The organism is Paenibacillus taihuensis (assembly GCF_003386535.1).
GTDB classification, from domain to species: domain Bacteria; phylum Bacillota; class Bacilli; order Paenibacillales; family Paenibacillaceae; genus Paenibacillus_Z; species Paenibacillus_Z taihuensis.
In genome coordinates, this window is sequence record NZ_QTTN01000049.1 from 1 (window position 1) to 43,538 (window position 43,538).

At 52.4% G+C, this 43,538-nt stretch carries 34 protein-coding genes and 2 pseudogenes; 6 read left to right on the forward strand and 30 right to left on the reverse strand.

What is annotated here, in order from left to right; genetic code table 11:
* Nucleotides 1-508 precede the first annotated feature (508 nt).
* From A8990_RS27235 to A8990_RS27250, 4 genes are read right to left on the reverse strand one after another with little or no spacing between them, the layout of a single operon-like run.
* A complete protein-coding gene (locus A8990_RS27235; protein WP_116192184.1) occupies nucleotides 509-964 on the reverse strand; it encodes a RidA family protein in 456 nt (151 codons plus the stop codon).
* Nucleotides 965-993: 29 nt separating this feature from the next.
* A complete protein-coding gene (locus A8990_RS27240; RefSeq protein ID WP_116192185.1) occupies nucleotides 994-1,743 on the reverse strand; it encodes a class I SAM-dependent methyltransferase in 750 nt (249 codons plus the stop codon).
* Nucleotides 1,697-2,623 carry a phytanoyl-CoA dioxygenase family protein gene (locus A8990_RS27245; protein WP_181909804.1) on the reverse strand — a complete coding sequence of 309 codons (927 nt, stop codon included), beginning with the start codon at nucleotides 2,621-2,623 and terminating at the stop codon, nucleotides 1,697-1,699. The genes A8990_RS27240 and A8990_RS27245 overlap by 47 nt, the downstream gene beginning before the upstream one ends.
* A 17-nt stretch (nucleotides 2,624-2,640) precedes the next feature.
* A complete protein-coding gene (locus A8990_RS27250; protein WP_181909805.1) occupies nucleotides 2,641-3,477 on the reverse strand; it encodes a helix-turn-helix transcriptional regulator in 837 nt (278 codons plus the stop codon).
* Nucleotides 3,478-3,658: 181 nt separating this feature from the next.
* On the opposite strand from A8990_RS27250, the gene A8990_RS27255 reads away from it, so the two are divergent.
* The 4 genes from A8990_RS27255 (at nucleotide 3,659) to A8990_RS27270 (ending at nucleotide 7,619) form a co-directional block, all read left to right on the forward strand.
* Nucleotides 3,659-4,753 carry an FG-GAP repeat domain-containing protein gene (locus A8990_RS27255; protein WP_116192188.1) on the forward strand — a complete coding sequence of 365 codons (1,095 nt, stop codon included), beginning with the start codon at nucleotides 3,659-3,661 and terminating at the stop codon, nucleotides 4,751-4,753.
* Nucleotides 4,754-4,755: 2 nt separating this feature from the next.
* Nucleotides 4,756-5,835 (forward strand): Gfo/Idh/MocA family protein, encoded by a 1,080-nt coding sequence (locus tag A8990_RS27260; RefSeq protein WP_116192189.1) that lies wholly within the window; start codon nucleotides 4,756-4,758, stop codon nucleotides 5,833-5,835.
* Between the two features lie 54 nt (nucleotides 5,836-5,889).
* The gene (gene melA / locus A8990_RS27265; protein ID WP_116192190.1) at nucleotides 5,890-7,302 is read left to right on the forward strand and encodes an alpha-galactosidase; all 1,413 of its coding nucleotides are present in this window, start codon (nucleotides 5,890-5,892) and stop codon (nucleotides 7,300-7,302) included.
* Nucleotides 7,303-7,442: 140 nt separating this feature from the next.
* Complete coding sequence (locus tag A8990_RS27270) at nucleotides 7,443-7,619, forward strand: YjfB family protein (protein WP_116192191.1); 177 nt, start codon at nucleotides 7,443-7,445, stop codon at nucleotides 7,617-7,619.
* Nucleotides 7,620-7,727: 108 nt separating this feature from the next.
* Here the strand turns inward: A8990_RS27270 and A8990_RS27275 are convergent, their stop codons facing one another.
* The 12 genes and pseudogenes from A8990_RS27275 to A8990_RS27325 form a co-directional block, all read right to left on the reverse strand.
* The gene (locus A8990_RS27275; protein WP_245996252.1) at nucleotides 7,728-9,203 is read right to left on the reverse strand and encodes an aminoacyl-histidine dipeptidase; all 1,476 of its coding nucleotides are present in this window, start codon (nucleotides 9,201-9,203) and stop codon (nucleotides 7,728-7,730) included.
* A gap of 106 nt (nucleotides 9,204-9,309) precedes the next feature.
* Nucleotides 9,310-10,056, reverse strand: a complete 747-nt coding sequence (locus A8990_RS27280) for a ThuA domain-containing protein (RefSeq protein WP_116192192.1) — start codon at nucleotides 10,054-10,056, stop codon at nucleotides 9,310-9,312.
* A 3-nt stretch (nucleotides 10,057-10,059) separates the two neighbouring features.
* A complete protein-coding gene (locus tag A8990_RS27285) occupies nucleotides 10,060-11,145 on the reverse strand; it encodes a Gfo/Idh/MocA family protein (protein ID WP_116192193.1) in 1,086 nt (361 codons plus the stop codon).
* A 37-nt stretch (nucleotides 11,146-11,182) separates the two neighbouring features.
* Nucleotides 11,183-12,013 carry a carbohydrate ABC transporter permease gene (locus A8990_RS27290; RefSeq protein WP_245996254.1) on the reverse strand — a complete coding sequence of 277 codons (831 nt, stop codon included), beginning with the start codon at nucleotides 12,011-12,013 and terminating at the stop codon, nucleotides 11,183-11,185.
* Complete coding sequence (locus A8990_RS27295) at nucleotides 12,003-12,896, reverse strand: carbohydrate ABC transporter permease (protein WP_116192194.1); 894 nt, start codon at nucleotides 12,894-12,896, stop codon at nucleotides 12,003-12,005. The genes A8990_RS27290 and A8990_RS27295 overlap by 11 nt, the downstream gene beginning before the upstream one ends.
* 213 nt (nucleotides 12,897-13,109) lie before the next feature.
* Nucleotides 13,110-14,462 (reverse strand): ABC transporter substrate-binding protein, encoded by a 1,353-nt coding sequence (locus tag A8990_RS27300; protein ID WP_181909806.1) that lies wholly within the window; start codon nucleotides 14,460-14,462, stop codon nucleotides 13,110-13,112.
* A 117-nt stretch (nucleotides 14,463-14,579) separates the two neighbouring features.
* Nucleotides 14,580-15,608 carry a LacI family DNA-binding transcriptional regulator gene (locus A8990_RS27305; RefSeq protein WP_116192196.1) on the reverse strand — a complete coding sequence of 343 codons (1,029 nt, stop codon included), beginning with the start codon at nucleotides 15,606-15,608 and terminating at the stop codon, nucleotides 14,580-14,582.
* A 403-nt stretch (nucleotides 15,609-16,011) separates the two neighbouring features.
* Entirely contained in the window at nucleotides 16,012-18,885 is a 2,874-nt protein-coding gene (locus A8990_RS27310) for an S-layer homology domain-containing protein (protein ID WP_116192197.1), read from the reverse strand.
* A gap of 7 nt (nucleotides 18,886-18,892) precedes the next feature.
* Nucleotides 18,893-23,266, reverse strand: a complete 4,374-nt coding sequence (locus A8990_RS27315) for a carbohydrate-binding protein (protein ID WP_147306884.1) — start codon at nucleotides 23,264-23,266, stop codon at nucleotides 18,893-18,895.
* Between the two features lie 365 nt (nucleotides 23,267-23,631).
* Nucleotides 23,632-23,967, reverse strand: a complete 336-nt coding sequence (locus tag A8990_RS32370; RefSeq protein WP_245996256.1) for an MFS transporter — start codon at nucleotides 23,965-23,967, stop codon at nucleotides 23,632-23,634.
* Nucleotides 23,968-23,992: 25 nt separating this feature from the next.
* On the reverse strand, nucleotides 23,993-24,535 hold the full coding sequence (locus A8990_RS32375; protein ID WP_245996258.1) for an MFS transporter: 543 nt from the start codon (nucleotides 24,533-24,535) through the stop codon (nucleotides 23,993-23,995).
* Between the two features lie 77 nt (nucleotides 24,536-24,612).
* A pseudogene (locus tag A8990_RS27325) lies at nucleotides 24,613-25,367 on the reverse strand (glycoside hydrolase family 3 C-terminal domain-containing protein); the annotation flags it as partial.
* A gap of 74 nt (nucleotides 25,368-25,441) precedes the next feature.
* Between A8990_RS27325 and A8990_RS27330 the strand changes: the two are divergent.
* Complete coding sequence (locus tag A8990_RS27330; RefSeq protein WP_181909807.1) at nucleotides 25,442-25,756, forward strand: helix-turn-helix domain-containing protein; 315 nt, start codon at nucleotides 25,442-25,444, stop codon at nucleotides 25,754-25,756.
* Nucleotides 25,757-25,851: 95 nt separating this feature from the next.
* Here the strand turns inward: A8990_RS27330 and A8990_RS27335 are convergent, their stop codons facing one another.
* From A8990_RS27335 to A8990_RS27370, 9 genes and pseudogenes are all read right to left on the reverse strand, one after another.
* Complete coding sequence (locus tag A8990_RS27335; RefSeq protein ID WP_116192200.1) at nucleotides 25,852-26,727, reverse strand: carbohydrate ABC transporter permease; 876 nt, start codon at nucleotides 26,725-26,727, stop codon at nucleotides 25,852-25,854.
* 17 nt (nucleotides 26,728-26,744) lie between these two features.
* Entirely contained in the window at nucleotides 26,745-27,653 is a 909-nt protein-coding gene (locus tag A8990_RS27340) for an ABC transporter permease (RefSeq protein ID WP_116192201.1), read from the reverse strand.
* Between the two features lie 79 nt (nucleotides 27,654-27,732).
* Nucleotides 27,733-29,433, reverse strand: a complete 1,701-nt coding sequence (locus A8990_RS27345; RefSeq protein ID WP_116192202.1) for a type 2 periplasmic-binding domain-containing protein — start codon at nucleotides 29,431-29,433, stop codon at nucleotides 27,733-27,735.
* A gap of 155 nt (nucleotides 29,434-29,588) precedes the next feature.
* The gene (locus A8990_RS27350; protein ID WP_116192203.1) at nucleotides 29,589-31,193 is read right to left on the reverse strand and encodes a response regulator; all 1,605 of its coding nucleotides are present in this window, start codon (nucleotides 31,191-31,193) and stop codon (nucleotides 29,589-29,591) included.
* A gap of 11 nt (nucleotides 31,194-31,204) precedes the next feature.
* Nucleotides 31,205-32,890 carry a sensor histidine kinase gene (locus tag A8990_RS27355; RefSeq protein WP_116192204.1) on the reverse strand — a complete coding sequence of 562 codons (1,686 nt, stop codon included), beginning with the start codon at nucleotides 32,888-32,890 and terminating at the stop codon, nucleotides 31,205-31,207.
* A 220-nt stretch (nucleotides 32,891-33,110) separates the two neighbouring features.
* Nucleotides 33,111-34,697: a glycosyl hydrolase family 18 protein gene (locus tag A8990_RS27360; protein ID WP_116192205.1), complete on the reverse strand. Its 1,587-nt coding sequence runs from the start codon at nucleotides 34,695-34,697 to the stop codon at nucleotides 33,111-33,113.
* Nucleotides 34,698-34,905: 208 nt separating this feature from the next.
* Nucleotides 34,906-35,157: a YiaA/YiaB family inner membrane protein gene (locus A8990_RS32380; RefSeq protein ID WP_245996259.1), complete on the reverse strand. Its 252-nt coding sequence runs from the start codon at nucleotides 35,155-35,157 to the stop codon at nucleotides 34,906-34,908.
* 30 nt (nucleotides 35,158-35,187) lie between these two features.
* Nucleotides 35,188-35,472 (reverse strand): annotated as a pseudogene (locus A8990_RS32855) (YiaA/YiaB family inner membrane protein); the annotation flags it as partial.
* 55 nt (nucleotides 35,473-35,527) lie between these two features.
* Nucleotides 35,528-36,856: a glycosyl hydrolase family 28 protein gene (locus A8990_RS27370; protein ID WP_116192206.1), complete on the reverse strand. Its 1,329-nt coding sequence runs from the start codon at nucleotides 36,854-36,856 to the stop codon at nucleotides 35,528-35,530.
* Nucleotides 36,857-37,026: 170 nt separating this feature from the next.
* Between A8990_RS27370 and A8990_RS27375 the strand changes: the two genes are divergently transcribed.
* Nucleotides 37,027-37,488: a hypothetical protein gene (locus A8990_RS27375; protein WP_116192207.1), complete on the forward strand. Its 462-nt coding sequence runs from the start codon at nucleotides 37,027-37,029 to the stop codon at nucleotides 37,486-37,488.
* On the opposite strand, the gene A8990_RS27380 is transcribed toward A8990_RS27375, so the two are convergent.
* The 5 genes from A8990_RS27380 to A8990_RS27400 all read right to left on the reverse strand — a co-directional run.
* Complete coding sequence (locus A8990_RS27380) at nucleotides 37,472-38,269, reverse strand: P-loop NTPase family protein (protein WP_116192208.1); 798 nt, start codon at nucleotides 38,267-38,269, stop codon at nucleotides 37,472-37,474. The genes A8990_RS27375 and A8990_RS27380 overlap by 17 nt on opposite strands.
* Nucleotides 38,270-38,440: 171 nt before the next feature.
* Nucleotides 38,441-40,177 (reverse strand): type 2 periplasmic-binding domain-containing protein, encoded by a 1,737-nt coding sequence (locus A8990_RS27385; protein WP_116192209.1) that lies wholly within the window; start codon nucleotides 40,175-40,177, stop codon nucleotides 38,441-38,443.
* A 60-nt stretch (nucleotides 40,178-40,237) separates the two neighbouring features.
* A complete protein-coding gene (locus tag A8990_RS27390; protein WP_116192210.1) occupies nucleotides 40,238-41,152 on the reverse strand; it encodes a carbohydrate ABC transporter permease in 915 nt (304 codons plus the stop codon).
* 40 nt (nucleotides 41,153-41,192) lie between these two features.
* On the reverse strand, nucleotides 41,193-42,152 hold the full coding sequence (locus tag A8990_RS27395) for an ABC transporter permease (RefSeq protein ID WP_116192211.1): 960 nt from the start codon (nucleotides 42,150-42,152) through the stop codon (nucleotides 41,193-41,195).
* Between the two features lie 1,106 nt (nucleotides 42,153-43,258).
* Nucleotides 43,259-43,538 (reverse strand): group II intron maturase-specific domain-containing protein (locus A8990_RS27400; RefSeq protein WP_281272532.1); only part of this gene is annotated, 280 nt, incomplete at its 5' end.

Sequence of the window (43,538 nt, forward strand, 5' to 3'; positions counted from 1 at the left end):
GAGTAGATCATGGCCCGCGTATTGATCGATTCCGGACGCCCTCGCTGAGGAGAACCACTGATCGCGTGTAGGATGGTCCCAATCGGCAAATGGGATAAAATAGCTGTATATTTTGCTTCTGCCTCAAATTCCATTAAATCCTCGAAGGAAAACAGCTCTTCTTGTTGAATAGAGTACATAGGAGTGCTCCTTTCTTTTCTCAGTTATTTGGTGTGGTAACCATAACTTCGAGAAATTGGGGAGGCACTCCTTTTTTGCATGCTAAAAAGCCTTTAATTCCAAGGGGTTATTCATTATGAAATTGACTCTAAATCCACTATAAAACGGTTCAAATGAGGAAAGACGCGACCTATGTTGGAAAAATCCACGATAGCTCTTCAATATCACGATTTTCGCTTAAAATCAATGGATTTTTCCACTATAGCACATCAACATAGCAGCAATGCACAATGCAAAAAACCGGCGATTCTGAGAACCGCCGGTTTTTGCTGTGTTCAGAAGAGCCAAGTTACTCCTCCACCTCGAATATCGAATCTACAATAATCGGCAGATTATCCCGCACCGACACCGCACCAAGGACCGACCTCGCGTGGGCGCCCCTCTCGCCAAACACGCCCAGCAGCAGATCGGAATAACCGTTCAATACTTTGTGGTGCTCCTTAAACTCAGGGCTCGCATTGACGAAGCCTTGTATTTTCACCGCACGTTTCACTTTATCCAGCGAGCCGAGAGCGGACTGTAGCACAGCCAACACTTCGATTCCGGCCGACCGTGCGAATTGATAGCCTTCTTCCGTCGTATATTCAGCGCCTAGCTTGCCTCGCGGACTGCCCGACGGACCTTTGCCAGACACGAACATCAGGCCGTTCACGATGACGAAATTCGCGTATTTGGCCGCAGGATCGCTGGCGCTTGGTAAAATAATGTTCAGTTCTTGCAGTCGTTGTTCGATGGATGTAGACATGGATGCAGCCCCCTAGAATGATTTTATCTTCAGGAATGTCTGATTGACCGATTGACCGATTGCTTGGCTTCCTGCCTCTTCCGCGCGGCAAACGTCAACCAATTGCTCTTAAACTCAATTTTTCTGCCGTTCTTTAATTCACCTACAGACTGAGGAACATGCCTCGTTATGAGAACATCCCATTCCTGATAGAGCTCGCTTAATAGCTGAATCGCTTCCTCCGTCGCCAGGTTCAGCTCTATTCGTCCAGGCCATGTCTCTCCTGTCAGATGGTCTTGTTCCGATACTTCCGTGCTCAGCAGCAGGCAATGAATCCCGTTTTCTTTCGTCCCTGCAATCATTCTTTTCACAACAGTCTCGAAAGCTGCGCGACTCGGCAGATGCTCCAAACAGGAACAGGCGATGACATAGTCATAGGCATTCGGCTCGATCTCGTAAAACTCCACGTCAGAGACTTCAGCGTGTATGGCGACTTGCACGTTATACCGGGCAGCATTTTGCAGCATTTTCTGGGTAGCAATCGGGAGCAAATCGACACCTACTACCGAGCCCCCGTCTGCCTGTATGCGCTGTGCGACAGGAATGCTATTCCTTCCAATGCCGCAGCCAAGATCAAGCACTCTCACTCCGTCCATAATAGTCGGCAGTTCCTCGAGCAATTCCAGCACAACCGCCACCGGCTTCGCTAACCACGTTCCCGGCTCGAACAGTGCTGTCGTTTTGTAGAGCTGCTCATGATAGGCTACCTCTTGCATCCTTGCTTCGCTGAAGCTGCTCATGCTCGCTCCCGCCTCCTTCATGCTCCGGCCGCTCGGCCAGCCAATCCGCAAGCGTCGCGACGCGGTCCGGGAACTTCGCGCTCCTCGCCAGAAACCCGATCCCATGCTGCGGCATCGGATCCTGCTCGGTCGACTGGTAGCGGAGGTCGACGCTCCAGCGGACATGGTCCGAGTTATTCGGCGTCGACATGTGGAGCAATCGGTCGTTGAACAGAATGGCCGTTCCGGCCTTCACCGGCAGCGCAACCGTCTTGCGCGAGCCAAGCTGGTGCTCATGCAGCGCCGTATAACTGGTTCCGGTTAACTTCTCCGCATGCCATTCCAGCAGCTTCGTGTTCTGCGTGCGCGGCTTGATGTGCAAGCAGCCGTTCTCGAACGTCGCATCGACAAAAGAAATCCACACCGTGACCACCGGATTGGCATTCGAATCCGGCCAATACGATTTATCTTGATGCCACGGCACAGCTCCGGCTGCAACGCGCGGCACCTTCGGGCGCGTGTTGTACACGGGGTTAGCGAAGATTTCCTCGCCGACCAGAGACTCCACGGCATCGAGGATTTTCGGATTGCGCAGGAGATGGAAGTAGCCCTCGAGCCGATCACGCCAGCTGCGTCCGAACTGCAAGAAATGCTGATCCGTCAGCCCGTCGAACAGCTTGGCAAGCCGATAGTGGAACGGTTCGTTCGTAAGCTTGTCGGTAATGAGCCCATGCTCGAACAGCTCATCGGCAATCATAGATACTTTCTCCATCATCGCCTGCCGGGGCGGCTCCATATCCGCATCATCGAGCAAATCTTCCAGAACCAAATAGCCGTCACGATTGTATTGCATCAGCTGCTCATCCGATAAACTGCCGCGTGTTGTACGGTGAAACGCCATAAACAATCCCCCCATAGCTAATAATCCTTTTCTCTATACTTCTTCGGCGTCATGCCGCTTACCTTCATGAACACGTTATAAAACGACGGCTCGCTCTGATAGCCCACGATCTCCGCAATCTCCTTCACCTGAAGTCCCGTCGTGCGCAAATATCGCTTCGCCGCCTCGATGCGGCAATAGATGAGGAACTGGATCGGACTTACGCCGACCATCTCCTTGAACAGATGCGCGAGATGGTACTTGTTCAAGTACGTCTCCTCAGCAAGCGTATCCAGCGTCAGCGGAGCGCTATAGTTCTCCTCAATAATCCGCTTCGCCTTCCACACCGCCTCCCTCGCCGGCAGCCGCGACTGCCGCGCCTCATCGTCATAATGCGCAAGCCGGGCCAGCTTGGCAAAAATAATACCGAGATAGTGGCTCGCGATCATTTGCGCTTCCGGCTCGAGCTTGCGCGATTCCGCGATCGCGTCGCGCATCAGCTTGCGGATGACCGGCAGCTGATCATGGAGCTGGATAATGGGCAGCCGCTCCCGGCTGAGGAAGAAATCCCGCTCCAGCTCTCCAACCTGCAGCCCCGTGAACGCAATATAGGTGCAGCGAAAAGGATGCTTCGTCGACAGCTCCTTATGCCATATGCCGCGGTGATAGAAGAGCATCGAGCCCGCCCCGGCTGTATAGCTCCGCCCGTCAATCTCGAACTCCCCTTCGCCTTCCTCGATCAGCAGCATCTCGCTGTTCGCGTCATGCTTATGCAGCTCCAGCACAAACCGGCTGTCGCCCCCTGGCATATCGAACGAGCTGCCCCCCATAAATGTGGGCTGCCCTCGGAATATGGTCGAACTCGAACCCGCCATAAATGTCCTCCTCCCATCACCGCAAGAATGGATAGCTTTTCGCCCAAGTTCACTTATTGTCTCTTGACCCTGCATAACATACTCTTGAATAAGAGAGCGCTTGCATATGGTTATGCTCAGCATAATCCAGCAAGGCTGCCAAATACAACATTAAATAGTTTCGGATCGGAGCGTGTATCCAGTGCTGCAATTCAAGAAGAGACAGCTGTCCGAGGACAAGTACGAAGCCTGCGCAGTATTCGACGTCAACGGTGACGGCATTCCGGATATTGTGAGCGGTGCTTACTGGTATGAGGGACCGGATTATGTGAAGAAACATTTTATAAGCGATGTCATGGAAATTTCGGAGTATCACGACGACTTCTCGGACTACCCGATGGATGTCAACGGCGACGGACGGCTCGATATGATTACAGGCGCATGGTGGGGAGAGACGCTTCGCTGGCGGCGCAACCCGGGCGATACGACGACCGCTTGGGAGACGTTCGATATCGACAAGTGCGGCAGCATTGAGACGATTCGGTATTACGATATCGATGGCTGCGGCGTACCTGAGATTTTCCCGAATACGCCGGGCATGCCGCAGGCGTTCTATAAGCTTGTCCGGGATGCGGACGGCAAAGGCACGGGCGAGTTCAAGAAGTACGTCGTAAGCGAAGGCCCTAGCGGACATGGCATGGGCCTCGTCGATGTGACCGGCAATGGCCGGCTGGACATTATTCTGAGCCATGGATGGCTGGAGCAGCCTGAAGATCCGTTCAGCGGCGAGCTGTGGACGTTCCACCCCGAGTTCTCGCTCGGCAGCGCAAGCGTGCCGGTTCTCGGCCATGACGTGAACGGCGACGGACTGATCGATCTCATCGTCGGGCAAGCGCATGATTACGGGCTGCACTGGTACGAGCAAGGCCGAGCGGCAGACGGCTCGCGGACGTGGACGAAGCATGAAATCGATATGAGCGGCTCGCAGTTCCATGACCTCTGGCTCGTGGACCTCGATCAAGACGGTGAGCTCGAGCTCATTACGGGCAAGCGGTACCGCGCTCACAACGATGGCGACCCGGGGGCACATGACCCGATTGGCATCTACTACTACAAGATAAATGGCGGCCAGTTCAAGAAGCATGTCATCGACTATGGTCCAGCAGGCGAAGCTTCCGGCGCAGGCATCTACTTCTGGGTGCAGGATCTAACAGGCAACGGCTATCCGGACATTATCGCACCAGGCAAAGACGGACTTTTTCTGTTCGAGAATATGGGCAAAAGAGAGGGCGAGTGAGTATGAGCAAGGTACGAATTGGTTTTGTCGGCGGCGGCGGCATGGGGCAGATGGCTCATCTGAGCAACTATGCGGTGCTCACGGATCTATGCGAAGTCGTTGCACTAGCTGAAGTGCGGCCGGAATCCGCGAAGCTAGTGGCATCGCGCTATGGCATTCCTGAAGTTTATAGCTCGCACCATGAGCTGCTGGCAAATGCGAACGTCGATGCCATTGTGGCACCGCAGCAATACCGCCACCACCCTGCTCTCATCCCGGATATTCTGCGTGCAGGCATTCCGGTCTTCACGGAGAAGCCGCTCTGCTTGACGGTTGAAGCTGGACGCGAGCTCGTTCGCATCGGCGAGGAGACAGGTACGCTGCACATGGTCGGCTACCATAAACGCTCCGACCCAGCGATGGAACGCGCCAAGAAAGAGGTCGACGCTTGGCGGGCCAGCGGCAACTATGGCAAGCTGCGCAGCATTCGCGTCACGATGCCTCCGGGCGACTGGGTTGCGGGTGCGGATAAGCCGCTCAGCGCGAATGAACCGTACCCGACTCTGACGCTGGAGAGCGGACCGTCCGACTACACGGAGCATCAGACGCGTGAGCTGGATATCTTCGTGAACTATTACATCCACCAAGTGAACGCGATTCGCTACTTCCTGGGCGGCGAGAATTATAAGCTGACCTTCGCTGACCGCGAAGGCGTGCTGCTTGTCGGCGAAAGCGACAGCGGCGTGACCGTTACACTGGAGATGGCGCCATATAGCACCTCGATTGAATGGCATGAGCAAGTGCTCGTCTCGTTCGAGAAGGGCTTCGTCCGCGTCGACCTCCCTGCCCCGCTCGTTCGTCAGCAAGCAGGCAAAGTATCGATCTATAGAGACAATGCCGCTATCGGAGAACCGGAGCTCGTGCAGCCGATCATGCCGAACGTATCGGCTATGCGCAATCAGGCGATCAACTTCATCGCGGCTGTTCGTGGCGAACGCCCTGCACCGTGCGCAGCTAAGGAAGCGCTGGAGGATTTGATTCTCGCCCGCTCGTACATTGACTTCATGTCACGAACATATTGGCAGCAGCCGGCGAAGGCTTAACGGAAAGTCTGGCGAATTAATAAGAGAGATATTACGCCCAAAGGAGCTGAAACGATGAGAAAAATCGCGATTATCGGAGCAGGCAGCATCGTATTTTGCAAAACGCTCATTCTCGATATTATGGCGACGAAGGACCTCGAGGACACGGAGTTTGTGCTGATGGCGCCGTCGACGTCGAAGACGACGCAGGTGAAAGCTTTTGCCGATAAAGTCATTGCCCATAACGGGCTGAAGTCGAAGGTGTCGATTACGACGGACCGGCGCGAAGCGCTGCGCGACGCCAACTATGTCATCACCTCGTTCCAGATCGGCGGCGTTGACTTGTTCGAGAAGGATTACAAAATCCCGCTCTCCTACGGCGTCGACCAATGCATCGGCGATACGCTCGGACCAGGCGGCGTGTTCCGCGCGCTGCGCAGCATTCCGGTTATTCTCGATGTAGCCCGCGACATGGAAGAGCTGTGCCCTGACGCAACGCTGCTTAACTACGTTAATCCAATGGCGATGGTTTGCTGGGCGCTCGGCGAGACGAAGATCAAGTATGTCGGGCTGTGCCACGGCGTGCAGACGACGCTCGACCTTATCTCCGGCTATGTTGGCGTGCCGAAGCATGAGATCGATTACGTCTCGGCAGGCATCAACCATATGGGCTGGTTTACGAAGCTGACGCATAAGGGTCAGGATCTGTACCCGATCCTGCGCGAGAAGTTCGAGGAGCCGGAGTTCTACGTGAACGAGAAGGTTCGCGGTGAGGTATTCCGTCACTTCGGTTATTTCATGACCGAGTCGACCGGACATCTATCCGAATATGTGCCGTGGTTCCGCAGCAGCCAAGAGGCGCTTGACCTCTACTGCGACGAGCCGTCCTTCGGCGGCGAAAGCGGCGCGTACTACAAGTGGTGCATGCACGTCGCCGATAAGTACAAAGAGCGCGATGTCCTCTCGGATGAAACCGCTGAGCTGCCGCCGCGCAGCGTCGAGTACTGCGCCTACATCATCGAAGCGCTGGAGACCGGCCGCACGTTCAAGTTCAGCGGCAATCTGCGCAACAACGGCATGATCTCCAATCTGCCGGAGGATTGCTGCGCGGAAGGACTCGTATTCGCAGATCGCAATGGCCTGCACCGCACTGTTAATGGTGAGCTGCCTCCGCAATGCGCGGCGCTTAATATGACGAACATCAACGTGCAGCGCCTTACGGTGCTGGCGGCGAAGACGGGCGATCCGGAGACGGTCGTGCAAGCGATCGCGCTCGATCCGCTAACTTCGTGCGTGCTGACGCTGAAGCAAATCCGCGACATGGTCACGGAGATGCTGATCGCCCAGAAGGAATACCTGCCGCAATTCGAAGGCAGACTGCCGCGCCCGACGCCAACGATCCACATCCCGGCGAACGTGCAGCGCGCCGATGTGCCGATCGACCCGGCGCTCGCCGTGTATTCACGATTCGGCGAGCTCGCGAAGTAATCGTTCTGGCCCCGCCGCCCTCTCGCTAGCTTCATGCGGAGGTGCGGCGGGGCTTTTTCTCATACCGTTAACGATGGTAACCATTAATTCCGATAACTGTAGTGGAAGAACATGTCATAGCCATAGAAGGAGGACCGTTCGTGGATATTGCAGCACTATCGATGTCAATGAGCCAAAGTAATCTGATGCAAGACGTGAGCATTGGCGTTCTTAAAATGGCCAAAGATTCGGCTCAGCAGCAAGGCCAAATGCTGACGCAAATGATCGAACGCAGCGTAACGCCGAACTTAGGCGGCAATTTGGACATTCGCGTGTAGAGATGTGGAGAGCTTCATCTCTCAACCCTCACCAGTCCTCCGCCGTGCCACCAACTAACCAACAGAGAAAAGCGCGGGGACCCCAAGGCCCCCGCGCTTTCCAACCATCTATTTCAGCTCGCGCATAACGTCCTGCAGAAACTCCCATGTCCGCTCCACCGACGAGATCGACACATGCTCCTCCGGCGTGTGGAAATTGTACATGTTCGGGCCGTAGGAGACGGCGTCGAGATGCGGCATTTTCTCGATGAGAATGCCGCATTCGAGTCCCGCGTGGATCGCTTTGACCTGCAGCGGTTCTCCGTACTTGCGCGCGTACACCGCTTCGAATACCTCGCGAATCTTCGAGTCCGAACGATACGGCCAGCCCGCAAAATAGTGATCGTTCCTGTACGTGACGCCGACCGTTTCCGCCAACGTTTCCATCACTTGCAGCACCGCATCCAGTTGAGATTTGTGCGAGCTCCGCACAAGGCTCTCGAACACAATCTCGTTCTCTTTCATCGTAATGACGCCAATATTCGTCGATGTCCGCACGAGATTCTCAATCGCCTTTTCCATGCTAAGCACGCCATTCGGCATAAGCGCGAGCAGCCTGATAACAAGCAGCTTCGTCTCCTCCGACAGCCAGCGCGAAGGAGCCTCGTTCACCGAAGTTATCGTCACATTCACGCCTTTGTCTGCGAACTCAAACTCATCCTTATAGATTCGGTTCCACTCCGCAACACGCGCCTCAGCGACTGCCAGTTCCTCCGCTGTGAGACGCACAACCGCCTCCGACTCGCGAGGAATTGCGTTCACCTTCATGCCGCCGGCCACGCTCACCAGATCAAAAGCAGCATGCCGCCGCAGATCATCCAGCACACGACCGACCAGCTTATTCGCATTGCCGCGCTCGCGGATAATATCGTCGCCGGAGTGCCCGCCCGTCAAGCCTTGAACTGCAATGGCATACGCCGATTTGCCTGCCGCAGCAGCCTCGCCATCCGCCCATGCGATCGGCACCGCGTGGAACACCGACGCCCCGCCGGCACTGCTGACGAACACGACGCCTTCGCGGTCGGAGTCGAAGTTGATCATCATCTTCCCGCTCAGCTTGGAAGCATCGAGATTCTCCGCTCCCCCCATGTTCGTCTCTTCTTCCGTCGTAAGCAAAATCTCAAGCGGCGGATGCGCCATCTCCGCCGAATCCATGAGCGCCATCGCGAATGCCACGCCGATGCCATTATCGGCGCCAAGTGTCGTGCCCTGCGCATAGATCATATCTCCGTCAAGCTTGAAGCGGATCGGATCTTTGGTGAAGTCATGCTGCGTCGCTTTATTTTTCTCACAAACCATGTCCAGATGACCTTGAAAAATAACGGTCGTCGCCTCTTCATACCCTTTCGAAGCCGGCTTCTTAATAATTAAGGTATAGCGCTCGTCCTGTATCGCCGTGCAGCCGCGCTCCTGCGCAAACCGAGCTACGTAATCGCTGATCGCTTTCTCGTTGCCCGATCCCCGCGGAATCTTCGACAGCTCCTCGAAGAATTGCAGCACCTTGCAATCGCCCGTGTACACTTTACCTGCTTGTTCCTTGCTCACACTTGTATCCTCCTAAAAGCCGAAGCTTCTCGTTCGATTAACTATACGCAAGTAGTGTACATCATGCGAGCGGCGAAAATCCAGCTAAGATCTTCCAAAGGCAGCGTTATTCGCGCCCTCGAATCCGCTCCAGCGGCACTGGCACATGACCATAAGCCGGAGTCGCGCCGCCTGTTGCGGCCGCCCAGTTCACCGCATTCGCGATGACGCGAAGAACGTCCTTGTTATAGTATGTCGGATAGCTCTCGTGCCCGGGACGGAAATAGAACACTTTGCCCTGACCGCGGTAATACGCGCAGCCGCTTCGGAACACTTCGCCGCCCTCGAACCAGCTGACGAATACAAGCTCGTCTGGAGCCGGGATATCGAAATGCTCGCCATACATCTCTTCCTGCGGCAGCTCGATATATTCGCCGATTCCAGCTGCAATCGGGTGGCTCGGGTTGACGACCCATAGCCGCTCCTTCTCATCCGCTTCACGCCATTTAAGCGCGCAGCTTGTCCCCATGAGCTTCTTGAATATTTTCGCATAATGACCGGAATGAAGAACGATTAGCCCCATCCCTTGCAGCACGCGGTTATGAACCTTCTCTACGATGGTATCGTCCACGTCATCATGGGCCATATGCCCCCACCATACAAGAACGTCGGTGCTCTCCAGCACCTCATCGGTCAAGCCATGCTGCGGCTCGTCGAGCGTCGCGGTCCCGATCTCAAAACCGTACGATGCCAAGCCTTCCTTAAGCGCATTATGAATCCCCTCCGGGTACACCTTCGTTACAATCGGATTGTTCCGCTCGTGCCGGTATTCGTTCCATATCGTTACTCTTGCCCCGCTTGTCGATTCCGTCATGATCTACACCGCGCGCGACTTGTCTTCTGCTTCCATATCCGCAACGACAACCGCTTTCCTCTCTTCATAGGATTGTACAACCGCTTCAAGCGCCCGTTGATTCAAGTAGCCGTCCAGCAGCGTCGCCGTCTCTTCGCGCACCGTTCCGCGAACCAGGTCGACAAAGTCCTGCATCTGCAACAAACGGAATGACTCCGGCACTTCAAGCTCTTCTCTTACTTCCGCGCCTGTTTCATCCGGATGCACCCAGATCAGCTTCGAGCCAAACTCCCAGCCCATATGCAGCGTGCCGTTGTCGCCGAACACCGTAATTTCGAATTGATTCTGGCTGCCGTATGCATTGCGCGACGTTTGAAACACGGCCGGAACCCCCGGCTCGAGCACCGCGACGAATGCAGCAAAATCATCAATATCGACGGGTACCATGCCGCCAGTTGCCGGGTCGGTCCGTTCCTTAATGAGCGAGCTCATGAGCGAGGAAACCTCTACTGGCTCCCCAATGAGAAAACGTGCGGCATCGAGCATATGCGAGCCCAGATCGCCAAGCGTTCCGGTACCCGTCACGTTCTTGTCCATCCGCCAATTCATCGGGGTCTTGAATACGGGGCCGCCCCATTGCTGCATGTACTGCACGAACAGATGACGCACAGTGCCAAGCTCGCCGCGCTTGATCATGTCCCGCGCCATGCGGAACGACGGCGTGTAGCGATAAGAGAAACCGACCATGCACGTCGAAGGATGTTGCTTGGAAAGCTCCAGCAGCGCTTTCGCCTCTTCATAGGTGCGAGTGAACGGCTTCTCGGTCATGATCGGCTTGCCATGAATCATGCATAGCCGAATGATCTCGTAATGGGCATCGTTCGGCGTGATGGACATGACGGCATCCACGTTCGGATCTGCGATCAGAGCTTCGGGCTCCGCGTAACGCGAGCCTTCGCCTATCGCAAGTTTGTCTCCCCATTCCGCAACGCGCGCCTGGTCTCGATCGCACACGGCGGTTATTCCCGCTCCGAGTACCTGTTCAAGCTGTGCCGCGTGCACGTTGGCCATGCCGCCAAGGCCGATTAGCCCGATTCGTACTTCCTTCATCGAAAGTTCCTCCTGTTGCTTAAGCCCTGCGGGCGAATTATTTGATCCCTGTCATCGTCATGCCTTTAATGAAATATCGCTGCGCAAACAGATATACGGTGAAGATCGGCACGAAGCTGATCACATTCCCCGCCATGAGCAAATTCCAATCCGTCGACCACTTGCCCTGAAGCATGCTAAGTCCAAGCGGCAATGTCATCAATTCCTTGCTGTTCGTCGAAATAAGCGGCCATAGAAAGCTATTCCATGAAGACATGAACGCGAAGATCGACAACGCCGCAAGCACCGGCTTGACCAGCGGCAGCATCACGCTCCAGAACACCCGATAATACGTCGCTCCGTCCATGAACGCAGCTTCCAGCAGCTCGTTCGGAATGGTCATCATGTTCTGACGCAGCAAGAACGTACCGTAAGCGCTGAATATACCTGGCAGAATAAGTCCGGCATACGTATTGAGCAGATGCATATGCGAAAACAAAATAAAGAGCGGCACAAGCGTCACCTGCGCCGGAATCATCATCGTCGCAAGGAATAACATGAAGACGCCTTGCCGCCCCCGAAAGGCGATCTTGGCAAACACATAAGCTGCCATCGCACAGACGATCAGCTGAAGTGCAGTCGTCACAACCGCGATTCCTACGCTGTTAAGAAGAAATCGGTACAGCGGGAAGAACTCCCCGATTTGGACGAAGTTCTCGAAGCGGAAGTGCGACGGAAGCAGCTGCGGCGGCATCTTCACGACTTCCAAACTGTCCTTGAATGCCCCCGACACCATCCATACGAATGGGAAGACGAGCATGACGGATACCGCTAGCAGGATGAGATGTGTCAAACCCTTGCGGATTGCAGCCATCGTTCTACCTTTCATAGACGACCCACCTCCGTTGCAGCCGCTGCATGCCAATCGTCACCAGGAAGATGATGCCGAACAGCACCCACGATTGCGCTGCGGCAAAACCCATTTTGTTATATTGAAACGCATTCCTGTACACTTGCTCGACGATTGTGCTCGTCGATCCTGCCGGACCGCCGTTCGTCATGATCAGCACCTGGTCGAATACTTGGAACGAGTTAATGAGCGATATCGTCACAATAAAGAACAGCGTGGGCGACAGCAGCGGAACGGTAATCCGCCACAGCTGACTCCAGGCAGATGCGCCATCGAGGTTAGCCGCCTCGTAGTAATCGTCGGAAATATCCTGAAGCCCTGCCAGCAATATAATCGAGACAAAACCGATGTCCTTCCAGATCGACACGAATATGATTGCAACCATCGCCCAATGCTCGCTTTGCAGCCAGATCGGGCCTTGGATGCCCGCGAGCGACAGCAAGTAATTGACGACCCCGCTCTGTCCGTTCAGCAGCCACCGCCATATGATCGATACCGCGACCCATGACGTTATAACGGGAATGAACACGGCCGCGCGGTACAGCTTCATCCCGCGGATGTTGCGGTTTAACAGAACGGCTAGAAAGATGCCGAGTACGGTAATGACAGGCATGTATCCGATAAGAAAAATAAAAACGTTCTTAATAGACATATAGGATTTCTCGTTGGTGAACACTTCGGCATAGTTGCTCCAGCCGATAAAATGAATATCCGTCCATTTGCTAAGCAGATCCCAGTCCGAGAAGCTTACAACGACGGATGACGCCATCGGCAACAGCTGAAACGCGATTAAACCGAGCACAGCGGGAAGTAAAAAGACAAAGGCAGCCATTCTGCGGTTCCAGTTGCGTTGTCCTACCATTTGCACGTTCCTTTCTCACAAGAGCAATGCTCAAAAAAAGATTCACAATGCCGCGATCGAAGCGATACAATATGGAGGATGAGATCTTGTACGCCAATACAAGACCCCATCTTCCTTGCGCCGCATATGCCTGTAACCGGTTAGACCCTAGGAAAGTTGCCCGGTTAAGGCGGCAGTATGATCAAGCAGCTGGATATTGGGATAACGGTATGATTACTTGCTCAGCAAGTCGGCAACGCTCTTCTGCGCGTTATCGAGCGCTTCTTTGACGCTAATTTTTCCGAACTTCGCTTTATCCAGCTGTTCGGTTACGGCCGCTTGAAGCTCTCCCCACTTCTCCGGTTTCGGACCTACAGGCGGCAGCACAAGCGAATCAAGCGCGTCGATGACAACTTTCTTCGATTCCGGCGGCGCTTGCTTGTAATACGCATCAAGCACGGCATCGTCCGCTACTGCCGGCACGCTCCAGCCTGCCGCAATCCGCTTGTTCACCGAATCCGCGTCGCTAGTGAAATACTTCATGAATTTCCATACAGCTTCAGCCTGCTTCGTATCCTTGGAAGCCACGATTCCATCGGCGAAGAAGTGATGTGCCTTCTGCGTATTGCCAGGCTCAAGCGCGATATCCCATTTGAACTTCGCATCCTTGAAGCGGCTGAAATTCCAGATACCGAAACGAGCCATTGCGATTTTGCCGGACATGAACGCATTCAGATCGGCATCGGGCTGGCTGAACGTATCGTCGTTCATCGCCGGAGAAACCTTGTACTTCTCCGCTTTGTCGATCATCCACTGCACGGCATCGATATTGGCCTGGCTGTTGATTGTCGGGTTGCCGCTCGCATCGAAGACGCCCCCGCCGTTCTGCGCAATGGTTTTGTAGAACTCGTAGAATTGGAACGGCGAGTAAGTTCCCCATACGCCGTTCGCCGGATCGGCCAGCTTCTGAGCTGCATCGAGCTCTTCCTTCCATGTCCAGGAAGCATCCGGATATTTTACGCCTTTGGCATCGAACAGGTCCTTGTTGTAGAACAGCACGACATCGGAGAAGCTTTCCGTCACGCCCATCTGTTTGCCGTTATAATTGAATGCATCATACGCCAGCTTCTTGTAAGTGCTTGGGTCAAACGATGAATCAGCCGAGATGATCGGCGTCAAGTCGAGCAGCAGATCTTTGCCCGCATACTTGCGGAAGTTCTCGTAACCAAGCTCATACACATCGGGAGCTTGCCCGCCGGAGATGAGCGTCGTCAGCTTCGTATCATAGTCCGCGTACGGCACAACCTCATAATCGACTTTTACATCCGGATTCTTCGCTTCGAACGCTTCGACCATCGACTTCAGCGTATTCTCTTGTCCGCCGTTAGCCGTATAGGTCAAATATTTGATCGTTACCGGATCTTTCGCCGGTTCCTGAGACTCGTTCGCGCTCGCATCCGAGCTTCCATTCGTGCTTGCATTCGTGCTGCTGGAGTTTCCGTTTGAGTCGTTCCCGTTATTTGAGCCGCATGCGCTTATAACCGCCATTGCAGCAATCAACAACAGGATCCCGCTTTGTTTAACCATGTCTAACCCCTCTCCCCAAGTAAAATAAGCTTCTGGCATTTCAATCCCGCTTGCTGCGTGACGCCTTCGCAGTCATTCCCGACAGGCCCTCGGTCACCTCCCTCGCAAAATGTACCTTCACTGCAGTTTGCGGACTGTATCGCGAGCGACGAGCGCAAGCGGCATGATAGTCGGCTCTGAAGGAAGCTCCTTGCCTTTATTCTGAATGGCCGACAAGAGGCAATCGGCCGCCTTCATTCCCCGCGATATAATATCCTGGTCAACTGTCGTCAGCGGAGGCGTGCTCATCCGGGCAAACGATATATCATCGAACCCGATGACCGAAATATGCTCCGGCACATCCTTGCCTTCTTCTCGAACGCCTCGCATGACGCCCATCGCCATCTGATCGCTCGTTGCGAAGACCGCCGTGATCTCCGGATGCTCGGCCGCGATGAGCTTGCCGGCTTCATAACCGTATTCGTAAGTGACGGAATGCTCGAAGACATGGTCCGGATTGTAGAACAGCCCCGCTTCCTTCAGCGCTCGCTTATAACCGAGAAATCGTTTCTCCACGACGCCGTCCTTACGGATCGTTCCGGTAACCAGCGCGATATTCGTATGGCCGTTCTCGATTAGATGATTGACTGCCATATATCCGCCCAGCTCGTCGTCGATGCCGACGACATGGAAATGCCTGTCGTAGATGTAGCTGTCGATGAGAACGATCGGCATGTTCACCTTCTTCAAATCGTCGTAGAAGCTCTCCTGATAGACCCCCATAATGATGGCTCCATCAAGGTTGCGCTGCATCGTCGTATCGAGGTAGCCCTCTCCCTTCTCGACCCCGGACAAGATCATATGATAACCGGATTGTCTGAGCTGCGATTCGATGCCGCATATAAGCTCGGAGTAGAACGGATTTTGCAGCAGCAGCTGTTTCCGGTCCTCTGTCTGAGGAATGACGACACCGATCAGTTTAGAGCTGTTATTCGCCAAACTTCTGGCAGAGAAATCAGGGATATAGTTCAGTTCCTGGGCTGCGCGCTGCACTTTCTCGATTGTATCGGCCGAAACTTTGCTATGGCGGCCGTTCAGAACGTAAGATACTGCAGCAGTCGACACGCCTGCCTTCTCTGAAACTTCCCGAATCGTAATGCGCTTCATAATGGATCTTCACCTGCTTAAACGTAATATCGAAATGAGTCGAATCGCTGTCATAGTTACGGTTTACTTAAACGCTTAACCTTATGACGTGATTATATGACGAAAATAAAGCGATTTCAAGAGGTTTTTTTAGGTTAACAAGGTTAAATATGATTAACCGATTAACCTTCGTGAAATGAAAAACGCCTCCCTTCTTACAAACAGAAAAGGGAAGCATCTATATCTTGCCTATAGTTCTCCGTCCCACTCGATTTCATGAGACAAATTTTCAATATCGAGATTTTCTATACCACGAAATCGACGAAGGCTTGCTCGTGTTGCCAATGCAAAACACCTCCAAGTTGTCTTCCATGTCTACCGACATGGTCGCCTATACTTGAAGGTGCTTCAATTGTCTCACGTATTAGTTTGTTTGCTCTTCTTGCGCCAGTGCCAGCATGTTCAACAGCACGGTCACAGCCTCCGCTCTTGTCGCATGATCTCCCGGAGCGAAACGGTTATCGCCTTTACCTTTCACAATGCCTGCATGCTCCACAAATGCCACGCTGGATTTCGCCCATGCCGGAATGTCCTTCTCGTCCGCAAAATCGGCTGCAGCTCCCGCTTGACCGAACTGACCTAGAGCAGCTGCAGTCATCACTGCCATCTCTGCGCGGGTAATGACGGCATTCGGACGGAAGCTGCCGTCCTCGTAGCCATGAATGATTCCCGCTTGCACCGCTTTCTCGACGTCTTCCTGAGCCCAGGCACCGATCGTGCCGGCATCGGCAAAGCTCAAAGCAGCTCCTTTAATTTGAAGCTTCAACGCGTTCATCAACATGACAGCGAATTCTGCGCGCGTTACGGTTTGGTTAGGTTTGAATGTAGCGTTTGGATAACCGGTAACGATACCTTTACTAACCGCTAGTTTGATATTCGCCTCAGCCCAGTGTCCTGCTGTATCGCTAAAGCTGGCCGTCGGCACCTCCCCTCCTGAGCTCGAGCTCGAATCCGAGCCCGAGCTTTCACCGCCGCCTGTGACTGGTGTAGAAGGATTGGTCTGCGGCGGGTCTGTTGGAGGATTCGTCTGCGGCGGATCAGAGACAGGCTTCGCGGTCTTTACCGTTAATATCGGGCTTGGAACGGATGCATTGCCTGCCGCATCCTTGGCGACTACCGTAAAGTCGTACGAAGTATTTGCTTGCAACTGTGTAATCGTATATTGCGTATCTGCCGTGGAGCCTACCTTCACGTTTCCTTGATAGACTTCGTATTCCGTGACGGCCACGTTGTCCGTCGAAGCCGTCCAGGACAGCATGACGGTCGTCGTTGTTTTATGCATGAGGCTAATGACCGGCGCGGTCGGCTTTTCCGTATCCGCAGTGCCGCCGCCTTCGCTGGTTACTTTGATATAGTCGATGATGACGTCCGAATCGCCCGGATCCCTTTGAATTTTGACCGTAGTTCCGGCCGGAATGTCCACGGGAACCGCGACCTCTTGATATTGCCCCGTCCAACCGCCCGTGTTGACGAACGGAATATCCGCAGCCTTCGTGCCGTTGACGTAGAAGCTCAAGCGGCGTCCGTCCTCGCCGCTAGAATAGCCGACGATCAGCCGATTGCCCGCGATGACGCCAGGGAACTCCAAATAACTGCCGTCTCCCCAGATGAAATGTACCGCTTCGCCGTTCGAAGCCGCGGGACTGTCATTGAACGCGGACGTCTGATGCCCATCCGCATCCTGTCCGAATAGACTCGCGTATTCGGCTTCGTACTTGTCGGAGACGGTCATGTCGATGAGATTGACCGCGACATCCGGTGCCCCGTCATCTTGAAGCTTCACTTCCGCACCGGCCGGAATTTGAATTTTGATTTCAATCGCACCGTCTTGATTATTCGTATTAGGGAAAATGACTTTTTGGCTGAAATTGCCGTTTACGTATAAGCTCATTTGCCCATCGACGCCGCTTTCGTATTTAGCCAGCAAGGAAATGCCAGCGGAGGCGCTTGTTACACTCATGCCGTTAGTCGGCGCTTGATCGCCGTTCGTTTCTATCGAGATTCGGTCCAGGCTTACCGGACTTTCCCCGGGGTTCTGTTCGAACGCGAACTTAACGGAATCGCCGGCATGAACGTCCGCCGGAACGGATATCTCGTTATAGGCGCCTGTATAGCTCCCCGTGCTCGGGAAAACGACCTTCTTCTTGGAGCCGCCGTTCACATACATGTAGAGCGTGCCGGTATCTTGGCTTGCGTAGCGAATGCGCACGGTATTGCCTGCAATGACATTGGCGATTTCAATGCCGGAGCCCGCCGTATTGATCCCACCGACCGTAAGCCCTCTCGAGGCGTTCTCGGTATTTCCGCTCACATCCGCCGATACATAAGCGCTGCCGAACAACGCTGCGTCTTCCGCCTCGTAATCGCCGTCCACCTGAATATAGTCGAGGTTGACTTCACTGTCGCCGGCATCCTTCTGAAGCTTGACGGTATCTCCCTCGTGGATGCGAACCGGTACGGAAATGACGTTGTATTTTCCATCCCAACCGCCGCCTTCATAAGCCGGGAATTCGACGTCCTGCACTTTAATATCGTTCACGTACAGCGTCAGTTTCCGCGCGATCGTATCGCCGTTCGCATAAGCGATTGTCAACTGCGAACCTTCTTTGACCGCTGGGAACTCGAAAGATCCCGTTCCGTTTGGCGGAGCCCATAATCTGGCAGCCGCTTTGCCGTTCGAAGCCGAAGGGTCATCAACGGCAATTGGCGAGTATCCGTCATCTGACTGGCCGTTCATCTTCGCATACTCCGCTTCGTAACGGTCGGAAATTTGAATGGCGTCCAATTCGATCGCTCCGCCGCCTCCCGCTTTCGACAGCCTCAAGCTTGCGCCCTTCGGCACATGCAATTTCACCTCTTGGACGGCAAACGTTCCCGATTCCGTTGCTGCGAGCGGAATGGATTTCAGAAGCAGGCCGTTCACCTCAAGATTAAGCGTGCCGTCGCTCACTGCGGCATACCGAAGCAGGGTGGCGTTGCCGCCCGAAACTTCCGGAAGCTGCACGGCGTCGCCGTCGTCCGCCAAACGGACTTTCCATCCGTTCGAAAGCCCTTCACCGGAAACAACTTCCGCATTTCCGGTCAACGCACCGTTCTCCGCCTCGTAATGCCGGTTGACCGCATACGCGCCTTCAGCTTCGATTGAATCGATTGCCGACGAATCAACGAACGTATCGTCGCTGTCGCGCTGAAGCTTCACGGCAGCACCTTGCGGGATTTCCGCGTCGATCGTCACCATTCCGTAGTCACTGCCCGACGTTTCCGGGAAGGCGATCGTCTTTTATCCTCCTGTTATTGACGTACAAGCTCAACGTGCCTTCCATCGCGCTTGCATAACGAATCGCAAGCCGGCTTCCAGCGTTCATGCCGGGGAATTCGACGGAGGCTCCCGCCGTACCCAGCGCGTTCACCGAATAACCGTAAACAGCTTGCGCATCCGCAGTTAGTTGCGCTGCGCCATACCGGTTGGCGTTCTCCGCTTCGCGCTCCTTGTCCCGTACTTCGATCTCGTCAATTGGTGCCGTATGGTCCGCTTGCTTCGTGTTTTGCAGCTTTAAGACGGACCCATCCATTACAGAAACATCTGCTTGCGCGATCCGGTAATTGCCCCATGATCCGGTATAGGGCATCACGACATCTTGAATGAGATTGCCGTTCAGGAATAATCCGAGCTGGCCGTTCGTCCCAGGGTTTTCGCCCTCGGAGTAACGAACCTTCACCACGTTTCCGCCGCGGACTTGAGGGATCTCCACGCCATCCCCGATATCTGCGAACGCCCATGCCCAATAGTTGCCGGAAGGACCGTTCGGGTCCGTCACCGCACTATACCAGGTCCTTGCGTTTCCGTAGAAGTTCCCATTCTCCGCTTCATAGACGCCGGTCAGCTTGATGTAATCGAAGTGAACGGGCGTATCTCCGTTTCCGTCGTTCTGAAGCTTTATGCTCGCCCCGTAAGGAATGTCGACGTCAAGAGCACGCTCGGCGAAAGGCCCGCTCCAGCTCCCCGTCGGATCGAACATTATTTTCTGCGAGAAAACAAAATCTTCGCCGGGTTTCGCCATATATAAGCTGAATTGGCTTGTCGTGCCGGTATTCTCACCGGTGTAACCGATAATCAGCCGGTTGGCGGCTTTAACGTGCTCGAAAGTGACGGATGCACCTTGTGATCCGGTCCCGATGACCTGCATCTGATTGGAGGCGGACGATCCAGGCCCTTCATCGTTCGCTGTTGCTCCTCCGCTCAAAATCGCGGATTCCGCCTCCAGCTTATCGTTAAATCCGATGTCATCCACGATGAGCGAAGCATCGGCCGAATTCTGAGACTCTTTCTTCAAAATGATCTGCATGCCATCCCGAATATACGCGTTCAGAACAGCCGTACGAAAAACATGGCCTGTCGCAGGCAGCTTCAGCACGCCCAGCAAGTCGGTTTTGTAAATCGATGCGTCGTCCACGTTATCCCTGTATCTGGCGTAAACCGTAAACTCGGAGTCCGCAGCAGCTTTATACCGCACAGACAGTGAACTTGCTCCGTTCTTGTTCAGAAAAGCGATATAGCTTCCGTCCGCGCCGAATCCGGTCATGCCGGCCACGCTTGAAGCGTCCGAATCCAGCTGAAGCTGAACGTCCGTCGACTTGTCTATGAAATTCTCCGCTTCGGAAATGCCGGTTACGTTCACATTGTCGATCCGAACCCGTCTTCCGCCGTTCTCGTACACAAGCTTGACGGTTGCGCCGGAAGGAATGTCCGCGTCGATCGTCCGGATGTTGTACCCGCCTCTCCATGTGCCGATGGACGGAAACACGACGTCCTGTTTCTTAACGCCATTGACATACAAGGCAAGCTTGCCGTCTCCGTCGGCCGCGTATCTCACCAGCAGTTTGTTGCCTGCTTTGAGATTCGCAAATGAAATGCCGTCCCCGTCATGCTGCACGTCCGCGCCCATTCCACCGGAAGCGGCAGCATCAGCGTACAGGTTCGTATCTTGAATCAAGTTCGCCGTTTCTGCCTCGTTGTTCAAAATAATCGAGAACGAATCCAGGCTTACCGGATCGCTTCCTTGATGGAATTGAAACTTGACGTTTGCGTTCTTCGGAATATCCGCATTCACCGTTGTCGTCAAGTAGCTGCCCGTTGCCGCGCCAGTGGAAGGCAAATCAACGATCGCGATCAATCGACCGTTTACGGATAAGCTCAGCTGCGCATCGCTCTCCGCGGCATACCTCAGCTGCAGCTGGCTTCCCTCAGCCACGTTATCGAAGGAAACCGAATCGGCTGTACCGCCCAGAACCGCCCGCTCGCTGTTCGATGCATCCGGATCGCTGTTCAAGGCTGCCCCTCCGGCTGCAGCGCCCGATTCCGCTTCGTACCAGTTCAAGCTGGAGATGGCGTCCAACTGCAATCCTGCCGCGCTGTTATCGTCGTTCCGCTGAATGATAACCGTTGCGTCGCTTGGAATCGGACAATTGATAAATACATCCTCAAACTGGCTTGCGCTGCCGGTACTAGGCAAATTCGCACGCAACGCTTCTCCGTTGATGTATACGGTCATGCTGTCGTCCTGCGTGCTCGAATAGCGAATTTTTAGCTGCTTTCCTTCTTGCACGCCATTGAAGACGGCAGACGCCCCGGCAATATCCAGATCCGCAGCCGTACCGTTGCTTGAAGCGGCGGCATTCGTTTGTCCATGGGCGCCGTTATACAAGCCGGATGCAAACTCTGCTTCGTATTGTCCGCTTGTCTGAATATAGTCGATATTCAAAGCGCCTGATCCCGCCGAGTCCCGTTTGAGCTGCAGAACGGCATGATCGGGAATGGAGATCGGCACCCTCGCCGATACGTAAGCATCGCTGCCCGTCATTGCGCCGGTTGCTTCGAGGCTTAACGTCCGGACTCGCCTACCGTTCACATAAAGCCCGAGCTGGGTATCGGCTTCGGACGTGTAACGAACCAGCAATTGCGTGCCCGGCGCAATCTCTCCGGCACCATAAGTCAAGTAACTTCCTTGATCCGGGGACAATGAGATGCCCGCTCCGCCCGAAGCATCCGCGTCGGAATAGGAAACGCCGTCCGTCTGCGTGCCGATTTCCGCTTCGTCATGGGCAAGCACGCTCACCGCATCCAGGCTGATCTCTCCGTCTCCGGAATCCCGCTTCAGCTCAATGGAGCCCAGAAGAGGCACCTCGATATGCACATGCGCATCCGTCCAAGATTCGGCAGCCGGAAAATCGACTTTTTGCCTGAAGGTGCCGTTCACATAAAGACTCAGGGTCGTAGAGCTGCTCGCAGCGTATCTGACTTTCAGAATCGCTCCCGCGCTTGCATTGAAGAATTTTACCGCTTTGCCTTCCGAATCAAGGTCGACGTATCGGCCGCCTGAAGCCGTACTGTCGTCCAAATAGACGGGATCCGCAGCACTGTCGTTCATGAACTGCATCGTCGTTTGCGGATCCTCGGCCTCCATCTCTCCGACATTCGGATAGTCCAGGGACCAATCGCTGACCGTCAGAGGACTGCCCTCTTCTTTGTACAAGTTCTGGGCGAAATAAAGCGTCCCTCTCACATTGAACGGCTTCCCGTTCGACGAACCACTCTGATAGAAAGCGGTCGTATCCTTCAGAGCCCGTTTTTTCGCAGCGAGGGTCTTCACCAGCCCGGCGGTTTGATTGTTCGGTTTTCCTTTGTTGAACTCGTTCGTATGGAAACCGTACTCGATGATTTTGGGATCGTCCGGATACTGCGCCATGAACCGGTCCATCCCCTGCTGCAGCCTCGGCTGATTGATCAGTTCCGAGGGCGAAGCGGATTCATCGGGAGGGTTGTTGCTCGGGTAGCTGTAATTGTTCAAAAAGTATCCGTCGGCTTTATGCGCGATATTGGCGTAAGACGGCGTATTATAAGCAAAGTCCCATCCATAGAAAACACTAAGATATAATTTGGCAGAACCGACAATGTCCCGCAAACGGCTGATCAAATCATCTGCGTATGCCACTTGGCTCGCGGACCAATCCGGGTTCGCTCTGCCGTCAACGTAGGTATCGTTCTTAAAATGGTTTGCGACAGTGCCGTCGTCAACCGGCATATTTACCGCAAAATACGCGACGTCCTTCAGCCGATCATTCGCAACCAAATAATGAAGCAGCGCCGTGTATCCATGCGCCGAATCGTCGGAATTATATTGGTTAATGACATTGATCGCATCGTGATGTGCCTGGTCGTTAAAATCCCAGTCGAACGTGCTTGCATCATAACTCTCAATACGGATGACTGCCTTTTGACGGTTTTTTTCGAGCTCGTCGAACAGGGTATTTCGATCGCCGTCGGTCATGTGGACAATATCATAGAAGCCTACTGCATTCACATGATCGAGCTCTTTCATCCTCTTGAAATCGTAAGCGATTCTTTCATGGAAATTAGCGTTGGGATTAAAGATATAGGTACTTCCAGTGATCGCTTCATCCGGATTGTTGTACAAATCGACGAACGGCGCCTCATACGGCGTCACGGTTCCCGAGACGATAGGATCGGCGTACACGGTATTTGATGTCCCTATTGCGCTTGCTAGAGGAGAAAGCATAATGCATAGCGATAGGGTCAAGATTGATAATTGTTTTTTCATTTCTAAATGCCCCCTTCATTTACGTCTTTGTAAGCGCATTCATTTTTGATCAGTGAATAAAACTATTGCGGACGCTTTCTACATTTCTTTAGACTCCCCTCATTTTTTAGAAGCTCATATTTATCTTAATGAGAAGCAGGCTGCCGCTCTACCAAACTTGTTACGGTCATTATCACTTTTAATCCGACCCGGCAGCGGCGAATTGATCATTGTCGGAAATGTATCCTTCCATTACCAGTTTTGTTACTTGTGCGGTGAAAAAGGGATAAATAAAAGCCAGACAGATCAAGGAATTGATCTACCCGGCTCATTATTTGGTATTTCATTTGTAACTATTGCTCACAACTACTACACCCGCAATCTACCTACTTCTCAGCCCTTGCATTCAACTCTTTCATAATCGCCGGATACTCCCGATCCAGCTTGTAGAACATCAACAGTACGAGCTGGAGAATCACCAGCACGAAAGGGATGTAGATGAACAGCAGTTTGGTCGACGAAATCGCCTCCGCGGATTGCGTCGCTTGGTCGCCGACGTAGCCGCCGAGCGCGAGCACCCAGCCGAGAAACGCCATGCCGACCAGCAAAGGCAGGAACGACACCATCGTCAGCGTGCCGACGAGGTCCTTGTCACCAAGCACATATTCCGCGTAATAGATCGATACGCCGCTGAGGCCTTGGCTTGCGAACATGACGATCATCACAAGCACCATGATCGCCCAATACTTATTGCGGAACAGCCTTCGTCGAACGGAACGTGATGAAGAACAACACCGCCGCAATGGCGCCATAAATCATGAACGTGTACTGCCAGCCTTGGCGGCCGTCACCAAGCGCTTCGACAATCGGTGTCGTCACCGTAGATACGACGATCGCGCCGATCATCGCCATCAGCATCCGGAAAATATTCAATATCGAGCGCTCATATTGATTCTGCGTAATCAGCGAATTGAGCGCGCCACACGGCATGTTAATGGACGTATAGATGATGTTCACGAGATTGTAGGTGATGAAGATATAGATGATTTTGCCCGTCGTCCCGAGGTCCGGCATCGTAAAGAGCAGCACCGCCGATATTGCAAAAGGAATCGCCATCCACAGCAGCCACAGACGCGCCTTGCCGCGCTTCGACTTGGTCTTGTCCATGGCAACGCCCATGCCGATATCGATCACACCGTCCAGGATACGCGAAATGAGCAGGATCGTACCTACCGTAGCCGCCGCAACGCCTGCAACATCGGTATAGAAGTAAGTCAAGAACGTCGTCATCGCCGTGAATACGAGGTTACTCGCCAATTCGCCGAAGCCGTAGCCAATCTTCTCGCGAAGCCGGATCTTCGTGCCGTACGGGAAGACTTGCCGACGCGGATTTCGAACTCGCCGCTCTCCACATGCCAGTCCCAAGCGCTACATGATAGTAGGCAAATGAACGCTTATCCAGCGTCATCGACACGTTCTGGCTCTCGCCAGGCGCAAGCTCTACCTTCGCGAAGCCCTACAGCTCCTGCTGCGGACGAGCCACGTTACTCTCCACGTCGCGTACATACAGCTGAACGATTTCTTTGCCGTGGGCTGCACCGGTATTGCGCACCGTTACACGGACCTCTACTGTCTCCGTATCCTTCAAACTCTTCCGGCTCACTGCCAAGTCCGAATACTCAAACTGCGTATAGCTAAGCCCGTACCTGAACGGGAACAGCGGCTCAATCTCTTTCATGTCGTAGTAGCGGTAGCCGACGAACACGCCTTCCTTATACTCCACGCGATCATCATGACCCGGGATGTTCAGATGCGACGGATTGTGGCTCAGCTTCTGCGGGAACGTCTCCGCCAGCTTGCCGCTCGGGTTGACATCGCCGAACAGCAGGTCCGCGAACGCGCCGCCAAGCGCTTGACCGCCGAGATAGCCTTCGAGAACGGCTTTGGCATGCGGCAGCCAAGGCATTTCGACCGGAGCACCGTTGCTCAGAACGACGACAAGGTTCGGCTGAACCTTCGCAAGCTCCGCCACGATACGCTGCTGGTTCGCTGGAATCGCGAGGTGCGAACGGTCATAGCCTTCGGACTCGTAACGGTCCGGCAAGCCGATGAACAGCACCGCACGAATAAGACTGCTCCCGCACCTTCTGGACACGATCGATAAACTCCATCATAGCCTCGAACATTTTGGCGAGGGTGATTGTCTTATGTCAGAACTATATTTACGAGCATCTCTACGAGGATATTCCGCTCGATACGCTGGCTGAGCTTGTCGATTTGCATCCGAGCTACTTGTCCCGCCTGTTCAAGAAGGAGACAGGCATGACGATCAGCTGCTTCATCCTGAGCGAGAAAGTCGAGGAAGCGAAGAACCTGCTCACCTTCTCCAAGCTGTCCCTGTCGGATATATGCGCGCGGCTGAACTTCTTTGACCAGAGCCATTTTACGAAGAGCTTCAGCAAGCTAACCGGCGAGACGCCGATGAAGTATCGGGCGAAGTATGGGCAATGACGCAAAAAAGCAGGCTAGCCTCCGAACCGAGGTCTTGCCTGCTTTCATCACTAGGCGCCTAAACCGGCTGATCCTAGTCTAGCTTATGTCTGCGCTCACTCCTTGACCGAGCCCAATGTCATGCCCTTTACGAAGTATTTCTGCAGAAACGGGTACACCACGAGTACCGGCAGCATGCCGATAAATATTTGCGTCGCCCGCAGCGTTCGCGCCGAAATTTTTGCAATTTCGCTTACATTCATTTCGATACGCGTGTAGTCCTGCTTCTGTACCAGAATTTGAATCATGGTGGCTAATGGCTGCTTGTCATTACTCATATATATGAGCCCGTCAAACCAGGAGTTCCAGTGTGAGACGACAGTGAACAACGAAAGCGTGGCAATAGATGGAAGAGAAACCGGAAGAAAGACGGTGAACAGCACTCGCCAATGATTCGCTCCGTCAATCTGCGCTGCTTCTTCTAGCTCCTTCGGGATACCGCGGAAAAAGTTCATCATCAGCACAACGTTAAACACGACGACTACGCCTGGCATGACAAGCGCCCAAATCGTATCCCGAATTCCAGTCGCATTTACGACTAAATAGGTAGGAATAAGTCCTCCATTGAACAGAATCGTTATAATAAAATACCAGGAATAGGCCGTTCGTCCGCGAAACTGGCTGTTCACCTTGGACATCGGATAGGCAGCCAGGAAGCATAGAAACATGCTGAGCGCTGTCCCGAGAGCGGTCCTGCTCACGCTAATCCAGAGCGCTTGGGCAAAATCAGGGCTATCGAGCGTCCGCCTGTAGGCATCCAGATTAAAGCCTATCGGCCAAAACTTGACCAGATTACCGGTCGAAGCCGCATTGGAGCTTACGGATACGGCAAAAATATGAATAAGCGGCAGGAGGCACACTATAGCTCCTATACTGAGAATCGTCAAATTTATCGCGTAAAACAATTTATAACCCGAAGTTTTATGATACATCCTTGCGCTCACCTTCCTTAGAATATGCGGTAATTGGCGAATTTTGCAGCCATGCGATAGGTGATCGTAATTAGGATTACGGAAACAACGGATTTGAATAGTCCGACTGCCGTTGAGAAACTGAAGGCGCCTTGCCGCAAGCCCATATCGAATACGTAGGTATCAATTATTTCTCCTTTCGCGGAGACAAGAGGATTAATCAGATTATATACCTGATCGAAGCCCCCATTCAGAATGTTGCCCAGCGACAGCGTCGCGATAATGACGCTTACCGGCAAAATCGACGGTACAGTAACTGCCCAGGTCTGTCTCCACCTGCTCGCACCATCTATCTCGGCAGCTTCATAAAGCGCTGGATTGACGCCAGCAAGCGCGGCAAGATAAATGATCGTGCCAAAGCCGAATTCCTTCCATACATCACTGCCGATCAAGGTTATTCGGAACCAATCGTTATCGCCAAGGAAGAAAACAGGAGCGATATGCAGCGCCTTCAACCCTTGATTAATGATCCCCGAGGGAGACAACATATCCGTCAATATAGCGCCAAGAATGACCCAGGAGATAAAATAAGGCAAATAGACGAAAGATTGTATGATTCGCTTTATAGCCATATGTCTGACCTCATTAAGCAATAGTGCGAATGCGAGCGGAACTATCCAGCCCAGCACCATTTTTCCTAATGAGATGAAAAGTGTGTTTCCGATTATTTCTGTAACTCGGCTGTCATTAAACAGCAGCCTGAACTGATCCAGCCCTACCCACTCCGAATGAACAAAGCCGCTGTAAGACTTGTAGTTTTCAAAAGCAATAATAATGCCGAACATCGGAATATAGCTATAAATAAACAATAGAATGACAGATGGCAACAGCATGAAATGCAGCGGCCAGTTCGTTTTCCAATTCCATTTCGCTCGTATCGGCTCCATGTATTCACCTCATTAATGCCGCACTGCGGCCTCTTCTCCCACAATAAGAGGTGGACAGCCAGCCCACCTCTTATTACAGCTAGCCACGCTTGGTGGATTGATACCAGTCGTTGACTTCCTTCGTAATCTGCTCTCCGCCGTTTTCCTTCCATTTCTCTACAAAAGTGTCGAATTCGCCGGGGCTTGCTTTTCCGTAAATAATTTTAAGGAATGTTTCCGTTTCCGATTTGAAAAGAAGCGACCACTTGTCGGTCATCGTTTTGGTAGAAGCGCCGTTGAACAGATCGGTACGGTCAATGCCAGGCTGCGAGTATGCTGCCATATTCCCCTCGATGACAAGCGGTTCCGTATTCTCAGCCAGCTTCTGCTCATAAATATTGTCCTTCTTGCCGCTTGCGACACGCTCGTAGATTGCCGGTCCTTCAATCATACCCGGTGCTGCACCCGGGTCCAGCAGCGCAAATTGCTGAATAGCTGCGGAAGCGCCGTTCGGAATGTCTTTCCAATCCGGTTTGCCATCTTTCATGACGTAGTCGTAACCTTCAGCCATGCCTGCCGCGAACGGACTATTCGGATCTTCCAGTGCCCGCCCAAGCGTCGTATCCCAATAATAGAAAATAGCGTCGAAATGATCGAAGCCTTTACGGAATACATAGCTTCCATACGAGAGCTTGGAACCATGCCGACCGACCGTACCGTCCGCACCCGAAGGAAGCGGGTATGCCTTAACAACTGCACCAGGGACATTTTTCGCCGTTTCATTGAGCGGCCAGCCGCCCATCCAGCCCGCGCCGAAAATAATTCCCGCATTGCCGGAAGTGAACAATGACGATGCCTGCATCTCATCATTCGTACCGAATTCCTTGCCCATATACCCTTTGTTATAGAAGTCGTTCAGCTTCGTTAGAGCGCCCTTGATGCCTGGCTGGATCGAGCCGTATTGCAGCTTGCCCGAGCTATCCTCGTTCCAAGTCATCGGCTGCGAGGTGCCGAACATGAACTGAGTATCGCCCATCCACCAAGTCAATAGTGACTTGCCGGCCACCGCTAGCGGCGTCTTGTCCGGGAATTTCTTCTTGAAGGCGGCCAGCACCGCATCAAGTTCCGCAACGTTCGTAGGAGCCTTCATGCCTACAGCATCCAGCCAATCTTGGCGAACCCACATGACGACATCGCCAACAACCGGATCAGCAATCGTCGGCAGTCCCCATCGCTTGCCATCGGAAGTAACCTGATTCCATACGACAGCGTTCTTGTCGAAGGTCTGCTTCGTCCTCTCCGAGGCATACTTCTCGTAAGCCTCATCGACCGACTCGATTTTGCCGGATTTGATCAGCTCATCCATCACAACAAGATCGTTGATATACATGACGTCCGGCAGCTCATCGCCGCTTGCCAGCGCGAGACGCACCTTTGTATTGAAGGCATCATTCTGATCCGCCAGCACCCACTTATACGACAGCTTGACGCCCATGTTGTCCAACATCCAGCGAGTAAGCGGATTGTTCTCTAGCGTATCACCGTTGCGGAAATCCTCCTGCTTGATCGCAGTCGAGATTGAAATTTCCACCGGCGGATCATATTTCTTGAACACCCCCGGTACCGTTTGACCTCCCCTGTCATCCTTGGCCGTCTCGCTCTTCTGAACCTCATCGCCCTCATTGATGCTTTTGTTGGCGACTGCTCCATCATTGCTTCCGTTTCCGCCGCAGCCGGACATAAGCCCGAATGTGACACAGGCAACCACTAGCAGCGCCAGCGTTTTAAAGCTCTTTCGCATGCTTCATCCCCCTAATCCCAAGTATCTGGTCTTGCTGTTTCTCATTATAAAAGACGGCATTCCCGCATGATATGTCGGATAATTAATAACGATGATCGGTTATTAAGCTGTTTGGTCGCGCTCTATCCGCTTATCAAAAAAATAGCAGCCTTCCTTTAGGAACGGCTGCGGTACACGTTCGGCGTGACACCAAACTTCTTCTTAAATTCACGAATGAAATGCTGAGTGCTCTGATAGCCGACCATCAGCGTAATGTCGTTTATTCTTAGACGCGAATCGTTCAGCAAGACGCATGCTCTCTCCATTCGCTGCTCGTAGATATAGTCACTAATATTCCTTCCTGTCGCTGCTTTATAGATTTTGGAAAGATAGACAGGATGAAGATACACCTGATCTGCTATCGCCTGCAAGGTGACATTCTCCGCCAAATGCTCGCGTATATAGCGTTCCGCGTTCTCGATAATCCGGTTATGCGTGACGGGCTGCTCCACCGAGTGCATATTTTCCTTAATCAGGGTAATCAATGTTATAGCCCATTCTCGAACCTCGCCCGCCTTGCGAAAGCGAGTAGATATCGCAATCGGATCCGCGTTATCAATTAAATCCTCGAGCAGAATGCCGTTCTTATGGGCAATATGCATAAAGCATCCAAGCAGGCTCACATACACTTCGGCGAAATGCGTCTGCGAATAAGGATATTTCCGCTCCAATTCTTCCATTATGGCTTCAATTCGAATTTGCACGCCTTCCCAGCTTCCCAGATCAAAGAGCTGGGGCAGTGCCGGTGTAGCGTATAGCCATTTGAGCGATTCTCGTTTCACCGCCTCCGGAAGCTCTTCTTCGATGCAGAAATAACGATTGCCTGTTACCGTCATCATTCGAACAGCCTTCAAGCTGAACTGGTGTACGAGCGGCAGCTCCTCAGGAAATCGGCCAAGACCGGCAACATAAATGGAAATATCACCTTTCATATACCTTTTGACATTATCACTATATTTCTGCAGCATTTCTTGAAGCAACCGGGATTGTCGCTCAACCTGTTCCTCGTCCCAAGCCAGAACAGCGACCAACTGACCGGTTTTATTCTTTCCGTACCAAAAATTAAATTCAGGCGACGCCGTCTCCGTCAGAATATTAAACAGCGAGTACTCTAGCAGCTCCTTATCCGTCTTCGAAGACCGGGAGGTTTGATATTCTTCATACTCCAGCAGAATCAGGCGAAACAAGCAGCCGTGCGGAAACGCCAATCCGTACATCGTCAGCCGCTCATCCAACGTCTGCCTACGTGGAAAGTAGCCTTCTAGCAGCTCAGAGAGCAAGGCCGATTTCAATAAATCCACATTTCGCAGCCAATTCGACGAAGATTGCCGGCGCTTGGACTGTATATCCCTTAGATCGGAAGTCAACTGACCGATACAGCGCAGCAGTTCCTCATCACGGACAGGCTTGATTAAATACTCCACCGCCCGAAGCTCGAGCGCTCTTCTCGCATATTCAAATTGTGCGTGACCGGTCAGCAAGATGCTCTGTAATTCTGGACGAATGAGCTTGCTCTCTTCAATCAGCTCAAGACCAGACTTGCCTGGCATTCGAATATCAGTAATCATAATGTCGATGGAATTGCCCTTCAGCACTTCCATGGCTTCAATCCCCGAATATGCTCTGTAGACGCGTTCGATGCCGAGCTGCTCCCAGGAGATGGTCTCAGCCATGCTATCCACAATATGCCGGTGATCGTCAACGATGAGTAGCGAGAACACGGACAACCCTCCTAATGATGTTCATGTATGCTCCAGTATAATTTGACATAAGCGCCGCCTAGCTCCGATTGACCGATGTCCAGCCCTGAGCCTTCACCGAAGAAGTAATTCAGCCGCTGCGCAACATTCTTCATGCCTGTCCCGCCTGAATCGGCGTATTCACGACCAGGCATCTGCTGGATAATGCCAGCTTCATGACCAGCAAATCCGGCGCCGTCGTCTTCTACTGTAATGGAGCAAACCTCCTGCAACACAGTCCCTCTAATGCGAATCATCCCTCGTTCCAGCTTTGGCTCCAACCCATGAACGATGGCATTTTCGACGATTGGCTGAATTAGCAGTTTCGGGATTCTCATCCCCTCCATTTCGGAGTTGATCTCGATTTCATAACTAAACTTATCCAACTGCATATTCATAATATCCAGATAATTGTGGACGAAAGCCAGTTCCTCTTGCAGACTGGATACGAGAATTTCATTATGCGTCGAGTACTTGTAGTAGTCCGCTAAATTATGCCCGATTGCGACGATGGTTTCGTAACGCTTCATCTTTGCCATGCTGATAATAAACGCAAAGCAATTATATAGAAAGTGGGGGTTAATTTGAGACTGAAGCTGCTTCATAACCGCTTCGCGGGAACGGATTTCTTCCGCATGTACTTGCTCAATCAACTGTTGAATTTCAGCGGTCATCTGATTGAAGCGCGAAAACAACAGCTGGAAATCATTATTCGTCTTCTCGCGCAATCGCGCTGAATACTGCCCGTTCTTGAAGTATTGAACACCGCGAATAAGCTGCCTGACCGGCACTTGGATATGGAAGTACAACAAGCCAGCTGCTGACAGCGCAACCAGAATAAGCAGGGATACAATGGAATAAAACAGCTGGGTGCTCTTCGTAACAGGCTTCAAAATATCCTTCATCGGCACATAGTCCACAAGCGTCCAGCCCATCTCATCCGAATGCTTTGTATACACCTGAAACTGACGGCCTTCGTAATCGACGACGAAGGGATCCGAGGCTTCCCCCTGCTGGGATAATCGCGTTGCAATAACATCCGAAAGCGTTGTGTCGGACGAAGAGTTTAAAATCCGATTTATCGGCGATTGGTAAAAGAACGGGTCATTAATTCCTTTATTCTTGAATTGATCCAATAACGAGACGATATTATCGGCGTACAAATCAATTTCAATTACATAAGGGCTTTCCAAAACATTTTCAGCAGAATACGCTGACTTCAAGAATAGGCGGGAGAAAATGCTCTTCGTAACGCTCCCCTCCTGCACGCTGTCGAAATACCAGTTCCTCGCGCCCCGGCGCGCTTTCTCTTGAAGCTCTTCGCTATGATAGAAATAAGGAGAATAGGTCGATACGACGGCCTGTGACCGCGGAAAGAAGACAGTAACTCGGTTATTCCACTTATTTGAGAACGAGCTGCTGAACATCGTCAACTTATCCAGAATGTTCCGCTGCGTCGCATACCGGTCAAAACCGTTCTTCGGATAGCTCTCTGCAAAAGCAAGCACGTCCGAATCGTTCATAACGATTGCGGCGAAATAAGCCAATTGGTCCACCGTGCTTTCGAGCTGATTCAAATAATTGGACAGCCTGCTTTCGTTTGCGAAATCAATCTGCTCGCGAATGACATCTACGCTCTCTTTATTAGAGTACGTATACAGAATCATAATCGGAGACATTAGGAGCACGATGAAGAGAAGCGCTTTCGTAATGAGATGCAGGCCGCTCCCTCCTTTTGTAATTGGCGTCTTTTGTCATTTAATGGCGTATTCTCATGCTTTTCATTATAAAACCATGTCAATGAAAGCGCTAGACAGCTCCTGCCAAACGAGGAGAGGAGCGCGCATGCGGAGATGCGCCCCCCCCTGATCCTACGGCCTCCGGTCTAAGGAGTCGCAGCTAGTTTTTTACAAAGCTGATATCGTCCTGATAGAAATAGTAGGAGCTACCGCCGGCCCATACACCGACTTGGATGGTTGCGGTATTTGCAGGAGCCGTAAACGTAACACTCTTCTGCGTATAGGATGTAGTCGTAAACGCAACATTCCCGCTTGCAAGCTGCATGCCTGAAGCGTTATAGCACGTATAGCTCAGCGAGCCGTAATTCGAGCCGCCCGAAGCGCTAAGCTTGCCCCAGCCGCTTAGCGTATAAGAGGCGCCTGCCGTAACGCCGGTACTGATCGTTTGCCCTTTGCCGCCTGCCGCTGTTCCGGAACGAAGGGAGGATGCGCCACTGTGCGCATTGCTAGCAACGACTGACGAATTTCCCCAATCGGTCCAGCCGGTCGTACCCGACTCAAAGCCCGGATTCGACAACAGGTTGGTACCAATGCCTCCGCTGCCGGCAGTCAGTCCGTCGCGTAAGCCTGTCATGAGCGGGTGCTGATCCGCACTGCTCGGCATGTAATCATGCGCGATCTCCCAAATGATCGCCCCGCCGAAGCCATTATTCTGCGCATAGATTACCTTCTGCCTGATGCTCTCCGCATTCTCATAAGAGATAAACATATCGTTCGCCGAGCCGCTGTTGTCGAAGCCAAGCCACGGCACCATGGACGTACTGTCCCAGTGGTCATTTGCTGCGCTGTAATAAGTTCCCATAATTGTTTTATACGGTATATCGTATTGGTCCGACGGCGCGGTAGTCCAAGACTGTTTCGGCTTGCTTACGCCCCCCGTGTCTGTGCCCGCTCCGCCACTCCAAATGTGGGAGCCGAAAGAAATACCAATGCCGAGCTTCGACTTCGATATGCCTGCATTGACGAGCGCGTTCATACTGTCGCTCAAGCTAGGGACGGCGCCGCCTGTCGAAGGGAATGTGTAGCCTCCGTTGTATAGCGGCGAATTAAACCATGTCACCCACTGCGGCCATGCGCCGCTCATATCATAAGTCATGACATTGATTTGGTCGAACTTGTTCGCGACTGGAGCAAGGATGTTTCCGTCGCCAGACCCGATTGCGGCTGTCAGCAGCTTTGCGGAACCGATCTTGGTCCGCAGTTCAGTGACAAATGCCTGATAAGACGCACTATCCGTAATTGGCTCAGCATCAAGGTCGATGCCATCATAACCGTTTGTGGTCATGAAATTGTACAAATTGTTAACAAAGGCTGTTCGGTTGGCACTCTGAATCGCCCCATTGAACGCAGTGCCCGAGTTCGCGCCTCCGACAACGATTAACACTTTAACGCCTTTGCTATGAGCGGTGCTAACGACATCCGAAATTTGCGCCGGAGTAAACCATGGCTGCGTCACAGTCCCGTCCGATTGCGGTTCCAGAGCGAAGTGAGCCAGATGCGTCAGTCCGTTGAAATCGGTTGCAGACATCGGCATATTCGTGTACTCATACCCGGGATAATACCCCATCCTCCACGTAAGCGCCGCAGCGGACGTAGGCTGCAGCGGGTAAAATAAACTTCCAAGAAGCGATACTACGACGGCTGCCAGCGCCAGCCAGCTCATCCCTTTTCTCTTGCTCTTCAACATCACATGATCACGCACCCTTCGGGAATTTGTGGAGCAACTAAATTATCCGAAGAAAAGTGATGCAGGGATATGACGGTATGTTAATTTCAATGATCGAAAATCAATCATCTATAGCCTGCTGCAGCATGAAATCGGAATAAAAAGCCTCTCTTCCCTTCAAACAGGAAAGAGAGGCTTCTACTTTGTTGAAATGCGTGCTTACGTCGACCTACTCCGTATGCTGTTCACTTTCGTCGAACATCTTATCTTCCTCGTTATCGCGGATCGTTTTCTGCAGCACGAGACAGGACACGATCAGGAATGCGCCGCCAATCGCGTAGTAGCCTTTGACCGACAGCGGCTCTTCCAGATTGAACACGCCGATGTACTCGGCCAGGATCGCGAGCACGAACCCCGCCCATGACAGGAATGTGAAGGCGGACGTGTTTCTGCGGCGGTAGCCCGCGTTGTAAGCTAGCAGGAAGTTATCCTCATCGTTGTCGCGCGCTACCTTCTGCAGCAGGAACGAAGTTACGATGAGCAGGATCGCCGATACCGCATAGTAGCCTTGAACGGACAGCGGTTCCTTGAGTGAGTAGATCCCTACAAATTCGAAGCCGCATGCGAGCACAAAAGCTGCCCAAGCCATGAACGTATACGTCGGTGTGTTGCGTCGGCGGTAAAAATGCATTTTATTCGATTCAGTCATCATCTCTAAAGTCCTCCTTGCAGCCTCTCGCGGCTGCTTCGTTATGACTTTATTGTAAGACTGACCTCGCAAACGCATAAGTACCATCTTCTCCTAGTACCTGGTCACAACGCCTACCCCGAACCAACCTGCCACCCTAACTCTACTGCTCGAACCTCACATTCTTGCTGAGCTCGACGACCATTTTAGCTGCATTAGTACTGGTCAGCGGCTCGCCCAAGTAACTGATCCCGGAGAATGTGACACCGTCAATCATATGCGCACCGTCATAGCCGCGGATGATGGATACGGGAAGCAGCCCGCCGGTAATAGCGATGTCCCGGAAGCGGATGTTGCGAACCTGTCCACGCTCGGTATCGCGGGAATACTGGGAAAATTGGATTTTGATATCGACCAGCTTCTCCTCGGAAGCTTCGACGCGGATGTTGCTGTACAGCACGTTCTGCACGACCGCACGGTCACCATTGTGAATCGTAAATGTCCCGCCGGATTCATAGCCCTCGAACTGGCAGTGGATGATATCGCAGTCGCTGAACTCGATGTCCGAGATCGTCTCGGCGCGAGTCTCATAGCCGATCTCGAGCGCATTGCCCCACTCCGCGTTGAAGAACACCGAACGGCTCACCCGCACACGCTTCACATCGCGGCAGCCCGCTTTATGGAAGTAATCGACCGCCTTGATCGCGATGCAGTCATCCTTGGAGCGGACGAACACGTTCTCCACAGTCACATCCTCACAGCCAACAATATCGATCCCATCGCCCGTCCCTGCAAAAGTAAGCACGTTCACGTTCTCGATCCTTACGTTCGAGCACGCCGTCGGCACAAGATGCCATGTCGGTCCATCGACGACTGTAATTCCTTCGATGGTGACACCATTGCAGCGTGCCGGCAGCATCATGGCATACTTCTTCGCCCCTTCATTCTCTCGCCATAACGAGCCGTCAAGAATCCCTCTGCCGCGAACGGCAATATGGGATGCTCCATCCGCCGTCACTCGGCCATGAACGACTGCGCCTTCCTCGATGTAGAGCGTCTCGCCATCCTGCAAACGAATTTCGCCTGCATGATGCACCTCGCCGCCTTTGTAATAGCGGACGGTAGGATCGGCAGGGTCTGGACGCACCTCCGTCTCCGGCGGATTAATCCAAATGAACAGCGGCGTCCTAATGTCGCCGTCAAATTCAACGGACAGCTTCGCAGGCGCTTCGATCTCGAAGCGAAGCACCTTGCCGGCTTCCGCTCCTTGCGTAGGCGTAATGCCGTGTCGCAATGGGCGTACAACTGCTTCCAGAAAGCAATCTTTCGTTTCGATCTCAATCGTGATTGTGCCTGAACCGGACAACACGGCATAGCCTGCCCCTTGGCACTCATATACAAAAACAGGCTGACCATCGATTCGAACCTGATAACAGTCCGACGCCTCGATAGCTGCAGCCGGGAAGCTGGACTGGATTGTAGCTTGCAACATCGTGCTGAACACTCCTTGTATGGAAGATGGCTTTATTTTATCGGACGAATCCTGCTGCTCGTTAGTGAAAATTGTTCATTGCGACTCCGAAAGTTGTCTCCTTCAAACAAAAACCGAAGAATACTATGGTTAAATATGTTAAAGTTACCTCGTAGAGGAGGCTGAACTTTATGGAATCAATTACACACGCCATTAAAAATCCTTCCAGATTCCGGCTCATCGCCGCGATGACGGTGTCTAGTTCAATTTGGTTGATTCAAGTGGTGCACCTGGTGAATAGGCACAGGCAGCTGCTGTCGATTTCCATTTCAGCCATTCTGTGTCTTCTTTGTATGTCCTTCTTGATAGCGGCTTGTTACAGAGCCAGCAAGAGAGCGGCTGTACTAACACTATCCAACAACCAGCTTCGTATTAACGGAGTGATTATTGAGGCAGAGGAGATTCGTTCTATCCACCAAACAGGCTACTTCAGCCCCCTCATCGGCATTAAGCCTCGCGGCAAACGCATTGTGCCGACTGCGATGTGTTTCAGATTTGCAGGAGACGAGGACCAAGGCAGCGCCGACCTAGCAAAGTGGGCAGCTCAGCATCAGGTGAAGATCGTGAATAAGCCTTTTATGCGGTGGCTATGACCGCCTCGACCATTCTCCGAAAAGCCTCATCCCAATCTCGACCTTCATTCTCGATCGTATAGGCCCGGAAAGGCAGCATTTCTAGCAATCTCAACTCGATGCGCTTGCGGTTCTCCATAAACCGAATGCTCTGTTCCGCGGCAAAATGAGACTTGGAACGAACGGTAGAAATCCAAGTCTGCTGCTCCCGCACACTCGGCTGCGATAGGTAAATGAGGATCGGATTCAAGGCAGCGATGCTGCTCGCGATTCCGTGGATATGCTGCTCAATCTGTGCATCGTCCGCTTGATAATGCTTGATCAGATCATGAATCTGATGCTGAAGGAACACTGCTTCCAGTACATAGACTTCACCCGTCGTATCGGCGCGCTCTGCGAAACGTCCCCATTGCCGCTGGATTAGATGAGAGAACTCCGACAGTGTAGCGACGGGAGAGTTCGTCCAGCATAACTCGCGAGACTTCAGCTCGGCGCTCAGCCCCTCCCGCTCCACGAACGCTTCAACCTCCCGATAAGGAATCAGATAGTCGCTGCCATCCCGAATCACCCGCGAACGAATCTCATCGGCCGCACTCGGATGCCGCTCCAGAAGCTCCACATACTCCCCTTCTCGGAAGTAAGAGTGCCAATTCAAGCTGACCGGATGCCCTGCCGCTCCCTCGTCATAGAATCGGGATGCCTCCCCTTGCTTCTGCAGATACCCGTTCAACCGTTCCGCCAACGTAGATTTTCCCGTACCGCACAAGCCCTCAACCAAGATCAGTTTGCAATTCTTCCGCATGCGCGATTGCCTCCCTGCCATCCGACTACAGACAGCCTCTATTCTCCTATAACAAGGTTCCACCTGCTAGTCTCATGCACCTCCCAATGTGGCACAAACACAAAAATAGACCAAGCCACTCATCCGAGCGGCCCGGTCTATTCGTTTCGCAATTATCAATAAGTCCGAGTATTACCAGCCAATGTCGTCACGTGCAGCAGCTTTCTCGCCTACGTACGCAGCCATGTCTTCTACGCCGGCAGCTTTGAACTTGTCTTGAATGCTGTGCAGAATCTTCAGCGCTTCGTCGTCCGATTTCGCGTAGCAAGCTTTGCGGAACTCTTCGTCGAAGTTCAAGCTAGCTGTTTTGTCGCGGAAATCTTGGTATTTCGGCCAATCTCTCTCGAGATAGGTCGCGCTGACCTTGTCGATAATTTGGATCGGCAGTCTCTTCGAGTAGCTTGCTTCCAGCTTCTCCCACTGTGTCTTCTGGTCATCTGGAATCGGCCATGTGACTTCAGAGGAGAACGCGCCCATGAAGCTGCCGGAGAGGTAATTAAGACCTTCGTCACGCTTCACGTCCGGATTGTCGTCGAACTGCTTCTTCACATCTGCAACCCATGTAGGCTTGCCATCAACGAGGTTGTAATCCTTGCCTGCGATACCCCAGTAAGCGAGCAGACGGCCTTCGTCACTGTTCAAGTAATCGATCAGACGCAGTGCTGCATCCGGGTCTTTAATCTTCGCGCTCAAGAAGATAACAGGGAAACCGGAACGACCTGGCTTCTCGACTTGAGTTACAATGTTACCGCTCTTGTTCTTCATTGGTCCAAGAAGCTCATATTGCATTTCTGGATTTGTTTTGTACAACGTTTTTTGCAATTCACCGATCATGCTTTGCGCGCCGAATACAGCCAGCTTACCTGTAGCGAGCTTCTCGTTCGCAGTTGTATCGGTATTGCTGAATGCCTCTGGGTCAAACAGGCCATTCGTGATCAGCTTTCTCATGTACAGCAAACGAGCTTCCTGATCCTTGGATTGTGTCCAGTGGATAAGCTTGCCGTCTTCTTGGCGGAAGTCCGAGATGTTGTAATCGGACCAGCCGGACAAGAATTGGCTGTAGTCCCAGCCGTTGTGCATCGTACCAGAAGGAATAACTGGCTTGCCGCTAATATCTTTGAAATTGCCGCCCTTAATCTTCGTCAGCAGGTCGAGCAGCTTATCTTCTGTATCGATATCTGCTGCATTCACGCCTAGCGCCTTCAAGATATCGCCGCGAGCATAGAGACCGTAGTTCCAGTTATGAATACTCTCAGGCGTGCCGTCCGGTGTTTGCATCGGAATGACATATTGCTTGCCTTCAAGATCAGGGCTGTTCAGATCGAATTCGGCAAAGTCTTTCGCAACACCTTGCGTCATCAATTTCTTCACGTTCGGATATTTATCAAGATAAGGGGTTAAATCGAGAAGCTGGCCTTCCATAGCCGCTTTCTTGATGACTTGTCCTTCTCCGCCTGTCGTCGACCAGTACGGCGCGTTTACGATATCCGGAACCGTGTCCGAAGCAAAGATCGTGTTCAGTTTCTCCACTTCGCTTGTTGTGATCGATTCCAGCTTCAACGTTACGCCCGTTTTTTCTCTTACTGCTTTAGCCACGGGATTGTTTTCCTGATCCTGCGGGAAGCCTGCTCCGCCGCCGTTCCAAGCGCTCAGGAAGGATAATGTCACTTCTTTAGGTGCAGTCGACTCATTTGTCCCCGAGTTCGCATTCGTGGAGTTTGTGGAGTTTGTGGATCCCGAGTTCGCATTTGTGCCCGAATTGCTCGTCTCGTTGTTTCCTCCATTCCCTCCGCATGCTGACAAGGACATCGCAAGCAATGGGATAGCAAGCGTCAAGCTAAGAGAACTTTTCAATCTGGTCTTACGCATTTGACAAGCCCCTTTCTTTAGCAAATTTTTTATATAAAAGGCTGTGCCTCTTATACTCGACTACTCCTTAAGCGAACCAACCAATACGCCTTTGACAAAATACTTCTGAAGGAACGGATACACCAGAATAATAGGGGTCGTAATGATGATAACGAACGTCATCCGAAGCGCCTCAGGCGTTACGCCGCGCAGCGCCATCTCGTTCTGGTTCATGTTCTTAATGGCCGAACCGCTGCTTGAACCTGTCATGGATTGGAACGACGCTTCACTGATCATTTTGTTCAGGAATGTGGCAGCCGGTTGGAGATTCTCGTTCTGGATAAAGAACTGACCGGTAAACCAGTCGTTCCAGACGCCTACGCCGACGAACAGTGCAATGGTTGCCATAACCGGCATCGAGAGCGGGAGAATAATTCTCCAAAATACCGAAAGCTCGCTCGCTCCGTCGATTCGGGCCGACTCCGACAGGCCGATCGGGATCCCGTCGAAGAACGTCTTCATGATAATGGCATTGAAGAAGCTATAAAGCGACGGCAGGACAAGCACCCAGTACGTGTTCAGGATATGAATCTCCCGGTACAGAATGAAGGTCGGAATAAGTCCCCCGCTGAACAGCGTGGTGAAGAAGAAGAAGAAGACGATATATCTTCTGCCCGGCAAGCCTTTCCGGGAAAGCCCGTAAGCGAGCAAAGCGGTTAGCAGCGTGGAGCCAATCGTAACGACCAACGTTCGGCTAACAGAGATCCAAAATGATTGCAAAATATGAGGATTGTTGAAGGCCTTGCTGTAATTCTCCAGGGTAGCGACCCTCGGGAAGAAGTAAATGCTGCCCTTCATGGCATCGTAGCCGTCATTGAATGATAGCGCTAGAAAATAGATAAAGGGATAGAGTGCCGTCAGGCAGAATATGAGCAGCAGCGCATAGTTCACGGAGGAATATAACTTATCGGCTACCGACAGTTTTCTCACGCCCATACCTGCACCTCCTTAAGTTCAAATAATGAATGTCGCCCGATTACCATAGCGATACGTCGCTTACCTTCTTGGAAACCTTGTTAACAAGCACGATGAGGAGCAGAGAGATGACTGATTTGAACAGGCCGATAGCTGTGGAATAGGCGAATTGCCCCTGCTGGATACCTGTTTTCAGTACGTAAGTGTCCAATATTTCCGATACGTTGAGCGTTGCAGGGGTCTGCATGAGCCAGATTTGGTCAAAGCCTGCATTGAGCACGCCGCTGAGAGAGAAGATGAGAAGGATGCCAATCGTAGGTGTCAGTGATGGGAGCGTAATCTTGAACAGCTTGCTCCATCTGCCCGCTCCATCCATTTCCGCAGCTTCGTACAAGTGTGGATCGATATTCGTCAGTGCGGCCAGATAGATGATCGAGCCCCAACCAACGCCTTTCCAAATATCCGAAATAATGACGAGCGGGTAAAATAACTCCGGCTTACCCATAAAGAAGATCGGGTCCAGCCCCATATGATCCCGGATGTCATTAATAAGTCCCACGTTAGGAGAAAGAATCTTCTGCATCAGAGTCACGACGACGACCCAGGATACAAAGTGAGGCAGATAAGAAATCGTCTGGAAAATTCGCTTGAATTTCCCGTGCATGACGCCATTGAGCATTAACGCCAGAATGAGCGGTGCCGGAAATCCGAATAACAGTTTCAGGAAGCTGATGGACAGGGTATTGTAAAGTACTGAGTAGAAACTGGAGTCGCCTAGAAATTGCTTGAAATACCGAAGGCCCTCCCAAGGACTGTGCAGAATCCCGAGGTTGTATTTGAAATCTTTGAACGCAATCAAAATACCGTACATCGGATAGTAGCTGAACACGAGATACCAGATAAAAGCGGGGAGCATAAATAAGTAGATGGCCCTGAAACTCCAAATTTTAGACCAGGTCTTGTTCTTCTTTAACGGCAATGTTCCGGGTATGACTTCGACTCTTGCTTCTTTCGCAATCATTTCTCCTCCCACCTTCTACAGGGTATCGCCACACGAAGTGTATTCGATCAAAAAACCGACAGACAAGTTTCGCGAAAAGCAAGGGCATCGACAATGCATGCGTGCGAGCAGCTGTTTCGCCAACCTGCAAGCGGTTTCATTAATCTTATAATAATATAATATATTTAATATATATATTCAATACCTTTGGGAAAAATTGTTTTAAAGGATTTTTGACCTAGATAAAGCACGGTTGAGGTAGGAACTTTGTCCTTGTTGATACAAGTGAATTCAGGCAGTGTATATGCAGGGTTTATCAGAGAGAATGAAAGTCGGCCGCCCCGCTGTTGGCTTAGTGAAGAGCAAGAAATTGTAAGTTGACGTCATGTTGTAGATGGTTGCAAGCGGTTTCATTGGCTTCTGATACTAATATAATATATTTAATATATATTATCAATACCTATTAGTTAGAAGTGTGAAAAAGCCGCGTGCTTTGTGCGGAGCAGGCGGCTTTTTGGAGGTGGCGGGTTAGGCTGCAGTGGCGGGTTGTTGGCGGCTTGGGGGCGGCTTGGGGGCGGCTTGCTGGCGGGTCCGCGTGAGCCGGCGGGCGGTTCGGGTTGTTGAGAGCGCGTATGCGTTCCCGCTGCGACAGCGAAATGGTTAGTTTGGTTGAAGGGCGTGCTGAGAGCACCTATTTGTGCTCTCAGCTAACTTTTAGCGAGTTTGGGTAGTTGAGAGCACGTATGCACTCTCTCAGCCATAGGAATTCGGCTAGTTTGGTTGCATGCCGTGCTGAGAGCACCTATTTGTGCTCTTAGCCGACTTTCGGCGTGGTTTGGTCGCTGAGAGCACGTATGCGTTCTCTCAGCCGCAGGGAATCGGTTACACCGCCTAATTCCGCTAAAGAGTGTCCCTGAGGGTCACTCTTTCAGCCAAAACCAGCTAATTCCGCTAAAGAGTAGCCCCCAGGGTCACTCTTTCAGCCAAAACCGCCTAATTCCACCAAAGAGTATCCCTGAGGGATACTCCTTGCCCCCAAACACATTTAATCGAGTAGGAGGAGGCGGCTAGCCTCCGTCCTCTCACACCACCGTACATGCGGGTCCGCATACGGCGGTTCCAAAAGGTTAACAAAGCTCCAAATAACGAGAAAGCATACTCTTCAGCCCTTTCACTTCCCAATAGGAAGTCGGAAGGGCGTTGTTTGTGTTTCGGGACATTTCCCATGCACCACGCCTTGAATTCGCCATGATCAGACTCGCCCATTTTGGTACGCCAAGTGCTCGAAGCTCGCGGATCCGGGTGCGTACCCGTTTCCATTGCTTCCACAGACACATTCGAAGTCTTCGGCGTATCCATTGATCGAATCGTTCGCAGTGACTCTTTGCCGAGGCGAGTCGGAAATAT

Excerpts from the sequence above, each read along its gene's own strand:
- A8990_RS27315 (WP_147306884.1), bottom strand. The coding sequence starts at position 23,266 with ATGAAAAAACAATTATCAATCTTGACCCTATCGCTATGCATTATGCTT.
- A8990_RS27245 (WP_181909804.1), bottom strand. The coding sequence starts at position 2,623 with ATGGCGTTTCACCGTACAACACGCGGCAGTTTATCGGATGAGCAGCTG.
- A8990_RS27395 (WP_116192211.1), bottom strand. The coding sequence starts at position 42,152 with ATGATTGCGAAAGAAGCAAGAGTCGAAGTCATACCCGGAACATTGCCG.
- A8990_RS27305 (WP_116192196.1), bottom strand. The coding sequence starts at position 15,608 with ATGAAGCGCATTACGATTCGGGAAGTTTCAGAGAAGGCAGGCGTGTCG.
- A8990_RS27290 (WP_245996254.1), bottom strand. The coding sequence starts at position 12,013 with ATGAAAGGTAGAACGATGGCTGCAATCCGCAAGGGTTTGACACATCTC.
- A8990_RS27250 (WP_181909805.1), bottom strand. The coding sequence starts at position 3,477 with ATGGCGGGTTCGAGTTCGACCATATTCCGAGGGCAGCCCACATTTATG.
- A8990_RS27375 (WP_116192207.1), top strand. The coding sequence starts at position 37,027 with ATGGAATCAATTACACACGCCATTAAAAATCCTTCCAGATTCCGGCTC.
- A8990_RS27295 (WP_116192194.1), bottom strand. The coding sequence starts at position 12,896 with ATGGTAGGACAACGCAACTGGAACCGCAGAATGGCTGCCTTTGTCTTT.
- A8990_RS27385 (WP_116192209.1), bottom strand. The coding sequence starts at position 40,177 with ATGCGTAAGACCAGATTGAAAAGTTCTCTTAGCTTGACGCTTGCTATC.
- A8990_RS27260 (WP_116192189.1), top strand. The coding sequence starts at position 4,756 with ATGAGCAAGGTACGAATTGGTTTTGTCGGCGGCGGCGGCATGGGGCAG.
- A8990_RS27390 (WP_116192210.1), bottom strand. The coding sequence starts at position 41,152 with ATGGGCGTGAGAAAACTGTCGGTAGCCGATAAGTTATATTCCTCCGTG.
- A8990_RS27310 (WP_116192197.1), bottom strand. The coding sequence starts at position 18,885 with ATGGTGACGATCGACGCGGAAATCCCGCAAGGTGCTGCCGTGAAGCTT.
- A8990_RS27235 (WP_116192184.1), bottom strand. The coding sequence starts at position 964 with ATGTCTACATCCATCGAACAACGACTGCAAGAACTGAACATTATTTTA.
- A8990_RS27285 (WP_116192193.1), bottom strand. The coding sequence starts at position 11,145 with ATGAAGGAAGTACGAATCGGGCTAATCGGCCTTGGCGGCATGGCCAAC.
- melA (WP_116192190.1), top strand. The coding sequence starts at position 5,890 with ATGAGAAAAATCGCGATTATCGGAGCAGGCAGCATCGTATTTTGCAAA.
- A8990_RS27280 (WP_116192192.1), bottom strand. The coding sequence starts at position 10,056 with ATGACGGAATCGACAAGCGGGGCAAGAGTAACGATATGGAACGAATAC.
- A8990_RS27240 (WP_116192185.1), bottom strand. The coding sequence starts at position 1,743 with ATGAGCAGCTTCAGCGAAGCAAGGATGCAAGAGGTAGCCTATCATGAG.
- A8990_RS32370 (WP_245996256.1), bottom strand. The coding sequence starts at position 23,967 with ATGATCGTCATGTTCGCAAGCCAAGGCCTCAGCGGCGTATCGATCTAT.
- A8990_RS27355 (WP_116192204.1), bottom strand. The coding sequence starts at position 32,890 with ATGTCTCCGATTATGATTCTGTATACGTACTCTAATAAAGAGAGCGTA.
- A8990_RS27380 (WP_116192208.1), bottom strand. The coding sequence starts at position 38,269 with ATGCGGAAGAATTGCAAACTGATCTTGGTTGAGGGCTTGTGCGGTACG.
- A8990_RS27345 (WP_116192202.1), bottom strand. The coding sequence starts at position 29,433 with ATGCGAAAGAGCTTTAAAACGCTGGCGCTGCTAGTGGTTGCCTGTGTC.
- A8990_RS32375 (WP_245996258.1), bottom strand. The coding sequence starts at position 24,535 with ATGACGACGTTCTTGACTTACTTCTATACCGATGTTGCAGGCGTTGCG.
- A8990_RS27360 (WP_116192205.1), bottom strand. The coding sequence starts at position 34,697 with ATGTTGAAGAGCAAGAGAAAAGGGATGAGCTGGCTGGCGCTGGCAGCC.
- A8990_RS27300 (WP_181909806.1), bottom strand. The coding sequence starts at position 14,462 with ATGGTTAAACAAAGCGGGATCCTGTTGTTGATTGCTGCAATGGCGGTT.
- A8990_RS27335 (WP_116192200.1), bottom strand. The coding sequence starts at position 26,727 with ATGTATCATAAAACTTCGGGTTATAAATTGTTTTACGCGATAAATTTG.
- A8990_RS27340 (WP_116192201.1), bottom strand. The coding sequence starts at position 27,653 with ATGGAGCCGATACGAGCGAAATGGAATTGGAAAACGAACTGGCCGCTG.
- A8990_RS27370 (WP_116192206.1), bottom strand. The coding sequence starts at position 36,856 with ATGTTGCAAGCTACAATCCAGTCCAGCTTCCCGGCTGCAGCTATCGAG.